Annotated in this window: 56 protein-coding genes and 1 riboswitch (1 of these 57 only partly in view); of the genes, 36 read left to right on the forward strand and 20 right to left on the reverse strand. The window is 65.7% G+C overall.

Going from position 1 to position 55,869, the window contains the following annotated elements:
- On the forward strand, positions 1–507 hold a 507-nt coding region (locus CEJ42_RS19220), incomplete at its 5' end, for a histone H1-like repetitive region-containing protein (protein ID WP_165774472.1).
- 363 nt (positions 508–870) lie between these two features.
- On the forward strand, positions 871–1,410 hold the full coding sequence (locus CEJ42_RS19225; protein WP_079219223.1) for a YggT family protein: 540 nt from the start codon (positions 871–873) through the stop codon (positions 1,408–1,410).
- Positions 1,411–1,497: 87 nt separating this feature from the next.
- Here CEJ42_RS19225 and CEJ42_RS19230 read toward each other — a convergent pair whose 3' ends face one another.
- The 9 genes from CEJ42_RS19230 to CEJ42_RS19270 form a co-directional block, all read right to left on the reverse strand.
- Entirely contained in the window at positions 1,498–2,031 is a 534-nt protein-coding gene (locus CEJ42_RS19230) for a peroxiredoxin (RefSeq protein WP_079219222.1), read from the reverse strand.
- 115 nt (positions 2,032–2,146) lie between these two features.
- Positions 2,147–3,082, reverse strand: coding sequence for a carbohydrate kinase family protein (locus CEJ42_RS19235; protein ID WP_079217058.1), 936 nt, complete (start codon positions 3,080–3,082; stop codon positions 2,147–2,149).
- Between the two features lie 117 nt (positions 3,083–3,199).
- Positions 3,200–4,492, reverse strand: a complete 1,293-nt coding sequence (locus CEJ42_RS19240) for a DUF3426 domain-containing protein (protein ID WP_088752192.1) — start codon at positions 4,490–4,492, stop codon at positions 3,200–3,202.
- Positions 4,493–4,496: 4 nt separating this feature from the next.
- Positions 4,497–5,420 (reverse strand): 50S ribosomal protein L11 methyltransferase, encoded by a 924-nt coding sequence (prmA, locus tag CEJ42_RS19245; RefSeq protein WP_088752193.1) that lies wholly within the window; start codon positions 5,418–5,420, stop codon positions 4,497–4,499.
- Between the two features lie 17 nt (positions 5,421–5,437).
- Positions 5,438–6,814 carry an acetyl-CoA carboxylase biotin carboxylase subunit gene (accC, locus tag CEJ42_RS19250; RefSeq protein ID WP_079217055.1) on the reverse strand — a complete coding sequence of 459 codons (1,377 nt, stop codon included), beginning with the start codon at positions 6,812–6,814 and terminating at the stop codon, positions 5,438–5,440.
- Between the two features lie 165 nt (positions 6,815–6,979).
- A complete protein-coding gene (gene accB, locus CEJ42_RS19255) occupies positions 6,980–7,450 on the reverse strand; it encodes an acetyl-CoA carboxylase biotin carboxyl carrier protein (protein ID WP_079217054.1) in 471 nt (156 codons plus the stop codon).
- A gap of 143 nt (positions 7,451–7,593) precedes the next feature.
- Positions 7,594–8,031 (reverse strand): type II 3-dehydroquinate dehydratase, encoded by a 438-nt coding sequence (gene aroQ, locus CEJ42_RS19260; protein WP_088752194.1) that lies wholly within the window; start codon positions 8,029–8,031, stop codon positions 7,594–7,596.
- Positions 8,032–8,129: 98 nt separating this feature from the next.
- Positions 8,130–8,651, reverse strand: coding sequence for a TlpA family protein disulfide reductase (locus tag CEJ42_RS19265; RefSeq protein ID WP_088752195.1), 522 nt, complete (start codon positions 8,649–8,651; stop codon positions 8,130–8,132).
- A 5-nt stretch (positions 8,652–8,656) separates the two neighbouring features.
- Positions 8,657–9,310 (reverse strand): hypothetical protein, encoded by a 654-nt coding sequence (locus CEJ42_RS19270; protein WP_079217051.1) that lies wholly within the window; start codon positions 9,308–9,310, stop codon positions 8,657–8,659.
- Between the two features lie 98 nt (positions 9,311–9,408).
- Between CEJ42_RS19270 and mpl the strand changes: the two genes are divergently transcribed.
- From mpl to CEJ42_RS19315, 9 genes are all read left to right on the forward strand, one after another.
- Positions 9,409–10,788 (forward strand): UDP-N-acetylmuramate:L-alanyl-gamma-D-glutamyl-meso-diaminopimelate ligase, encoded by a 1,380-nt coding sequence (gene mpl, locus CEJ42_RS19275; RefSeq protein ID WP_088752196.1) that lies wholly within the window; start codon positions 9,409–9,411, stop codon positions 10,786–10,788.
- Positions 10,785–11,381 carry a YqiA/YcfP family alpha/beta fold hydrolase gene (locus CEJ42_RS19280; RefSeq protein WP_079217049.1) on the forward strand — a complete coding sequence of 199 codons (597 nt, stop codon included), beginning with the start codon at positions 10,785–10,787 and terminating at the stop codon, positions 11,379–11,381. Before mpl ends, CEJ42_RS19280 begins: the two co-directional genes overlap by 4 nt.
- Positions 11,381–11,986, forward strand: coding sequence for a chorismate--pyruvate lyase family protein (locus CEJ42_RS19285; protein WP_088752197.1), 606 nt, complete (start codon positions 11,381–11,383; stop codon positions 11,984–11,986). The genes CEJ42_RS19280 and CEJ42_RS19285 overlap by 1 nt, the downstream gene beginning before the upstream one ends.
- 9 nt (positions 11,987–11,995) lie before the next feature.
- A complete protein-coding gene (locus tag CEJ42_RS19290; RefSeq protein ID WP_088752198.1) occupies positions 11,996–14,071 on the forward strand; it encodes a ribonuclease catalytic domain-containing protein in 2,076 nt (691 codons plus the stop codon).
- Positions 14,072–14,126: 55 nt separating this feature from the next.
- Entirely contained in the window at positions 14,127–15,011 is an 885-nt protein-coding gene (locus tag CEJ42_RS19295; RefSeq protein ID WP_088752199.1) for a TonB C-terminal domain-containing protein, read from the forward strand.
- Between the two features lie 64 nt (positions 15,012–15,075).
- Positions 15,076–15,900, forward strand: a complete 825-nt coding sequence (gene aroE, locus CEJ42_RS19300) for a shikimate dehydrogenase (protein WP_079217045.1) — start codon at positions 15,076–15,078, stop codon at positions 15,898–15,900.
- Positions 15,901–15,923: 23 nt separating this feature from the next.
- Entirely contained in the window at positions 15,924–16,631 is a 708-nt protein-coding gene (gene mtgA / locus CEJ42_RS19305) for a monofunctional biosynthetic peptidoglycan transglycosylase (RefSeq protein ID WP_079217044.1), read from the forward strand.
- 193 nt (positions 16,632–16,824) lie between these two features.
- On the forward strand, positions 16,825–17,790 hold the full coding sequence (gene corA / locus CEJ42_RS19310) for a magnesium/cobalt transporter CorA (RefSeq protein ID WP_079217043.1): 966 nt from the start codon (positions 16,825–16,827) through the stop codon (positions 17,788–17,790).
- A 150-nt stretch (positions 17,791–17,940) separates the two neighbouring features.
- Positions 17,941–18,408 carry an outer membrane lipoprotein gene (locus tag CEJ42_RS19315; protein WP_079219221.1) on the forward strand — a complete coding sequence of 156 codons (468 nt, stop codon included), beginning with the start codon at positions 17,941–17,943 and terminating at the stop codon, positions 18,406–18,408.
- Between the two features lie 117 nt (positions 18,409–18,525).
- Here CEJ42_RS19315 and CEJ42_RS19320 read toward each other — a convergent pair whose 3' ends face one another.
- Together CEJ42_RS19320 and CEJ42_RS19325 are read right to left on the reverse strand one after the other, a co-directional pair.
- The gene (locus CEJ42_RS19320; protein ID WP_088752343.1) at positions 18,526–19,653 is read right to left on the reverse strand and encodes an anhydro-N-acetylmuramic acid kinase; all 1,128 of its coding nucleotides are present in this window, start codon (positions 19,651–19,653) and stop codon (positions 18,526–18,528) included.
- Positions 19,654–19,726: 73 nt separating this feature from the next.
- A complete protein-coding gene (locus CEJ42_RS19325; protein ID WP_079217042.1) occupies positions 19,727–21,121 on the reverse strand; it encodes a M23 family metallopeptidase in 1,395 nt (464 codons plus the stop codon).
- 237 nt (positions 21,122–21,358) lie between these two features.
- On the opposite strand from CEJ42_RS19325, the gene tyrS reads away from it, so the two are divergent.
- From tyrS to ruvC, 10 genes are all read left to right on the forward strand, one after another.
- Entirely contained in the window at positions 21,359–22,618 is a 1,260-nt protein-coding gene (gene tyrS, locus CEJ42_RS19330) for a tyrosine--tRNA ligase (RefSeq protein WP_088752200.1), read from the forward strand.
- A gap of 12 nt (positions 22,619–22,630) precedes the next feature.
- Entirely contained in the window at positions 22,631–23,092 is a 462-nt protein-coding gene (dtd, locus tag CEJ42_RS19335) for a D-aminoacyl-tRNA deacylase (protein ID WP_088752201.1), read from the forward strand.
- A 97-nt stretch (positions 23,093–23,189) separates the two neighbouring features.
- The gene (locus CEJ42_RS19340) at positions 23,190–23,831 is read left to right on the forward strand and encodes a YbhB/YbcL family Raf kinase inhibitor-like protein (protein ID WP_079217039.1); all 642 of its coding nucleotides are present in this window, start codon (positions 23,190–23,192) and stop codon (positions 23,829–23,831) included.
- Positions 23,832–23,853: 22 nt separating this feature from the next.
- On the forward strand, positions 23,854–24,498 hold the full coding sequence (locus CEJ42_RS19345) for a histidine phosphatase family protein (protein ID WP_079217038.1): 645 nt from the start codon (positions 23,854–23,856) through the stop codon (positions 24,496–24,498).
- 369 nt (positions 24,499–24,867) lie between these two features.
- The gene (gene dusB, locus CEJ42_RS19350; protein WP_088752202.1) at positions 24,868–25,884 is read left to right on the forward strand and encodes a tRNA dihydrouridine synthase DusB; all 1,017 of its coding nucleotides are present in this window, start codon (positions 24,868–24,870) and stop codon (positions 25,882–25,884) included.
- Positions 25,885–26,114: 230 nt separating this feature from the next.
- Positions 26,115–26,348, forward strand: coding sequence for a Fis family transcriptional regulator (locus CEJ42_RS19355; RefSeq protein ID WP_008117471.1), 234 nt, complete (start codon positions 26,115–26,117; stop codon positions 26,346–26,348).
- A gap of 83 nt (positions 26,349–26,431) precedes the next feature.
- Positions 26,432–28,003, forward strand: coding sequence for a bifunctional phosphoribosylaminoimidazolecarboxamide formyltransferase/IMP cyclohydrolase (purH, locus tag CEJ42_RS19360; RefSeq protein ID WP_088752203.1), 1,572 nt, complete (start codon positions 26,432–26,434; stop codon positions 28,001–28,003).
- 196 nt (positions 28,004–28,199) lie between these two features.
- Entirely contained in the window at positions 28,200–28,484 is a 285-nt protein-coding gene (locus tag CEJ42_RS19365; protein ID WP_088752204.1) for a GIY-YIG nuclease family protein, read from the forward strand.
- Positions 28,485–28,608: 124 nt separating this feature from the next.
- Complete coding sequence (gene yfcF, locus CEJ42_RS19370) at positions 28,609–29,259, forward strand: glutathione transferase (protein ID WP_088752205.1); 651 nt, start codon at positions 28,609–28,611, stop codon at positions 29,257–29,259.
- Between the two features lie 29 nt (positions 29,260–29,288).
- Positions 29,289–29,831, forward strand: coding sequence for a crossover junction endodeoxyribonuclease RuvC (gene ruvC, locus CEJ42_RS19375; RefSeq protein WP_079217034.1), 543 nt, complete (start codon positions 29,289–29,291; stop codon positions 29,829–29,831).
- Between the two features lie 12 nt (positions 29,832–29,843).
- Here ruvC and CEJ42_RS19380 read toward each other — a convergent pair whose 3' ends face one another.
- Entirely contained in the window at positions 29,844–30,788 is a 945-nt protein-coding gene (locus CEJ42_RS19380) for a DUF808 domain-containing protein (RefSeq protein WP_088752206.1), read from the reverse strand.
- Between the two features lie 143 nt (positions 30,789–30,931).
- Between CEJ42_RS19380 and ruvA the strand changes: the two genes are divergently transcribed.
- The 4 genes from ruvA to CEJ42_RS19400 all read left to right on the forward strand — a co-directional run bounded on the left by ruvA (position 30,932) and on the right by CEJ42_RS19400 (position 34,169).
- On the forward strand, positions 30,932–31,510 hold the full coding sequence (gene ruvA, locus CEJ42_RS19385) for a Holliday junction branch migration protein RuvA (RefSeq protein ID WP_079217032.1): 579 nt from the start codon (positions 30,932–30,934) through the stop codon (positions 31,508–31,510).
- 31 nt (positions 31,511–31,541) lie between these two features.
- Complete coding sequence (gene ruvB, locus CEJ42_RS19390; protein ID WP_088752207.1) at positions 31,542–32,597, forward strand: Holliday junction branch migration DNA helicase RuvB; 1,056 nt, start codon at positions 31,542–31,544, stop codon at positions 32,595–32,597.
- A 206-nt stretch (positions 32,598–32,803) separates the two neighbouring features.
- Positions 32,804–33,646: a 2-keto-4-pentenoate hydratase gene (locus CEJ42_RS19395; RefSeq protein ID WP_175354646.1), complete on the forward strand. Its 843-nt coding sequence runs from the start codon at positions 32,804–32,806 to the stop codon at positions 33,644–33,646.
- A 67-nt stretch (positions 33,647–33,713) separates the two neighbouring features.
- Positions 33,714–34,169: a YaiI/YqxD family protein gene (locus tag CEJ42_RS19400; RefSeq protein ID WP_079217029.1), complete on the forward strand. Its 456-nt coding sequence runs from the start codon at positions 33,714–33,716 to the stop codon at positions 34,167–34,169.
- Positions 34,170–34,281: 112 nt separating this feature from the next.
- On the opposite strand, the gene CEJ42_RS19405 is transcribed toward CEJ42_RS19400, so the two are convergent.
- From CEJ42_RS19405 to CEJ42_RS19420, 4 genes are all read right to left on the reverse strand, one after another.
- Positions 34,282–34,737, reverse strand: coding sequence for a DUF2147 domain-containing protein (locus tag CEJ42_RS19405; protein WP_088752208.1), 456 nt, complete (start codon positions 34,735–34,737; stop codon positions 34,282–34,284).
- Between the two features lie 194 nt (positions 34,738–34,931).
- Positions 34,932–37,742 (reverse strand): valine--tRNA ligase, encoded by a 2,811-nt coding sequence (locus CEJ42_RS19410; protein WP_088752209.1) that lies wholly within the window; start codon positions 37,740–37,742, stop codon positions 34,932–34,934.
- Positions 37,743–37,910: 168 nt separating this feature from the next.
- Positions 37,911–38,582, reverse strand: a complete 672-nt coding sequence (locus CEJ42_RS19415) for a flagellar biosynthesis protein (RefSeq protein ID WP_088752210.1) — start codon at positions 38,580–38,582, stop codon at positions 37,911–37,913.
- A 114-nt stretch (positions 38,583–38,696) separates the two neighbouring features.
- Complete coding sequence (locus CEJ42_RS19420) at positions 38,697–39,599, reverse strand: LysR substrate-binding domain-containing protein (protein ID WP_088752211.1); 903 nt, start codon at positions 39,597–39,599, stop codon at positions 38,697–38,699.
- Between the two features lie 173 nt (positions 39,600–39,772).
- Between CEJ42_RS19420 and CEJ42_RS19425 the strand changes: the two genes are divergently transcribed.
- The 10 genes from CEJ42_RS19425 (at position 39,773) to thiE (ending at position 50,803) form a co-directional block, all read left to right on the forward strand.
- A complete protein-coding gene (locus tag CEJ42_RS19425) occupies positions 39,773–40,522 on the forward strand; it encodes an SDR family NAD(P)-dependent oxidoreductase (protein ID WP_079217024.1) in 750 nt (249 codons plus the stop codon).
- Between the two features lie 66 nt (positions 40,523–40,588).
- Positions 40,589–41,437: a transketolase gene (locus tag CEJ42_RS19430; RefSeq protein WP_079217023.1), complete on the forward strand. Its 849-nt coding sequence runs from the start codon at positions 40,589–40,591 to the stop codon at positions 41,435–41,437.
- Positions 41,434–42,468: a transketolase family protein gene (locus tag CEJ42_RS19435; protein WP_079217022.1), complete on the forward strand. Its 1,035-nt coding sequence runs from the start codon at positions 41,434–41,436 to the stop codon at positions 42,466–42,468. The genes CEJ42_RS19430 and CEJ42_RS19435 overlap by 4 nt, the downstream gene beginning before the upstream one ends.
- Positions 42,469–42,602: 134 nt before the next feature.
- Positions 42,603–43,646, forward strand: a complete 1,044-nt coding sequence (locus CEJ42_RS19440; RefSeq protein WP_088752212.1) for a TRAP transporter substrate-binding protein — start codon at positions 42,603–42,605, stop codon at positions 43,644–43,646.
- Entirely contained in the window at positions 43,646–45,541 is a 1,896-nt protein-coding gene (locus CEJ42_RS19445; protein ID WP_079217020.1) for a TRAP transporter large permease, read from the forward strand. The genes CEJ42_RS19440 and CEJ42_RS19445 overlap by 1 nt, the downstream gene beginning before the upstream one ends.
- A gap of 77 nt (positions 45,542–45,618) precedes the next feature.
- Positions 45,619–45,724, forward strand: a riboswitch (TPP riboswitch).
- Between the two features lie 87 nt (positions 45,725–45,811).
- Positions 45,812–47,725, forward strand: a complete 1,914-nt coding sequence (gene thiC, locus CEJ42_RS19450) for a phosphomethylpyrimidine synthase ThiC (RefSeq protein ID WP_079217019.1) — start codon at positions 45,812–45,814, stop codon at positions 47,723–47,725.
- Positions 47,726–47,728: 3 nt separating this feature from the next.
- The gene (gene thiS / locus CEJ42_RS19455; protein WP_079217018.1) at positions 47,729–47,929 is read left to right on the forward strand and encodes a sulfur carrier protein ThiS; all 201 of its coding nucleotides are present in this window, start codon (positions 47,729–47,731) and stop codon (positions 47,927–47,929) included.
- Positions 47,930–48,514: 585 nt separating this feature from the next.
- Positions 48,515–49,324, forward strand: coding sequence for a thiazole synthase (locus tag CEJ42_RS19460; RefSeq protein ID WP_079217017.1), 810 nt, complete (start codon positions 48,515–48,517; stop codon positions 49,322–49,324).
- A 2-nt stretch (positions 49,325–49,326) separates the two neighbouring features.
- On the forward strand, positions 49,327–50,154 hold the full coding sequence (thiD, locus tag CEJ42_RS19465) for a bifunctional hydroxymethylpyrimidine kinase/phosphomethylpyrimidine kinase (RefSeq protein WP_088752213.1): 828 nt from the start codon (positions 49,327–49,329) through the stop codon (positions 50,152–50,154).
- 16 nt (positions 50,155–50,170) lie between these two features.
- A complete protein-coding gene (thiE, locus tag CEJ42_RS19470) occupies positions 50,171–50,803 on the forward strand; it encodes a thiamine phosphate synthase (RefSeq protein ID WP_088752214.1) in 633 nt (210 codons plus the stop codon).
- Between the two features lie 164 nt (positions 50,804–50,967).
- Here the strand turns inward: thiE and CEJ42_RS25080 are convergent, their stop codons facing one another.
- From CEJ42_RS25080 to aroQ (CEJ42_RS19485), 4 genes are all read right to left on the reverse strand, one after another.
- Positions 50,968–51,141: a hypothetical protein gene (locus tag CEJ42_RS25080; RefSeq protein WP_165774471.1), complete on the reverse strand. Its 174-nt coding sequence runs from the start codon at positions 51,139–51,141 to the stop codon at positions 50,968–50,970.
- Entirely contained in the window at positions 51,111–51,605 is a 495-nt protein-coding gene (locus CEJ42_RS19475) for a Dps family protein (RefSeq protein WP_079217014.1), read from the reverse strand. The genes CEJ42_RS25080 and CEJ42_RS19475 overlap by 31 nt, the downstream gene beginning before the upstream one ends.
- A 220-nt stretch (positions 51,606–51,825) precedes the next feature.
- Positions 51,826–53,052 (reverse strand): MFS transporter, encoded by a 1,227-nt coding sequence (locus CEJ42_RS19480; protein ID WP_088752215.1) that lies wholly within the window; start codon positions 53,050–53,052, stop codon positions 51,826–51,828.
- 167 nt (positions 53,053–53,219) lie between these two features.
- Entirely contained in the window at positions 53,220–53,777 is a 558-nt protein-coding gene (gene aroQ, locus CEJ42_RS19485) for a gamma subclass chorismate mutase AroQ (protein WP_088752216.1), read from the reverse strand.
- Between the two features lie 103 nt (positions 53,778–53,880).
- Between aroQ (CEJ42_RS19485) and CEJ42_RS19490 the strand changes: the two genes are divergently transcribed.
- Positions 53,881–55,869 carry the 5' portion of a UvrD-helicase domain-containing protein gene (locus CEJ42_RS19490; RefSeq protein ID WP_088752217.1) on the forward strand. It continues 288 nt past the right edge of the window, so the window shows 1,989 of its 2,277 coding nt (coding positions 1–1,989); it begins with the start codon at positions 53,881–53,883; its stop codon lies beyond the right edge, outside the window.

Below are 55,869 nucleotides of genomic sequence, written 5' to 3' on the forward strand. Positions count from 1 at the left end.
AAGGCAGCAGCTCCGAAGAAGGCAGTCGCCGCCAAGAAGCCGGTCGCCGCCAAGAAGGCAGCAGCTCCGAAGAAGGCAGTCGCCGCCAAGAAGCCGGTCGCCGCCAAGAAGGCAGCAGCACCGAAGAAGGCAGTCGCTGCCAAGAAGCCGGTCGCCGCCAAGAAGGCAGCAGCTCCGAAGAAGGCAGTCGCCGCCAAGAAGCCGGTCGCCGCCAAGAAGGCAGCCGCTCCGAAGGCAGCTCCGAAGGCTGCAGCAGCCAAGAAGCCGGTCGCCAAGAAGGCAGCCGCTCCGAAGGCAGCCGCTCCGAAGGCAGCAGCTCCGAAGGCCGCAGCCGCCAAGAAGCCGGTCGCCAAGAAGGCAGCCGCTCCGAAGGCAGCAGCAGCCAAGAAGCCGGCAGCTCCGAAGAAGGCAGCCGCCAAGCCTGCAGCAGCTCCGGCCGCCGCAGTGAAGACTGTGCTGAACCCGGCAGCGGCATGGCCGTTCCCGACCGGCGCTGGTCGTCCGTAATACCGGCTTGCCGGTAGCCTGATTCGTCAGGCAAAAATCCCGCTGTATGGCTTCGTGCCATGCAGCGGTTTTTTTTGCCCGCCATCTTCGCGGGAAGACGTGTGGTCGTCGGCTGATTTACCGGGCTACGCACCGTCGCCTGCATCGCGCGCGTCGCCCGCGTTGTCCGGAGGCCTGCACAGGCGCAGGAATCGCCACATTTACATTGCGCCGCTCTGGCAAAGCCGGGCAATGGCACAATATAGAATACGAAAGTATCGTTCAGCGGACGAGGTGCTTGGCGATTGCGCCAATGCGCTCTAGTATGTGCGCTGCAAGTCCCGGCCGTTCCGGCCTCCAGCCAAGTTACTGATGGAGATCTCTGTGCTGCATAGTATTTTCATGTTGATCGTCGATGCTGTCGCCAGCATTCTGGCCGGCGTCATGCTGTTGCGCTTCTGGATGCAGGTGGTGCGCGTGCGCCCGCCCCAATCGGTCGGGCAATTCGTCTATCAGCTGTCGGACTGGCTGGTGAAGCCCCTGCGCCGCGTCATGCCCGGCGGCGCCTACGACTGGGCCAGCCTGCTGGGCGCCTTCCTGATCGTGCTGCTGTCCATCATCGCGGCCGTCGGCGTCGAGTCCGGCTTTGACTTCAAGACCATCCTGCTGCTGTCGCTGGTGCGCTTCTTCCAGTGGATCTTCTACGGCTTCATGGCCACGCTGATCATCGAGGCCATCTTCAGCTGGGTCAATCCCTATGCGCCGCTGGCGCCGTTCGTGCGGGCCCTGAACGAGCCGCTGCTGCGTCCGCTGCGCAAGATCATTCCGCTGGTGGGCGGGGTCGACCTGTCGCCGCTGGCTGCGCTCATCCTGCTGCAGATCGCGGTGCGCGTGGTGACCACGCTGCTGTTGTCGGTGGCCTGAGATCCGGGCGGCCTGCGCCGCCGGGACAAAGAAAAAGCCGGACCTGGTGTCCGGCTTTTTTCATGGGGGCGATATTCGCGGCGAAGGCTATTGCTTCTTCTTCGTCGTCCACTGCTCCAGCGCATGCATGGTGTTCTCGACGTGCTTTTCCGGATTCATGTCCGTGTACTCGTAGATGATGGTGCGGTCGGGCGCGATCACGTACGAGGTGCGGCTGGCGCGCTCCGGGTTCTTGTTCAGGACCGCGTCGAAGGACTTCATGATCTTCTGGTCGCCGTCGGCCGCCACGGCGAACTTGCTGCGGCATTCGCTGACCGAGAACTTGTTGAGCGTGTCGATGTTGTCGGCCGAGATCCCGATCACCGTGGCGCCCAGGGCCTTGTAGCGATCGGTCGCCTCGGCGAACAGGTGGGCTTCGATGGTGCAGCCGGTGGTGAAGGCGGCCGGGAAGAAGTACAGCACGACAGGCCCCTTCTTCAACGCGGCATTGAGCGTGAAGGTGGAGACCTGGCCGCCCAGCGACGACGGCGCCGAGAAGTCGGGCGCCTTGTCGCCGGGTTTGAGCACGGCGAAAGCCGGCTGCGCCAGCAGCGCGGCCGCCAGCAAGAGCGTAGCGCCCATGCTGCGGCTGCGGCGCGGGCCGCGCGTCGGGACGGCAGGTTCAGACGGGTTGATCGGCATGGCGTATCTCCTTGGTATGGTCCTGAAAGTCCTGCCGCGCAAGCGCCGCGGCGCCTCAGCCGAAGCGGTAGCCGAAGGCCTGCTTGAAGCGCTCTTCGATGTCGGCCTTGGACGGCGCGTGATTCTGCGGGCCTTGCGAGGCGATCTTGATCGAGCCCATCAGGCTGGCCAGGCGGCCGGTGGTTTCCCAGTCGTAGCCTTCGGTCAGGCCGTGCAGCATGCCGGCACGGAAGGCGTCGCCGCAACCGGTGGGGTCTTCGATCTTCTCGGCCGGCACGCAGGGGATGTCGATCTTCTTGCCGCCGGTGTAGATTTCCGCGCCCAGTTCGCCGCGGGTGACCACCAGGGCCGAGACGCGCTCGGCGATCTGCGCCAGCGACAGGCCGGTGCGCGCGGTCAGCATTTCGGCTTCATAGTCGTTGACCGCGACATAGGTCGCCAGGTCGATGAAGTGCTTCAGGTCGTCGCCGCCGAACATCGGCATGCCCTGGCCCGGGTCGAAGATCAGCGGGATCTTCAGCTCGGCGGCCTGCTCGGCGTGCTGCAGCATGCCGTCGCGACCATCCGGCGCCACGATGGCGAACTTCACGGCGCCGGCGTCGGCTACCTTGTTCTCATGCGACCAGGTCATCGCGCCCGGGTGGAAGGCGGTGATCTGGTTGCTGTCAGCGTCGGTGGTGATGAAGCACTGCGCGGTGAAGGACGAATCGATCTGGCGCACGCACTTGGTGGAAATGCCCAGCTCGGCGAAGCGTTCCATATAGGGAGCGCTGTCCATGCCCACGGTGGCCATGATCACCGGCTCGCCGCCCAGCAGCTTCAGGTTGTAGCCGATATTGCCGGCGCAGCCGCCGAACTCGCGGCGCATGGTCGGCACCAGGAAGGAGACGTTGACCTTGTGCAACTGGTCGGCCAGCAGGGCCTCGGCGAAGCGGCCCTCGTATTGCATGATGTTGTCGAAAGCGAGGGAACCGCAGATCAGTGAGCTCATGGGATCGGGAAAAAGGGTTGTGAATGCCGCATTGTAGAAGAAAGCGGCGCACAGTTCAGCACGATATTGAGCGTAATGCGCGCAGTGAACGCCGCGCCGGCTGAGGTGCGGGCGAAATCAGGGATAGAACAGATAGATGCGGTAGCCGGACACCAGCGCATCGTTGAGTTCGAAGGTCAGCTTGACCTGCTGCTCGCTCTCGCCGGCGATGCCGGTGTCGAGCAGCTGGGGCGTGGGGAGGTATTCGCGCGGACGGAAGACGCGGCGCACCACCGCCTTCTCGTCGTCGTTGTTGAGCGTGAGCTCGATGTGCGGCCAGGCCTGGGCGCCCGCGCCGCGGTTGCGCAGCACCAGCGACAGCGCGTAGATGTTCTGGTTGGGCGGCACTACCTGCAACTCGTTGGATTCCAGCGTCAGGCGCTCGATCTCGGCCGGCAGCCCGACGCTGCAGTGGAAGGCGGTGCACATGCCGTTGAGCATGGGGCGCAGCGGCGGCACGGCGGCGGCCAGCTGGTTGCGCCAGTAATAGGTCGATTGCAGCAGCAGGATGGGCACCATCACGCCGGCCAGGATCATCATCGCCATCTTCATGACGTGACTGATGCGCTCCTTGCGCTCGGCGCGCTTGACGAAGGCGGGTTCGTCGGCCGGATCTTCGTCCTCATCCTCGTCGTCGTCTTCCTCTTCTTCCCCTTTTTCCGTGTCGGCATCGTTGCCGTCGGTGTCTCGCTCCGGCCGCTCGGCCTTCGCGTCGGCAGATTCCAGGGCCTGTTCGTAGGACTTGAAGGGATCGTCGTCGTCCGGCGCGGGTTGCGGACGGCCTTCTTCATCCACGGGCATGGCGTCGTCGACCGACGAACGACGCAGCAGCACGGCCGTATCGATGTCCACATCCGGGATGGTCGAGGCGGGATGGTCTTTTTCAGGATCCGGCTGCTCGCCGGTCTTCAGTGGCGCGCCGAGGTCGGGGATGTAGCCCGGGCTGGCGGGCGAACGGAAGACGCGGGGTTCCGGCTCCGCCGGAATCGGATCTGCGAACGCAGCCGCAGTCACGGCCTGAGTCTGGGCGGCAGGAGCCGATGCAACAGGTACGACCGGCGCAACCGGCACAATCGGCACAATCGGCACAACCGGCGCGTTGACTTCAGGAATGGAAACAGCAGACGAAGCAGAAGGGGGAGATACTGCGGGAGCGGCAGGAGCGGCAGGAGGCAGGGCGCCGAAGCGCGCCTTGCTGCCCGGCGCCGGCTGGTAATGACCGTCGGTCACGCTGGCCTCGACCAGGAATTCCTCGCCGTTGAAGACCTGGCGGCAGCTGCCGCAGCGGACCAGGCCGCCGCGCAGTTTAAGCTGGTCTCCGGCGACCCGGAAAATGGTGAGGCAGTGCGGACATTGGGTCGCCAGCGCCATGCGCTTACTCCGGCAGGCGGCCTGCCAGCGCCACCCAGCCTTCGTGTTCGGCCCACACCGTCAGTGCAATATACGGCGCGTAGGCCGCGATCACTTCGTCGGCCTGGCGGTCCAGCACGCCCGACAGCACCAGCGAACCGCCCGCGCGCACGCGTCCGGCCAGCATCGGCGCCATCAGTTGCAGCGGTCCGGCCAGGATATTGGCCACCACCACATCGAAGCGTTCGCCTTCCGGATGCGCCTGCGCGAAGTCTTCCGGCAGGTAATACGTCACCTCGCATTGGTTGCGGGCCGAGTTGTAGCCGGCCGCTTCCAGCGCCTGCGGGTCGATGTCCACGCCGATGACCTGCGGCACGCCGACCTTGGCCGCCACCAGCGCCAGGATGCCGGAGCCGCAGCCGTAGTCCAGCAGCGTCTTCACCTGCGTGGCGTCGGCCGCGTTCGACTCCAGCCACTCCATGCACAGCCGGGTGGTCGGATGGCTGCCGGTGCCGAAGGCCAGGCCGGGGTCCAGCTCCAGCACCAGCGCATCGGGCTCGGCCGGCGCGTCGTGCCAGCTGGGCACCACCCAGATGCGGCGACCGATGTGGATGGGCTCGAACTGCGACTGCGTCAGGCGCACCCAGTCCTGCTCTTCCACTTCGCGCGTGGCGAAGGGCAGGGCATAGCCCAGGCCGATGGCTACCGTCGCGTCGGTCACGATGGTGGCCAGGTCGGCATCCTTGTCGGCCAGGGCCACCACGCGGCTGCGGTCCCAGGCGGCTTCCTTCGGCTCCATGCCGGGTTCGCCGAACAGCGGACGTTCGGCATCGGTGCCTTCGTCCGCGTCCTCCACCGACACCGACAGGGCGCCAGCCTCCATCAGGGCGTCGGACAATGCCTCCGCCTGGTCTCGCGCCACTTCGATGACGATTTCTATCCAGCCCATCAGTCGCCTGCCTTCTCTTACTTCTTGGATTTGTCGGAGTCCGACGAAGTCGGGCGTTCCGACAGCTTATGTTCCAGATAATGGATATTGGTTCCGCCTTCGTAGAAGCGGGCATCCACCATCAGCTCGCGGTGCAGCGGGATGTTGGTCGAAATGCCTTCGACCACCATTTCCGACAGCGCGATCTGCATGCGGCGGATAGCCTGTTCGCGGGTGGCGCCGTAGGCGATCACCTTGCCGACCATGGAGTCGTAGTTGGGCGGAACGAAATAACCCGAGTAGGCGTGCGAGTCGACGCGGATGCCGGGGCCGCCGGGCACGTGCCAGGCGGTGATGCGGCCCGGCGACGGGATGAACTTGAACGGATCCTCGGCGTTGATGCGGCACTCGATGGCGTGGCCCTTCAACTCGATGTCGCGCTGGCGGTAACGCAGCTTCTCGCCGGCGGCGATGCGGATCTGCTCCTGCACGATGTCCACGCCGGTGATCATTTCGGTCACCGGGTGTTCCACCTGCACGCGGGTGTTCATTTCGATGAAGTAGAACTCTTCGTTCTCGTACAGGAACTCGAAGGTGCCGGCGCCGCGGTAGTTCATCTTGCGGCAGGCTTCGGCGCAGCGCTCGCCGATCTTCTCGATGATCTTGCGCGGGATGCCCGGCGCCGGCGCTTCCTCGATCACCTTCTGGTGGCGGCGCTGCATGGAGCAGTCGCGCTCGCCCAGCCAGATGGCTTGCTTGTGCTCGTCGGCCAGGATCTGGATTTCCACGTGGCGCGGATTTTCCAGGTACTTCTCCATATAGACTTCCGGGTTGCCGAAAGCGGCGCCGGCTTCAGTCTTGGTCATGGTCACGGCGTTGATCAGCGCGGCTTCGGTGTGCACCACGCGCATGCCGCGTCCGCCACCGCCGCCGGCGGCCTTGATGATGACCGGATAGCCGATCTTGCGGGCGATCTGGACGATTTCCTTCGGGTTGTCGGGCAGCGCGCCTTCGGAGCCGGGCACGCAGGGCACGCCGGCGCGGATCATGGCCTGCTTGGCCGAGACCTTGTCGCCCATCATGCGGATGTTCTCGGCGCGCGGGCCGATGAAGACGAAGCCGGACTTCTCCACACGCTCGGCGAAGTCGGCGTTTTCCGACAGGAAGCCGTAGCCCGGGTGGATCGCCTGGGCGTCGGTCACTTCAGCCGCGCTGATGATGGCCGGCATGTTCAGATAGGACAGCGGCGACGGCGCGGGGCCGATGCAGACCGACTCGTCGGCCAGCTTGACGTATTTGGCTTCGCGGTCGGCCTCGGAGTGCACGACCACGGTCTTGATGCCCAATTCGCGGCAGGCGCGCTGGATACGCAGGGCAATTTCGCCACGATTGGCGATCAGGATTTTTTCAAACATAACAGGAATGAGGCGTCGCTAAGATCAAGCGTTATAGGTTCCGGATGCCGGGTTGCCGGGCGCCGCATGCAACTTGCAAGGGCGCCGGCGCGGCAACCCGCATCGACAGTACAGCATTTCCACTTCAGGCGCCGCCCGCGGGTGGCGCCTATGCGTCTTTCGCGATCAGCCCAGCACGAACAGCGGCTGGCCGAATTCGACCGGCTGGCCGTTTTCCACCAGGATCTGCTTGACCACGCCACCCTTGTCGGTGTCGATTTCGTTGAGCAGCTTCATCGCTTCGATGATGCACAGGGTATCGCCTTCCTTGACTTCCTTGCCCACTTCCACGAAGGCCGGAGCGCCCGGGGCCGAGGAGCGGTAGAAGGTGCCGACCATCGGCGACTTCACGACATAGCCTTCCGGCACGGCGGCCGGCGCCGGCGCTGCGGCGACCGGGGCGGCGGCAGCCACAGGCGCTGCGGCTGCCGGGGCGGCGGCGTAGGCGGCCTGCTGCGGCACCATCACGACCTGGTTCTGCGCATTCGGGGAGGACTTGACGATCCTGACCTTGCTTTCGCCTTCGGTAACTTCCAGCTCTTCGATGGCCGATTCAGCAACCAGGTCGATCAGCGTCTTGAGTTTTCGTAAATCCATTTGAATCCCTCGGAATGTAGATGAGTAGTTAAACACCAGTTAGGAAACGCCGGCAGTCGTGGCCGCCGGCAATATCGGGGTATTGCCTGTCTTGCTTGTTGCTTGCTTGGTTGAAGCGATCCGTTCGGGCGGGAACCCCGCCGTCAGGATTGACGCAGCCAGTAATCGACCGCCAGGCGATAGCCGTCGACGCCGAAGCCGCACATGACTGCCCGGGCGATGCCGGACAGGTAGGAAAAATGCCGGAATTCCTCGCGTTGATGAATATTGGAAATATGCACTTCGACAAAGGGAATGGCCACGCCGGCCAGCGCGTCGCGCAGCGCCACGCTGGTGTGGGTCAGCCCGCCGGGGTTGATGACGATGGCGTCCACGCCCTCTTCGCGGGCCTGGTGGATGCGGTCGATCAGCGCGCCTTCGTGGTTGCTCTGGAAAGACTGGAGCCTGGCGCCGGCGGCGCCGGCCTGTTCCCGGGCGGCCTTTTCGACATCGGCCAGCCTGGTCGATCCGTAGACTTCCGGCTCCCGGGTCCCGAGCAGATTCAGGTTCGGGCCATTGAGCAGGAGAAGGTGTTTTGCCATGGAGATTAAGCTCCGTTTGACGACGATGCGCGCATTTTGCCGTCAAATGGCGTCATTTGGCAAGAAAAACTTTCTTTCGCGTTTTTCTTTAAGCAGATTTACAGTCGGGAGAGGTCTTGGCGCAGCTCGTCGAACTTCAAGCGGCCGAGGTAGATCTTCTTGACTTTGCCGTCCTTGCCCACCAGAGCGGTGAAGGGGAGACCGCCCGCCTGATTGCCGAATTGCCTCAACAAATCGGTGGCGCCGGTGCCAGCAACGTACAGAGGATAGCGGATTTGGTATTTTTGCGCAAATTTGGCGATATTTTCCTGACTATCGACACCAATTCCCAGAATTTGCACGGGTGCGATTTCCTGCTGCAGCGCCGTCAGCTCGGGCATTTCCTCCACGCAGGGGCCGCACCAGGTGGCCCAGAAGTTGACCACCAGCGGCTTGCCTTTCCATTGCGCCAGCGACTGCTGCTGGCCGGTCGCGTCGGGCATCGACTGCGACAGCAGGCGGTTCAGCGCCTGGGTTTCGGGCGAATCGGCCGGCGTGCCGCGATGGCTGGCGTACATGCCCACCCCCACGCAAATGACGGCAACCACGACCAACAGGATAGTATTGCGCAGCTTTTTCATCGATCTTATTCCTCCGGGCTTGCGGACGACGGTTCCGCTTCTTCGATCAGGCGCGCCAGCGCGGCCGCATCGGCGCGCTCCGGGCGTTTGCCGGGCGCCGCGCGCACGCCGCCGCGCAGGTCGTCCTCTTCATATAAGGCAAGGTGGGCCAGTTCGGGCGCCGCGCCTTTTTGCGGCAGCAGGAAGCTCAGGGTTTCCACCGACTGCCCGTGGCGAAAGTGCGGCGCTTCGCCGACCTCGAAATTCACGTTCTTGTTGAGCAGGAATATTTCCACGTCCTTGGCGCTGGGCGTGAAGAGCTGGAGATGGATGTCCGAATGCTCGCCGGCTGTGCCGTTCCATACCGCGCCGGTGATGTAGGGATTGTAGGCTTGCAAATCCTGCATCAATTTCAGCGCCACCCGGCGCAGGTGCAGCAGCCGGGCCGGCTGGGTGTCGGCGAAGAAGAGTTCGTTATATACACGGACTTCGTCTTCGATCTGCTCGTTATCCGGCATGATTTCGCCGCGCACCTTCTGGTTGCCCAGGATCTGCTTGGCCGCCTTGCGCTTGGCGGTGCCGTAGTCGGCGCCGTCCTCGGCGATCATGCGCGCGGCCGCCGCGGCGATCTCGGCGCGCAGCTGTTCGGTAGGGGAGGTGAAATCTGGCATGGGCGACATGATACCTGCTCGCGTCCGGCGCCGCTTTTTGGACGCTCCGGCATCGGCTTAAGGGGCCGGCTCAGGTAAAATCGCACGATTACACCCGAAGACCAGTTATGCATATTCACATTCTCGGCATCTGCGGCACCTTCATGGGCGGCCTTGCCGTCCTGGCCAAGGAAGCCGGCCACAAGGTGACCGGCTGCGACGCCAACGTCTACCCGCCGATGAGCACCCAGCTGGAGGCCCAGGGCATCGAGTTGATGCAGGGCTTCGACCCGGCCCAGGTGGACCAGAAGCCCGACCTGTTCGTCATCGGCAACGTGGTGTCGCGCGGCAACCCCCTGATGGAAGAGATCCTCAACCGCGGCTTGCCCTATGTTTCCGGCCCCGAATGGATCGGCCGTCATATCCTGCAGGACAAATGGGTGCTGTCGGTCGCCGGCACGCACGGCAAGACCACCACCTCGGCCATGCTGGCCTGGGTGCTGGAGCATGCGGGCTACCAGCCGGGCTTCCTGATCGGCGGCGTGCCGATGAACTTCGGCATCTCCGCGCGCCTGGGTAGCGACGGCCACGGCGGCCCCTCGCCCTTCTTCGTGATCGAGGCCGACGAGTACGACACCGCCTTCTTCGACAAGCGCAGCAAGTTCGTGCACTACCGCACGCGCACCGCGATCCTGAACAACCTGGAATACGACCACGCCGACATCTTCCCCGACCTGGCCGCCATCGAGACCCAGTTCCACCACCTGGTGCGCACCGTCCCTGGCATCGGCCGGCTGGTGGTCAACGGTCGCGAGCCGGCGCTGCAGCGCGTGGTCGCGCGCGGCTGCTGGAGCGGGCGCGAGGACTTCGGCGTGGCCGACGGCGCCGGCTGGTCGCTGGTGAACCATGACGACGGCCGTTTCGACGTGTTCTTCGACGGCCAGCCGCAAGGCACCGTGCAATGGGAGCTGACCGGCGAGCACAACCGCATGAATGCACTGGCCGCCATCGCCGCCGCGCGCCATGTCGGCGTCGCGCCGGCCCACGCGATCGAGGCGCTGGGCGCCTTCCAGAGCGTCAAGCGCCGCATGGAGCTGCGCGGCACCGCCGGCGGCGTGGCCGTGTACGACGATTTCGCCCACCATCCGACGGCGATCGCCACCACCGTGGCCGGCCTGCGCAAGAAGGTCGGCGACGCGCGCATCCTCGCGGTGCTGGAGCCGCGCTCCAACACCATGAAACTGGGCACCATGAAGGACGCGCTGCCGGGCAGCCTGGCCGACGCCGACCTGGTGTTCGGCTACGGCGCCAATGCCGGCCGCGATGCGCTGGGCTGGAACCTGTCCGAGGCGCTGGCGCCGCTGGGCGCCAAGGCGCAGGCCTTTGACGACCTGGGCGCGCTGGTGCAGGCGATCAAGGCGGCGGCGCAAGCCGGCGACCATGTGCTGGTGATGAGCAACGGCGGCTTCGGCGGCGTGCACCAGAAGATCCTGGACGCGCTGGCATGATTCTCTACCTGCACGGCTTTCGTTCCTCGCCGCAGTCGTTCAAGGCGCGGCTGATGGGGCAGCGCATGGGCGAGCTCGGCCTGCAGGAGCAGTACGCCTGCCCGCAGCTGCCGGCCTCGCCGGCCGGCGCCATCGCGCTGGCCGAGTCGCTGATCGAGGAGCGCGGCGCCGACATCGCGCGCCTGACCGTGGTCGGCTCTTCGCTGGGCGGCTTCTACGCGACCTGGCTGGCCGAGAAATACGGCTGCCGCGCGGTGCTGCTCAATCCGGCGGTCAAGCCGCCGCGCGAGCTGGAGTCCTACGTCGGCGTGACCACGCAATACCATTCCGACGAGCCTTTCGAATTCAAGCGCGAATACGTCGACGAGCTGCGCGCGTTGATGGTCGAGCGCATCACGCGGCCGGAACGCTACTTCCTGATCGCCGCCACCGGCGACGAAGTGCTGGACTGGCGCGAGATGGTGGCGCATTACCCCGGCGCGCGCCAGATCGTCATCGAGGGCAGCGACCACGGCATCGCCGAGTTCGCCGACTATCTCGACGACGCGCTGGCCTTCTGCGGAGTCGATGCTTCGGGCAAGGCGGTGTCCTGATGCCGCATTTCCCGGGCCGCGCCAACTGGATGGCGCATCCGCAGGCGCTGGCGTCGCTGCTGACGGCCGACGGCGACCTGATGCGGCGCACGCGCGCGTGGCTGGCCGACCCCGGCTCCATGACGCTGAAACTGAAGGCGCGCACCCAGGACTTTTCGGTGCGCCTGCTGCGCCAACGCCCCGGCCCCATCCTGGCCGACGAGCATGACGCGCTGGGCGTGCCGGCGCGCAGCCGGGTGGTCGAGCGCGACGTGATCCTGCATTGCGACGGCCGGCCGGTGGTGTTCGGCCACACCGTGCTGTCGACCTCGTCGGTGAAGTCCGACTGGCCTTTTTTCAGCAAGCTGGGCACCACGCCCCTGGGCGCCAACCTGTTTTTCGATCCGCTGGTGGCGCGCAGCCCGATCTTTTATGCGCGCCTGCACGCCGGCCATCCGCTGATGCGCCGCATCGCGGCCGCGTTGCCGGGCGCGCTGCCGTCCACCCTGATGGCGCGCCGCTCGCTGTTCTCGCGCCGCGGCGGCGTGCTGATGGTCACTGATGTTTTCCTGCCGGCGCTGGAGGCGTTCATTCGTCCCGGCGCACGGTCCAAGCAAGATATATAGAAGCACACGATGAATTTACTGTTCGAAGAATCCGGCGACTTCAAGGCCGGCTCCATCATGACCCAGCAGGGCGAGTCCTATCAGGTCGAGATGGCCTCAGGCAAGCGCACCAAGGTCAAGTCCAAGGACGCGTTGCTGCAGTTCGCTTCGCCCTCGCCGCAGGAACTGCTGCAGCAGGCGCAGGCGATCGCCGACGAGGTCGACCTCGACTTCCTGTGGGAGGTCGCAGGTGAAGAGGAGTTCGGCTTCTCCGAACTGGCGGCCGAGTATTTCGGCCACGCGCCGTTGCCGCCGGAAGCGGCAGGCCTGCTGCTGCGCCTGCATACCGCGCCGGTCTATTTCTACAAGAAGGGCCGCGGCCGCTACAAGGCGGCGCCGCAGGCATCGCTGCAGGCCGCGCTGGCCGGGCTGGAAAAGAAGAAGCTGCAGCTGGCCGCGCAGGCCGCGTATGTCGAGGAGCTCAAGGCGAACAAGCTGCCCGAAGCCTTCAAGCCGATCGCGCTGCAGCTGTTGTTCAAGCCGGACAAGAACGGCATCGAATTCAAGGCGCTGGACGCCGCCGCCAAGGAGCTGCAGACCACGCCGCAGCGCCTGATGCTGGCCGCCGGCGGCGTCGCCTCGCCCAAGGAGCTGCACTACACCAAGTTCCTGTACGAATACTTCCCGCGCGGCACCGGTTTCCCGGCCATCGCCATTCCGCCGGCGACGACCGACCTGCCCACCGCCGAGGTGCAGGCCTTCTCGATCGACGACGTCACCACCACCGAGATCGACGATGCGCTGTCGGTCACGCGCACCGCCGACGGCAAGCTGCGCGTGGGCATCCACATCGCCGCGCCGGGCCTGGCCATCAAGCGTGACGACGCCATCGACGCCATCGCCCGCGCACGCATGTCCACCGTCTACATGCCGGGCGAGAAGATCACCATGCTGCCCGACGACCTGGTCGCGGCCTACACGCTGGACGCCGGCGCCGCGCGTCCGGCGCTGTCGCTGTACGCCACGCTGGATCCCTCGAGCTGGGAAGTGCTGGCCACCGAGACCCGCGCCGAGCTGGTGCCGATCGCCGCCAACCTGCGCCACAACGACCTCGACGAACTGGTCACCGAAGAAGCGCTGGCGGCCAACACCGGCGACTATCTGCACAAGGAAGAGATCGGCCTGCTGTGGCAATGGGTGCAGCTGCTGGAGCAGGGCCGCATGGCCAAGCGCGAGAGCTTCGGCCTGCGCCCGGAACAGAACAACCGCGTCGACTTCAACTTCTACGTCGAGGACGACGTGGTCAGCATCGTGCGCCGCAAGCGCGGCGCGCCGCTGGACAAGATCGTGGCCGAGCTGATGATCTTCGCCAACAGCACCTGGGGCAAGCTGATGGCCGACCACGGCGTGCCGGGCATCTATCGCGCCCAGGGCGGCGGCGCCGGCGGCTGGGCCGCCAAGATGCAGGTGCGCATGGTCACGCACGCCGCGCCCCACCAGGGCCTGGGCGTGGACCAGTACGCGTGGAGCACCTCGCCGCTGCGTCGCTACACCGACCTGGTCAACCAGTGGCAGATCCTGGCCTGCATCGAGCACGGCGTGACCGCGCCGCTGGTGGCGCCGTTCAAGCCGCGCGACGCCGACCTGTTCGCCATCGTCTCCGGTTTCGACGCCGCGTACTCCGGCTATGCCGACTTCCAGTCCACCATGGAGCGCTACTGGTGCCTGCGCTGGCTGGCGCAGAAGGACGCGCGCCAGGTCGACGCCGTGGTGTTGAAGGACGAGATCCTGCGCCTGGCCGAGATCCCGCTGGTGCTGCGCATGCCCGGCTTGCCGACGTTGGCGCGCGGCCTGCAGGTCAGGCTCGACCTGCTGCGCTGGGACGAAGTCGACCTCACCGTCGAGGCGCGCTTGCTGGAAGTGCCGGCGGCGGCCGCGCAGGCGCTGGATGTGGACCTGGGCGACGAGGACGAGGAGTTGCTGGAAGGCATGGCGGCCGACGCCGCCGACGAAGGCGAGCCGGCTGCCGCGGCGGATGCGCCGGCCGCGGCTGTTGCGGATGCGGCGGAAGACGGCGAAAACCGCGCCGCCGATGCGGCCCAATGAGCCGGTGCTGGCGTAGAATTGCTGCTTTGATCACCGTCGGCCATCCGTACCCGTTGTGAACCTGTTCGCCCAACATCGTCTGCTGAGCTACGCGCTGGGCATCTCGCTGCTGGTGCACGGCGTGCTGCTCGCCGTGCATTTTGCCGCGCCCGATGCCTTCCGCCTCAAGCCGTCCGACCCGGAGCTGGAAGTCATCCTGGTCAACGCCAAGCACGACAAGAAGCCGGTCAACGCCGAGGCGCTGGCGCAGGCCAATCTCGACGGCGGCGGCAACGTCGACAAGGGGCGCGCCAAGTCGCCGCTGCCGGACATGAAGCGCCAGGAAACCGGCGACAGCGTCAAGGCCGCGCAGCGCCGCGTCACCGAGCTGGAAGAGCAGCAGCGCAAGATGCTGGCCCAGATGCAGCAGTCGCAGCAGCACGTGGCCAGCGCCGAGCAGCAGAAGCCCAAGGAGGATCCGCAGCTCAACGCGCGCGACATGCTGGAGACCGCCCGTGCGATGGCGCGCATGGAAGCCGAGGTCGCCAAGAACATCGAGGAATACAACAAGCGTCCCAAGAAGACCCAGATCACGCCCAGCACGCGCGAGGTGGGCTACGCCCAGTATTACAAGACGCTGCAGGACAAGATCGAAAAGGTCGGCACGCTCAACTTCCCGAGCAAGGACGGCAAGAAACTGTACGGCGAGCTGCTGGTGATCATCGCGGTGTTCCAGGACGGCACCATCTACGAGCGCGACGGCGGGGTGGTGGTCAAGACCAGTTCCGGCAATGCGGCGCTGGACCAGGCGGCGGTGGCCATCGTGCGCCGCTCGGCGCCGTTCGGCCGCTTCCCGGAGAACATGCGCACCACCGGCAAGGATGATGTATGGGAGATCGTGACGCGCTTTCGTTTCACGCGCGACCAGGGGCTGCAGACGCAAATAGGCGCCAACGGCTGACCCGGGGCAGGACCAGGGCAGCGACCGACAACAAGACAGGCAAGAACGGAACAGGCGGACCAACATGGATGCATACGTCGTCATCGGCAATCCGATTGCCCACAGCAAATCTCCCGAGATCCACGCGCAGTTCGCCGCGCAGACCGGCCAGCAGCTGAGCTACGAGCGCCTGCTGGCGCCGCTGCACGGCTTCAAGGCCAGCGTGCAGGTGTTCCAGCGACGCGGCGGACGCGGCGCCAACGTCACCGTCCCCTTCAAGCTCGAAGCGCACGCGCTGGCCGACACGCTCTCCGAGCGCGCGCGCCTGGCCGGCGCGGTCAACACGCTCAAGTTCGAGGACGGCAGGATCCACGGCGACAACACCGACGGCGCCGGACTGGTCACCGACATCACCGTCAACGCCGGGCTGGCGCTGGGCGGCCGTCGCATCCTGCTGCTGGGCGCCGGCGGCGCCTCGCGCGGCGCGCTGCTGCCGCTGCTGGAACAACAACCCGCCGAGCTGGTGATCGTCAACCGCACCCAGGCCAAGGCCGCCGAACTGGCCGCGCAGTTCGCCGAATACGGGCCGGTGAAAAGCGCCGCCTACGCGGAACTGGACGGCGCCTTCGACCTGATCGTCAACGCCACGTCGGCCAGCCTGTCGGACGACCTGCCGCCGCTGCCGACATCGGTCTACGGCGCCGAGACGCTGGCCTACGACATGATGTACGGCCGCCAGCCCACGGTGTTCATGCAAAGCGCGCAGCAGCACGGCGCCATCGCCCGCGACGGCCTGGGCATGCTGGTCGAGCAGGCGGCCGAGGCCTTCCTCATCTGGCGCGGCGTGCGGCCGGACACCTCAGACGTGTTCGCCGCGCTGCGCCGCCAGATGGCCGAGTTGGCCGAATAAGCGGAGCGCCCTGGAACCGGCACATGAAATCCGTTCGCAAGCTGCTGCTCTGGATCATCCTCGTCCCCATCGCCTGCGTGCTGTTGCTGCAGGCGTATTTCTTCCTCCAGATCTGGTGGTGGGTGGACCACAATCCCGGCTCCACCAGCTTCATGCGCCAGCAGCTGTCCATCCTGCGCGAGAAGGATCCCAACGCACAGCTGCAGTTCAGGTGGGTGCCGTACGCGCGCATCAACAACAACCTCAAGCGCGCCATCATCGCTTCCGAGGACTCCAACTTCTCCGAGCATGACGGCATCGACTGGGACGCCCTGCAACGCGCCTACGAGAAGAACGAGAAGAAGGGCAAGGTGGTCGCCGGCGGCTCCACCATCACCCAGCAGCTGGCCAAGAACCTGTTCCTCTCGGGCGAGCGCAGCTACCTGCGCAAGGGCCAGGAATTCATCATCACCTACATGCTCGAAGCGCTGATGGACAAGCAGCGCATCTTCGAGATCTACCTCAACGTGGTCGAGTGGGGCAACGGCGTGTTCGGCGCCGAGGCGGCGGCCCAGCACTACTACCGCACCAGCGCCGCCAACCTCGGGGCCGAGCAGGCCGCCCGGCTGGCGGTGATGCTGCCGCGTCCGCGCTTCTACGACCGCAACCGCGGATCGGGCTACCTGGCCGCGCGCAGCGGACTGATCCTGCGGCGCATGAACGCGGCCACGCTGCCGCCCACGCACAAGTAAATCCGCGTCTTCGCGCTGGCCATACGGCCGGCCCATGACAGGCGCATGACATCGCCATGCGGGCATGCGCCGAGCTTGCCTGCGGCTGGGGTTGAACGTACACTTGCGCTCGTTCCGCGCATGTCCGGCAATCCAGCCAGCCGCAAGCGCCAGCGCACTTCAGATTCCCCAGCGTTCCAGCCAGCGAGAGCCCATGATCAATGTATTCGTGTTGCAAAACGGACGACTCAGCCAGGTCAACATCGACAGCCGCGCCGATCTGGAACAGGCAACGCCGGTCTGGGTCGACCTGACGGAACCGAACGACGAGGAACGCGCCTGGGTCAAGAGCATCTACGGCGTGACGCTGCCCGACGAAGACGAATTCAGCGACATCGAGGCCTCGGCCCGTTACTTCGAAGCCGAGAACGGCGACCTGCACCTGCGCACCGACTTCTTGTTCGAGGGCGACGACGACGCCTCCTCGACCATGACCGTGGCCTTCATCCTGGCCCGCAACATCCTGTTCTCGGTGCATGCCGAAGACCTGCCGGTGTTTCGCCTGGTGCGCATGCGCGCGCGCTCGCGCCCCGGCTCCATCGGCGACTACCGCGACGTGCTGCTGGACCTCTACGAGACTGACGCCGAATACTCCGCCGATGCGCTCGAAGGCATCTACCAGAAGCTCGAAGCGGTCAGCACCAGCGTGCTGAAAAAGAGCCTGTCCGACCAGGCCGCCGCAGAGGTGCTCAACACCATCGCGCACGAGGAAGACCTGAACGGCCGCATCCGCCGCAACATGATGGACACGCGCCGCGCGGTCAGCTTCCTGATGCGCGGGCGCCTGCTCAGCTCCGAGCAGTTCGAGGACGCGCGCCAGATCTTGCGCGACATCGAATCGCTGGACGGTCACACCGCCTTCTTGTTCGACAAGATCAACTTCCTGATGGACGCCACGGTCGGCTTCATCAACATCAACCAGAACAAGATCATCAAGATCTTCTCGGTGGCCTCGGTGGCGTTCCTGCCGCCCACGCTGATCGCCAGCATCTACGGCATGAACTTCAAGTGGATGCCGGAGCTGGAATGGCCGATCGGCTACCCGATCGCCATCCTGATGATGGTGGGCTCGGCGATCGCGCCGTTCTGGTATTTCCGTCGCCGCGGCTGGCTCAATTGAACCGGCGCTGAACCGGCGTTGAGCCGGCGGCTTCATGTCTGCTGACGGCGACGTCTCTGCTTTTCTGACAACAATTCCGGCAGTTCTCCGATGCCGCGCGCGCAGCGCGCGGCGCACACTGGTCCCATCAAAATGGAGAAGGAGACAGCCATGTCCGCCAAACACCACTACACCTCCCTGGCCGTCGTCAGCCTCAGCTTCGCCGGCATCCTGTTCGGTTGCGCCAGCCCGCAGCAGCCCTACGGCGCGGCGCCGCAGTCGCAAAGCTATGAGCGCGTGGCCTCCTACAACGGCACCGGCGTGGTCGAATCCATCGAAGTCACCCACAAGGAAAGCAGCGGCGTGGCAGGCACCGTGATCGGCGGCGTGGCGGGCGCCCTGGTGGGCAGCACCATCGGCGGCGGCACCGGCCAGGCAGTGGCTACCGTCGCCGGCGCGGCCGGCGGCGCCTACGCCGGCAACAAGATCCAGCGCAACAACTCGGCCGGCAAGCAGATCTACAACATCCGCGTGCGCATGAGCGACGGCTCGCTGCAGACCTTTGCGCAGGAAGACAATACCGACTTCCGCGTGGGCGACCGCGTGCGCCTGGACGACGGCAAGATCTCGCGTTATTGAGGCCTTTGAGGTCATTGCGCTCGACTCCGGCCTGCCGACGGCAAGCCGGTGAGCCCATGAAAAATCCCCGCCTTGGCGGGGATTTTTGTTTGCGCAACGCATGCGCGCAGTTCAACGTCAGGCCGGATAGAGCGCCCCAAGCACACGCAAGCCGCGCGCCCCGGTCACGGCCGGCAGGTTGCCCGGCCGGCGCAGGTCGAAGCGGCGCGCCAGCCAGGCGAAGGCCAGCGCCTCCACATGGTTGGGCGCCACGCCCAGCGCCGCCGTCGACTGCACTTTCGCGCGGCCTTCCAGCGCCTGGCGCAGCAGCCGCATCAGGAAGCCGTTCTCGGCGCCGCCGCCGCAGACGAAGACCTGGCGCGCATCCGGCGCGTGGCCGCGGATCGCATCGGCGATGGTGCCGGCGCTCAGCATGGCCAGCGTGGCCTGCACGTCGGCCGGCGCCACCGGCTCGCCGGTGCGCAGCAGTGCGGCCTGCAGCCAGTCGAGGTGGAACAGGTCGCGCCCCGAGCTCTTGGGCGGCGCCTGGGTGAAGAAGCTCTCCGCGCGCAGCTGCGCCAGCAGGCCCGCATGCACCGTCCCGCTCGCGCCCCAGTCGCCGTTGGCGTCGTAGCTGCGGCCCTGGTGCAGCAGGATCCAGCCGTCCATCAGCGCGTTGCCGGGGCCGGTGTCGAAGCCGGACGTGCCGGACTGCGCCCCGGCCGGCAGGATGCTGACATTGGCGATGCCGCCGATGTTGACCACCACGCGCGACTCGTTCTCGTCGCCGAAGATGGCGCGGTGGAAGGCCGGCACCAGCGGCGCGCCCTGGCCGCCGGCGGCGACGTCGCGGCTGCGGAAGTCCGCCGCCACGTCGATGGCGCACAGCTCGGCCAGCAGCGCCGGATTGTTGGTCTGGCGCGTGAAGCCCAGTTCGGGACGGTGGCGGATGGTCTGGCCGTGCACGCCGACCATGCGGATGTCGGCCGCGGATTTGCCGCTTTGCCGCAGCAGCTGCGTCACGCAGTCGGCGTAATGCACCGCCAGCGCATTGGCGGCCAGGGCTTCGCGTTCGATCTCGTTGGGGCCGGAGGCCTGCAGCACCATCAGGTCGGCGCGCAGGTGCTCGGGGAAGGGCACGTAGGCCGCGGCCAGCGTGGCCGAGACGGCATCGTCGCCGGCCGCGAAGTCGGCCAGCACGCCGTCGACGCCGTCCAGGCTGGTGCCGGACATGAGGCCGATGTAAAGGGTGGAAGTATCAGGCATGGCGCGCAAAAAAGAAAAGGGCGGTCGCTGATTCTACAGCGGGGCCGCCCCGGGTTCCGATATGTGCCGGCGATTACTTGGATGCCAGCTTCACGTCCGGCGCGCCTGGCACGCGCAGCATCGCCATGCGGTGCTGCATGTCGGTCGCCACGGCGCGGAAGTTCTTCAGCTGCGGGCCGGTCAGCGCCTGGTTGTTGGGCACGTCCACCGACAGCGGGTTGCGCGGCTGGTTGTTGACGCGGAATTCGTAGTGCAGGTGCGGGCCGGTGGCCCAGCCGGTCATGCCGACGAAGCCGATCACGTCGTTCTGGCCGACCTTCATGCCCTTCTTGATGCCCGAGGCGAAGCGGCTCATGTGACCGTAGGCGGTGGAGTAGCCGCTCCAGTGCTTGATCACGACGATGTTGCCGTAGCCGTTCTGCTGGCCGACGAAGTCGACCACGCCGTCGGCGGCCGCATGGATGGGAGTGCCGGTGGGCGCGGCGAAGTCCACGCCGGTGTGCTGCTTCCACTTGCCGAGGATGGGGTGCAGGCGCATCGAGAAGCCCGAGGAGATCCGAGTGAAGGCCAGCGGCGACTTCAGGAAGGCTTTCTTGAGCGACTTGCCGTCGAAGGCGTAGTAACCGCCGCCGCCGGTCTTGCTGCCCGGGTCGCTGAACCACACGGCCTGGTAGCGGTTGCCGGCGTTGTCGAACTCGCCGGCCAGCACGCGGCCGGTGCGCAGCAGTTCGCCGTTCTGCCAGAAGGTCTCGTAGACCACGTTGAAGCGGTCGCCGCGGCGCAGGTCGGCGGCGAAGTTGATGTTGGTGGCGAACATGTCGACCAGCTGCAGCGCCACGCCGTCCGGAATCTGGGCGGCGTCGGTGGCGGCGAACAGCGAGGAGAAGATCACGCCGGCGCGCATCTCGACGCGGCGTTCCAGCGTGGCCGGCACGGCCTCGGACTTGAAGTGGTCGCCGTCGCGCGAGATCACCAGCTTGCGCAGGTTGTCGCTGCCGTCGTCCAGCGTGGCCGACAGGGTGACCAGCTCGCCGTTGTCGTCAGTCTGCGCCACTACGCGCTTGCCGGCGCGCAACTGCATCACCGAGCGCGCCAGGGTGTCGGACTTGATGAAGCTGGCAGCCTCGTCGTCGTCCACGCCCAGGCGGTTCAGCAGGGTGGCCAGGGTGTCGCCGCTGCGCACCTTCTCTTCGTTGACGTAGTACTGCGAATTCTCTTCCAGTGCGCTGATCTGCTGTTGCAGGTCAGGCAAGGCCAGTTCCTTGGAAATCGGATTGACCGGCGCGTCCTTCATGTCCGGCTCGGCCGGGGCGAAACCGGCGGCGCCGATCGTGAAGGCGGCCAGGAACAATGCGCTCGCGCCGACGATACGCGTCTTAGGCGAGGAGGCGGAGATTTTGTGGTGGCAGGACTGGAGGGCGGAGAAGCATCGGGACGTGGCGCGCTTGAATTTATCTTGTGGGAACATGCAATACGTTAAAATCTGACGTTTCCGTCGCGGATGACGCGGACTGCTGCAGCACGGCGTTCCTGTCCCCCCGCCGTGTTGCGCCCGCGAAACACCCTCGTTCGGAGGTGAATGCACTCTCTGCTGATGAGCTTCTCGAGGCCGCGTCCAGGCGCTCAGCAGAAAAACGAAAGTCGGAATTATAGCAACACGCATTCGCGGCACTGTCCTACAAAAGCCTATTTTTTAGTTATATCGATGAACGCAGAACAGTCTTCCTCTCCCGCCAGCGCGGCCCCCAGCTCATCCTTGCCGCTTTCGGACAACGTCCTGGAAGCGATGGCCGTCGCCAAGCGCGGCGTGGACGAGCTGCTCATCGAAAGCGAGTTCGCCCAGAAGCTGGCGCGCTCCGAGCAAAGCGGCCAGCCGCTGCGCATCAAGCTGGGGCTGGACCCGACCGCGCCCGACCTGCACCTGGGCCATACCGTGGTCTTGAACAAGATGCGTCAGCTGCAGAACCTGGGGCACCAGGTGATCTTCCTGATCGGCGACTTCACCTCGATGATCGGCGACCCGTCCGGCCGCAACGCGACCCGTCCGCCGCTGACCCGCGAGCAGATCGAGATCAACGCCAAGACTTACTTCGCCCAGGCCAGCCTGGTGCTGGATCCGGCCAAGACCGAGATCCGCTACAACTCCGAATGGTGCGACCCGCTGGGCAGCCGCGGCATGATCCAGCTGGCCTCGCGCTATACCGTCGCGCGCATGATGGAGCGCGACGACTTCACCAAGCGCTTCAAGGAAGGCACGCCGATCTCGGTGCATGAATTCCTCTACCCGCTGATGCAGGGCTACGACTCGGTGGCGCTGAAGTCCGACCTGGAGCTGGGCGGCACCGACCAGAAGTTCAACCTGCTGGTGGGTCGCGAGCTGCAGAAGGACTGGGGCCAGGAGCCGCAGTGCATCCTGACCATGCCGCTGCTGGAAGGCCTGGACGGCGTCGAGAAGATGTCCAAGTCCAAGAACAACTACATCGGCATCACCGAACCGGCCAACACCATGTTCGCCAAGGTGATGAGCATTTCCGACACCATGATGTGGCGCTACTACGACCTGCTGTCGTTCCGCACGATCGCCGAGATCGCCGGCTTCAAGGCCGAGGTCGAGTCGGGCAAGAACCCGCGCGACATCAAGGTCGCGCTGGCGCAGGAAATCGTCGCCCGCTTCCACTCGCAGCAGGCCGCCGTCGACGCGCTGGCCGACTTCGTCAACCGCTCCAAGGGCGGCATTCCGGACGACATCCCGGACGTGGCGCTGTCGGGCGCGCCGCTGGGCATCGGCCAGCTGTTGAAGCAGGCCAACCTGTGCGCCTCCACCTCGGAAGCGCTGCGCATGGTCGAGCAGGGCGGCGTGCGCATCGACGGCGCCGTCGTCAGCGACAAGGGCCTGAAGGTCGAGGCCGGCCAGTGCGTGGTGCAGGTGGGCAAGCGCAAGTTCGCGCGCGTCACACTGTCGTAAGACCGGCCGCGCATGATCGCTCTGCTGCAACGAGTCAGCCAGGCCGCTGTCGTAGTGGATGGGGACACCGTCGGCGCCATCGGCGCCGGCCTGATGGTGCTGGTCTGCGCCGAGCGCAACGACACCGCGGCCGAAGCCGACGCGCTGCTGACCAAGCTGCTGGCCTACCGCGTGTTCGCCGACGAGGCCGGCAAGATGAACCGCAGCGTTGCCGATGTGCAAGGCGGGCTGTTGCTGGTGCCGCAGTTCACGCTGGCGGCCGACACCAATTCAGGCACGCGGCCGTCGTTTACACCGGCCGCCGCGCCCGAGCTGGGACGGCAACTGTTCGACCATTTCACCGCGCAGGCGCGACTCCGGCACGGCGAGGACAAGGTCGGCACCGGCCGCTTCGGCGCCGACATGAAGGTGTCGCTGACCAACGACGGACCGGTCACCTTCTGGCTGCAGGTCAAGCCGAAGGCGCAAGGCTGAAAGTGACTGTCGGGCTTCGCCGTTGAAGGCTGCGCGGCCGTCCCCATCTGTTTGTGCAAGGCATACTGGATTGGGTCCATTCTTCTGAGGAGATGACATGAAATTCTGGAGCGATTCTTTCAAGGACGGCGACACCATCCCGGGCGAATTCGCATTCGCCGTGGCGGATCCCAAGACCCATGTCGCGCTGTCTTCCAACCGCAATCCGCACTTCGCCTGGAGCGAGCTGCCCGCCGGCACGAAAACGCTGGCGCTGGTGGTGCACGATCCCGATGTGCCTTCGCGCGGCGACGACGTCAACCAGGAAGGCAAGACCGTGCCGCTGGAGCTGCCGCGGGTGGACTTCTACCACTGGACGCTGGTCGACATCCCGGCGTCGGTCTCCCAGATCAAGGCCGGCCAGTTCAGCAACGGCGTGACCGCGCGCGGCAAGCCGGGCCCGGCGGTGCTGGGCGACACCATGCCCGGCGCGCGCCAGGGTATCAACGACTACACCGGCTGGTTCGCCGGCGACGGCGACATGCGCGGCGACTATTTCGGCTACGACGGCCCTTGCCCGCCGTGGAACGATGCGCTGGTGCACCGCTACATCTTCACGCTGTACGCGCTCGACGTCGACCAGCTGCCGGTGGCCGGCAACCTGGAAGGCTCGGTGGTAGTGACCGCGCTGCGCGACCACGTGCTGGCGCAGGCGTCGATCACCGGCCTGTATTCGCTCAACCCCAAGGCGACGCGCTGAGCGTTCGCACCAGATTGCCCGCATGACTGAAATACTGCTGATCCGCCACGGCGAGACCGACTGGAACGTCGACAAGCGCCTGCAAGGACATATCGACATTCCGTTGAACGAAGCCGGCCGCCTGCAGGTGCAGGCGCTGGGCGCGGTGCTGGCCGAGGAGGGCATCGACGCCATCTTCGCCAGCGACCTGCAGCGCGCACGCGCCACCGCCCAGGCGGTGGCCGACGCCGCCGGGCTGGACGTGGGCATCGACGCCGGCCTGCGCGAGCGCTGCTACGGCGCCTTCGAAGGTTTGCGCCATCCCGACATCGAAGAAAAATACCCCGAGGCCTATCGCGTCTGGAAGGCGCGCGAGCCGGATGCCCGCTATCCCGCCGGCGAGCGCGAGGCCGAAACCATGCGCGAGTTCTACCAGCGCTCGGTGCAGGCGGTGCGGCGCGTGCTGGACAGCGGCAAGTACCGCAAGGTCGCCATCGTCACCCACGGCGGCGTGCTGGAGTGCGTGCATCACTGGGCCAGTGGTACCGAGTTCGCGCAGCCGCGCACCTTCGACATCTTCAACGCCAGCGTCAACCGCCTGCACTGGGACGGCGAGCGCGCGCAGATCCGCTCCTGGGGCGAGATCGCCCACCTCAACCGTGACGCGCTGGACGAAGTGGACCGCTGAGCGCCCTGGTTGAGCGCGATCATGGCCTGATCCCTTGTTTTTCATCGCAGGGCCGCCGCATTCCCCGGATGCGGCGGCCTTGTCGCTTGCAGCGCGCGCCATCGATGGCGCGGCAGGCGGCTGCTTAATTTTTGAGCGATGTTGGTAGGAATTGGCGGGGCGAAAAGGACTGTTGCGCGCAGAGTAGGAAAAATTCACAAAATCTTTTCCTCGCGCCCGCTTGAAGTTTTTGCAACAAGTTGAATCTGCTCAATAAATAATCAGTCCGGAACGCGGCACAAAGATGTAACGATGGCCGAATGTAGTTGGGCGTGGCCCGCAATCGCGCTAAAATAGCGCCCTTTCCCGCTTTTCCCCCTTTCTTGCTCCGTGAACATTGGACCGTATTCCTTGCGAAACAACGTGTTCGTCGCTCCCATGGCGGGAGTGACCGACCGTCCGTTCCGCCAGCTGTGCAAGCAGCTGGGCGCAGGCTACGCCGTGTCCGAAATGGCCGCATCCGACCCCCGGCTGTGGCAGAGCGAAAAGACCTCGCGCCGCATCAACCATGACGGCGAGATGGAGCCCAAGGCGGTGCAGATCGCCGGCGCGGATCCGGAGATGCTGGCGCAAAGCGCGAGGTACAACGTCGAGCGCGGTGCCCAGATCATCGACATCAACATGGGCTGCCCGGTCAAGAAGGTCTGCAACAGTTGGTGCGGTTCGGCCCTGCTGCAGCACGAAGACCTGGTGGCGCGCATCCTGGATGCGGTGGTGGGCGCGGTGGACGTGCCGGTGACGCTGAAATTTCGCACCGGCTGGGACCGCGCCAACAAGAACGCGCTGAAGATCGCGGCGCTGGCCGAACAGGCCGGCATCGCCATGCTGACGCTGCACGGCCGCACGCGCGCCGACGGCTACAGCGGCGAGGCCGAATACGAGACCATCGCCGCGGTCAAGGCCGCGGTGAAGATCCCGGTGGTCGCCAACGGCGACGTCACCACGCCGGAGAAGGCGCGTGAGGTCCTGCGCGTGACCGGCGCCGACGCCGTCATGGTCGGCCGCGCCGCCCAGGGACGGCCGTGGATCTTCCGCGAGATCGACCATTTCCTGCGCACCGGCGAGCACCTGCCGGCGCCGCTGGTGAGCGAGGTCGAGCAGTTGATGGATGAGCACCTGCAGGCGCATTACGCGTTCTACGGCGACTACCTCGGCGTGCGCACGGCGCGCAAGCATATCGGTTGGTATGTGCGCGATTTGCCGGGCGGCGAGCAATTCCGCCGCGGCATGAACCGCATCGAGGACTGCGCCGAGCAATTGAAGGCGGTACGCAATTTCTTCGCGGGACAGGCCGCCTATGGCGAGCGCTTGCAGTACGGGCTCGCCGACATCGCACTGGCGGCCTGAGTTTTCTTCGATCTGCAAAGCATGGGACGCCGGGCAGGGCGGGCAAGTCATTTGGGAAAAGCATGCAGCCGGGATCGTCTTGTCCCGGCGGCAAATAAAACGAATCGGGCGCGCACGGCGCGCAATTGATCAACAGCACGGCGACGCTGCAAACAAACCAGTCCACGGGGGCGCGACATCAGGTCGCGTGCGGCCGCGGCGGCGCCGATAAAAACAGAAGCAGCAAAGCAATGAGCAAAGAAAGCATTGAGGATGTCGTCAAGAAGAGCCTGGAAAAATACTTCCGGGACCTGGGCGAACAATTGCCCACCAACGTCTACGACATGGTCTTGTCGACGGTCGAGAAGCCGGTCTTCGAGACCGTGATGGCGCGCGCCGAGGGCAACCAGTCCCAGGCCGCCGAGATCCTCGGCATCAATCGCAACACGCTGCGCAAGAAGCTGCAGCAGCACGGGTTGCTCTGAGCGGCGTCGGCGGGCCGCGGTCCGCCAGTCGCCCACCAACGGTTTTTTCAGGTTTCCATCTTCCTTACCAAGTCTTGCCTACCATGATCAAACAAGCACTCATTTCCGTATCCGACAAGGCCGGCGTGCTCGACTTCGCTCGCGCGCTGTCGGCCATGGGCGTCAACATCCTGTCCACCGGCGGCACCGCCAAGCTGCTGGCCGACAACGGCGTCCCCGTCACCGAGGTGGCCGACTACACCGGCTTCCCGGAAATGCTGGATGGCCGCGTCAAGACGCTGCATCCCAAGGTGCACGGCGGCATCCTGGCGCGCCGCGACTTCCCCGAGCACGTGGCCGCGCTGGAAAAGCATGCCATCCCGACCATCGACATGGTGGTGGTGAACCTGTACCCGTTCCAGCAGACCGTGGCCAAGCAAGAGTGCTCGCTGGAAGACGCGATCGAGAACATCGACATCGGCGGCCCGGCCATGCTGCGTTCCTCGGCCAAGAACCACAAGGACGTGATCGTGATCTGCGATCCGACCGACTACGAAGGCGTGCTGGCCGACCTGAAGGGCAGCGGCGACCTGCCGTACGAGAAGCGTTTTGCGCTGGCCAAGAAGGTCTTCGCCCACACCGCGCAATACGACGGCGCCATCACCAACTACTTCACCTCGCTGGGCGAAGACAAGCAGCATGCCACCCGCAGCGCCTACCCGGCCACGCTGAACGTGTACTTCGAGAAGGTGCAGGACATGCGCTACGGCGAAAACCCGCACCAGACCGCCGCCTTCTACCGCGACATCAAGAAGGTCGACGGCGCGCTGGCCAACTACACCCAGCTGCAGGGCAAGGAACTGTCCTTCAACAACATCGCCGATGCGGACGCCGCATGGGAATGCGTGAAGAGCTTCGACCCGGCGCTTGAGGCCGCCTGCGTGATCATCAAGCACGCCAACCCCTGCGGCGTGGCCATCGGCGCCAACCCGCTGGAAGCCTACAGCAAGGCCCTGCAGACCGACCCGACCTCGGCCTTCGGCGGCATCATCGCCTTCAACCGCGAAGTCGACGGCGCGGCCGCCGAAGCGGTGGCCAAGCAGTTCCTGGAAGTGCTGATCGCGCCGTCCTTCAGCGACGAGGCGAAGAAGATCTTCGCCGCCAAGCAGAACGTGCGCCTGCTGGAAATCCCGCTCGGCAGCGGTCTGAACGGCTACGACTTCAAGCGCGTCGGCGGCGGCCTGCTGGTGCAGTCGCCCGACGCCAAGAACGTGCTGCTGGCCGACGTCAAGGTGGTCAGCAAGAAGCAGCCGACGCCGCAACAGCTGCAGGACCTGATGTTCGCCTGGCGCGTGGCCAAGTTCGTGAAGTCCAACGCCATCGTGTTCTGCGGCAACGGCATGACGCTGGGCGTCGGCGCCGGCCAGATGAGCCGCATCGACTCTGCCCGCATCGCCTCGATCAAGGCGCAGAACGCCGGCCTGACCCTGGCCGGTTCGGCCGTGGCCTCTGACGCCTTCTTCCCGTTCCGCGACGGCCTGGACGTGGTGGTCGACGCCGGCGCGACCTGCGTGATCCACCCGGGCGGCTCCATGCGCGACCAGGAAGTGATCGACGCCGCCAACGAGCGCGACGTGGTCATGCTGCTGACCGGCACTCGCCACTTCCGTCACTGATCGCGGCACCGCAGTCGCGAATCGCAATATGAAGAGCGCCCGGCATGTCCGGGCGTTTTTCTGTCCGCTTTCGTTTCCGATGTCCCCGTCGTCCCAGCGAAAGCTGGGACCCAGTGACGTTGGCGAAGGCGGAGTCATCCGCTAAATCGGCAAATCCCGATGTCCCAGGCGACACGCCCTGTGTACGCTTGCTGGCATGGCCTACTATGTCTATATTCTCGCCAGCAGGAGAAACGGCGCCTTGTACATCGGCATGACCAACCATCTGCTGCGTCGCGTGCATGAACACAAACAGGGTTTGGTGGCCGGATTCACGCAAAAATACAAGATCAGCAATCTCGTGTATGTTGATGTCTTTGATTCAGCCTACGCCGCCATTACCAGAGAAAAGCAACTAAAAGCCTGGAACCGGGCGTGGAAGATCGCGCTGATACAACAATCCAATCCTTACTGGAATGATTTGTACGGACAGTTCGTTTGATCGCCAAACGTCACTGGGTCCCAGCTTTCGCTGGGACGACGGTGATGAAAATTGCCGTTCCTGAATGTTGCAGCGGTAGTGCCGGGACAGGCCAAAGGCGATACGGACAATCAGGGAGAACACATTGAACACACCGCAATTGCAGCTCTACGTCGACGCCCAGTTCATCAGTCCCTACGCCATGTCGGCCTTCGTCACGCTCACGGAAAAGGGCTTGCCGTTCGAGCTTCTGACCATCGACCTTGCCACGCGCCAGAACCAGGGCGCGGGCTATGCCAGCGTGTCGCTGACGCGCCGCGTGCCGGCCTTGACCGATGGCGATTTCCATCTGGCCGAATCGACCGCGATTTCCGAATACCTGGAGGAGCGCTTCCCGGCGCCGACGCACCAGGCCGTGTATCCGGCCGACGCGCGCCGGCGCGCCAAGGCGCGCGAGGTGCAGGCCTGGCTGCGCAGCGACCTGCTGGCGCTGCGCAAGGAGCGGCCGACCGAGGTGGTGTTCTTTGGCGAAGGTTATGCGCCGCTGTCGGACGCGGCCCGGGCGGCCGCCGACAAGCTGACCGCGGCCGCGCAGATCCTGCTGGAAGGCAAGGACACGCTCTTCGGCCAATGGTGCATCGCCGACACCGATCTCGCGCTGATGCTCAACCGCATGGCCATGCACGGCGACGACCTGCCCGAGCCGCTGCGCGTTTATGCCAGGGCGCAATGGCAACGTCCCTCGGTGCAGCAATGGGTGCGCCAGGCGCAGGCGATGAAGGCGGCCACGCCTTAAGGGCGGCCTGATCGGTTAGACTGGCGGGCATGAAAATCATCGGCATCGACCCCGGCCTGCGCACCACCGGCTTCGGGGTCATCCACAAGCAGGGCAACAAGCTTTCCTACATCGCTTCCGGCACCATCAAGACGCCGGACGGCGACCTGCCTTCACGCCTGAAGGTGATCCTGGCCAGCGTCTCCGAGGTCGTGCGCACTTACACGCCCGACTGCGCGGCGATCGAGAAGGTGTTCGTCAACGTCAACCCGCAATCCACGCTGTTGCTGGGCCAGGCGCGCGGCGCGGCGATCTGCGCGCTGGTTCACAACGACCTGGCGGTGGCCGAATATACGGCCCTGCAGGTCAAGCAGGCGGTGGCCGGCCACGGCAAGGCGCAAAAGGCGCAGGTGCAGGAAATGGTGGCGCGTCTGCTGCAGCTGCCGGGTTTGCCCGGCACCGACGCCGCCGACGCGCTGGGCGTGGCGATTTGCCATGCGCATGGCGGCGACGTGCTGGCCAACCTCGGCGCGCTGGCGCCGGCGCTGGCGAAAAAGGGCATCCGCATGCGCGGCGGCCGGCTGGTCGGCTGAACGCCGCGCCGCTCAGTGCGGCTTCTTCCTCAATCCTGCTATCGCGCGCTGAACCAGCGTCACCCCGGCCAGCACCACCGCGCCCGCCGCCACCCCGAACAAGGCATTGAGCACCGCCGGCGCCAGCGCCGCCAGCACGCCGCCCACGGCGGGCAGCGCCGCCACGCCGGCGGCAGCGGCCTCGATGCCATGGTGGACAAGCGGCAGGCCGTGGGTCAGGATGCCGCCGCCCACCATGAACATGGCGACGGTGCCGATCACCGACAGGCTGCGCATCATCTTCGGCGCCGCCGCCAGGATGGCCCGGCCGACCGCGGCCCGCGCGCGTCCCAGACCGCTCGCGCCGGCCGTGCGCAGCAGGTAGAGTCCGCCGTCGTCGAGCTTGACGATGGCCGCGACGATGCCGTACACCCCGATGGTCATGATCAGCGCGATGCCGGCCAGCACCGTGACCTGCTGCTGCAGCGGCGCGCCGGCGACCGTGCCCAGCGTGATGGCGATGATTTCGGCCGAGAGGATGAAGTCGGTGCGCACCGCGCCCTTGATCTTGTCCTGCTCATACGCCACCGGATCGACCTCTCCCGCCGCCGTGGCGGCGCTCTCGTGGTGTTCCTCCTGGTGCGGCAGGTACTTGTGCGCCAGTTTCTCGAAGCCTTCGAAGCACAGGAAGGCGCCGCCCAGCATCAGCAGCGGCGTCACCGCCCACGGGATGAAGGCGCTGATGGCCAGCGCCGCCGGCACCAGGATGGCCTTGTTCTTCAGCGAACCCTTGGCCACCGCCCACACCACCGGCAACTCGCGCTCGGCCTTCACGCCCGCGACCTGCTGGGCATTGAGCGCCAGGTCGTCGCCCAGCACCCCGGCGGTCTTCTTGGCCGCCATCTTGGTCATCACGGAGACGTCGTCGAGCACCGTGGCGATGTCGTCGATCAATGCGAAGAAGGTGCTGCCGGCCATGCTTGTCCTTTGTTCATGTTATGGGTGCAACCGATGCGCCCGCCCGGTGGCGGGGCCGCCCGGATGATACTGTTTATCCGAACAGTACTGTATCATTCGGTGATTATCACAGACGCTGCACCCTACGCACACCACGCCACGCCATGATCGGTCGCCTCTCCGGAATCCTGTTCGAAAAAAATCCCCCGAACCTGCTGGTCGACTGCAACGGCGTCGGCTACGAAGTGGCGGTGCCGATGAGCACCTTCTACAACCTGCCCGGGCTGGGCGAGAAGGTGGTGCTGCTGACCCACCTGGCCATCCGCGAGGATGCGCACATCCTGTTCGGGTTTGGGACCGCCGAAGAGCGCAACACGTTCAAGGAGCTGATCAAGATTTCCGGCGTCGGCGCGCGCACCGCGCTGGCCATCCTGTCGGGCATGTCGGTGGCCGACCTGGCGCAGGCGGTGACGCTGCAGGAGGCAGGCCGCCTGACGCGCGTGCCCGGCATCGGCAAGAAGACCGCCGAGCGCCTGCTGCTGGAATTGAAGGGCAAGCTCGGCGCCGACCTTGGCGCGGCCGGCGGCGCGGTGCATACCGATGCCTCCGCCGACGTGCTCAACGCGCTGCTGGCGCTGGGCTATTCCGACAAGGAAGCCACGCTGGCCATGAAGCAGGTGCCCAAGGATGCCAGCGTCTCCGACGGCATCAAGCACGCGCTCAAAGCCCTGTCCAAGGCTTGATCGGGCCCGGACGGGAACATAGGATTACGGCATGAGCATTCAGACCGACGACTTCTCCGAACAGCGCATCATCTCCGCCACGCCGGCCTCGGCCAACGAGGAGGCGATCGAGCGCGCCCTGCGGCCCAAGCAGCTCGACGAATACGTCGGCCAGGAAAAGGTGCGCGGCCAGCTGGAGATCTTCATCGCCGCCGCCCGTAACCGCGGCGAGCCGCTCGACCATACGCTGCTGTTCGGGCCGCCCGGCCTGGGCAAGACCACCATGGCGCACATCATCGCGCGCGAGATGGGCGTGAACCTGCGCCAGACCTCCGGCCCGGTGCTGGAGCGCGCCGGCGACCTGGCCGCGCTGTTGACCAACCTGGAAGCCAACGACGTCCTGTTCATCGACGAGATCCACCGCATGTCGCCGGTGGTGGAGGAGATCCTCTACCCGGCGCTGGAGGATTACCAGATCGACATCATGATCGGCGAGGGCCCGGCCGCGCGCTCGGTGCGCCTGGACCTGCAGCCCTTCACGCTGGTAGGCGCCACCACCCGCGCCGGCATGCTGACCAATCCGCTGCGCGACCGCTTCGGCATCGTCGCGCGCCTGGAGTTCTACACCCCGCCCGAGCTGGCGCGCATCGTCACCCGCAGCGCCGGGCTGCTCAACGCGCCCATCGTCGAGGAGGGCGCGCTGGAAATCGCCAAGCGCAGCCGCGGCACTCCGCGTATCGCCAACCGCCTGCTGCGCCGCGTGCGCGACTATGCCGAGGTCAAGGGCCGCGGCGAGATCACGCGCGAGATGGCCGACGCGGCGCTGGTGATGCTGGACGTGGACCCGGTCGGCTTCGACCTGATGGACCGCAAGCTGCTGGAGGCCGTGCTGTTCAAGTTCGGCGGCGGCCCGGTCGGGCTGGATAACCTGGCGGCCGCCATCGGCGAAGAGCGCGACACCATCGAAGACGTGCTGGAGCCCTACCTGATCCAGCAGGGCTACCTGCAGCGCACCCCGCGCGGACGCATCGCCACCTCGGCCGCGTACCAGCATTTCGGCGTCACCGCGCCGCGCACCAGTCCCAACGGCGACCTCTGGGGCGCTTGAGCCCGGCTGTTTGCGGTGCGGAAATACCTGCGATTCCCACTGGTTGCGAGCGATTGTTGCGCTTCAGGAAAGGGCTCTTTACGCGAAACATTTCAATCGTGTGAATTTTTTGCCTGAAGCCGTATAAAGGCGAGTTTTTACTTGTGCAAAAACTAATCGTCATCGACAATGCATAGCTATTCACTATCTTTCGATGTGAGCCTGTCATGCTAATGTCGAGTCAAGCCAGCCGTTACGCGCATCAACTGCTCGATGCGCGGGCCCACTCCAAGCTGATCCCCCTGATCTCCCAGTCCGAGCCGCTGTCCGTCGACGACGCCTACGACATCGCCTACAGCATCCGCAACATCCGCGTGGCCCAAGGCGAGCAACCCATCGGCCGCAAGATCGGTTTCTCCGTGCACAAGGAATGGTCGCGCTACGGCGTCACCGACGACGCGCGCGTGCCGATCTGGGCGCCCGTCTACGACACCACGGTGCGCTTCGCCGAAGACAACCACGGCACGCAGTCGCTGGCCGGGGCGGTGCAACCGCGCATCGAACCCGAGATCGTCTTCAAGCTCGGCAAGACGCCCGCGCCCGACGCCTCGCTGGACGAGCTGGCCGACTGCCTGGAATGGATGGCGCACGGTTTCGAGATCGTTGCCTGCCCGTTCGCCAACTGGGAATTCACGGTGGCCGATTCGATCGCCGCCTTCGGCCTGCACGGCACGCTGATCATCGGCGAGCCGCACGTGCTGTCCTCGGCCACCAAGCACCACCTGCCGCAGATCCTGGCCGGCGCCAGCGTCTCGCTGTCGTGCAATACCGAGACCTCCAGCGTGCTGCGCGCCGCCGGCTTCTGCAACGACGAGATGGACAGCCCCTTGCACGCGCTGTGGCACCTGCACCAGCTGCTGCAGAAGCAGTCGCAGTTCCGCCAGCTGCAGGCCGGCGAGATCATCACCACCGGCACCTGGACCGACGCGTTGCCGATCAAGCCGGGACAAACCTGGATCACCGCCTTTTCCGGCGTGACGCTGCCGGGCCTGACCGTTTCCTTCGTATAAGCTGTTGCTGCCCATGCCGCCGTTTGGCGGCATGGGCTCTTCCTTCTCCTCCTCTTTTCCCTTGCCGATGCAGATCTGGGTAGATGCCGACGCCTGTCCCGGCGTGATCAAGGACATGCTGTTTCGCGTGGCCGACCGCACCGGCATCATGGTGACGCTGGTGGCCAACCGCGCGCTGCGCACGCCGCCGTCGCGGCACATCCGCTCGGTCGTGGTGCCGGCCGGCTTCGACGTGGCCGACAACGAGATCGTGCGCCTCACCCAGCCCGGCGACCTGGTCATCACCGCCGACATCCCCCTGGCAGCGGCCGTGGTGGAGAAGGACGCCACGGCGCTCAACCCGCGCGGCGAGCTCTATACCCGGGCCAACATCGGCCAGCACCTGAGCATGCGCAACTTCATGGAAGAGCTGCGCAGCAGCGGCATGGAAACCGGCGGCCCGGCGGCCTTCAGCGCGGGCGACGGGCGCGCGTTCGCGCGTGAACTGGATCGTTTCGTGCAACGCGCCGGACCGGCGCGCTGAGCGTAGATGCGCGGCACGGCGCGCGGCGGCGGCATCGCAAATGAAAAACGGCAACGAGATATTCGTTGCCGTTTTTTTTTGAAGAGAGCCTGGCAGCGGCCGGCGCGCCGGCTTAATCCTCGCGCACCCAGGTCTGCGTGCGGCCCAGCATCGGCATGCCGATATAGCCGCGCACGTTGAGCTTCCTGCCGTCTTCGACGACGGTCAACTTGCTCTTGTAGAGCTTGCCGTTGGCCGGGTCCAGGATCTGGCCGCCGCTGTATTCGTCGCCGTCCTTCTTCAGGCCGGAGAGGATGGTCATGCCGACGATGGGCTGGTCTTTCAGCTCGCCTTCGCACTTCTGGCATACCGGGTTCTGGTCTTCTTCGGGCGCGCGGAACAGCTTCTCGATCTTGCCGGAGAGCTCGCCGTTGTTCTCGGTGATACGGATCAGCGCCTTCGGTTTGCCGGTGGCGTCGTCGATGTTCTTCCACAGGCCGACCGGCGAGCCGTCGGCGAGCGCGCAGGCCGAGGCGGTGAGCAGGGCGGCGAGCATGCCCAGGCGGGCAAGGGTGGGACGTGCGTTCATGGTTGTCTCCTGTCAATATCGTTGGGGGATAAAAGCACGGTTGTTCTAATTTTTATCGTCCAGTGTAGGGCATGGCGGGGAGGGCGGCAAGTGGATCCGGCGTCGTACGCCGGAACTCGCAAAAGCGGGAAGCCAATAAAAAACGCCGCCGCCCGCAAGGGCGACGGCGTCTGCAGGAAAGCCAGGCCGAACGCTTACTTCAGCTTGGCCAGCTGTTCCTTCACCTTCTCCAGCGTGGCGCCGAAGTTGGCCACGCGTTCCTTCTCCTGCGCCACCACCGCTTCAGGCGCGCGCGCCACGAAGCTTTCGTTGGACAGCTTGCCGTTGGCCTTGGCGATCTCGCCGGTCAGGCGCGCGACTTCCTTGGTGAGGCGCTCGCGCTCGGCGGCGACGTCGATCTCCACCTTCAGCATCAGCTTGACCTCGCCGACGATGGCCACCGGTGCCGGCGACTCCGGCAGCTGGGCCACCACCTGGGCTTCCGACAGGCGCACCAGGCCCTGCAGGTAAGGCAGGAAGGACTCGATGGCGGCCGTGTCGGCGGCTTCCACGATCAGCGGCACGCGCAGCGACGGCGCCAGTTGCATCTCGCCACGCAGGTTGCGGCAGGCGTCGGTGTAGGCCTTGAACTGGGCGACCCAGGCTTCGGCTTCGGCGTCGATCTTCTCCAGGTCCGGGCGCGGATACGGCTGGCGCATGATGGAGTCGCCTGCAGGGTCCAGCTTCTTGTCGGTCATCGGCGCGACCGTCTGCCACAACTGCTCGGTGATGAAGGGCAGCACCGGATGCGCCAGGCGCAGGATCACTTCCAGCACGCGCAGCAACGTGCGGCGGGTGGCGCGCTGTTGCGCTTCGTTGCCGCTCTGGATCTGGGCCTTGGCCATTTCCAGGTACCAGTCGCAGTACTCGTCCCAGACGAACTTGTAGATCGCGGTGGCGATGTTGTCGAAGCGGTAGTCGGCGAAGCCCTTCTCCACTTCGGCCTCGGTGCGCTGCAGCAGCGACACGATCCAGCGGTCGGCCTGCGAGAACTGCAGGTAGCTCTTGTCGCACACGCCTTTTTCATGGCCGTCGAAACCGCAGTCCTGGCCTTCGGTGTTCATCAGCACGAAGCGGGTGGCGTTCCACAGCTTGTTGCAGAAGTTGCGATAGCCTTCGCAGCGGTTCAGGTCGAAGTTGATATTGCGGCCCAGCGTCGCCAGCGAGGCGAAGGTGAAGCGCAGCGCATCGGTGCCGAAGGCCGGGATGCCGTCGGCGAATTCCTTGCGGGTGGCCTTCTCGATGCTGGTCGCCTGCTTGGGATTCATCAGGCCGACGGTGCGCTTGGCCACCAGCTCGTCCACGCCGATGCCGTCGATCAGGTCGATCGGGTCCAGCGTGTTGCCCTTGGACTTGGACATCTTCTGGCCGCTGCCGTCGCGCACCAGGCCGTGCACGTAGACGGTGTCGAACGGCACCTTGCCGGTGAAGTGCGTGGTCATCATGACCATGCGCGCCACCCAGAAGAAGATGATGTCGAAGCCCGTCACCAGCACCGACGAAGGCAGGAACAGCTTGTAGTCCGGCGTCTCTTCCGGCCAGCCCAGCGTGGAGAACGGCACCAGCGCCGAGGAGAACCAGGTATCCAGCACGTCTTCGTCGCGCTTGACCGATTTGCCGCCGGCCTGCGCGCGCGCTTCCTCTTCGGTGCGCGCGACGTAGATGCCGCCGTCTTCGTCGTACCAGGCCGGGATCTGGTGGCCCCACCACAGCTGGCGGGAGATACACCAGTCCTGGATGTTGTTGAGCCACTGGTTGTAGGTGTTGCTCCAGTTTTCCGGCACGAACTTGATTTCGCCCGAGGCGACCTTGTCCAGCGCGGTTTCGGCGATCGACTTGCCGGGGAAGAAGGTGCCTTCCGGCGCCGGCTTGCTCATCGCCACGAACCACTGGTCGGTCAGCATCGGCTCGATCACCACGCCGGTACGGTCGCCGCGCGGCACCATCAGCTTGTGCGGCTTGACCAGCTCCAGCAGGCCCAGCGCCTCGAGGTCGGCGACGATCTGCTTGCGCGCCTCGAAGCGGTCCAGGCCGCGGTATTTCTCGGGGCTGTTCTCGTTGATCTTTGCGTCCAGCGTGAACACGCTGATCTTCTCCAGGTTGTGGCGTGCGCCGACCTGGTAGTCGTTGAAGTCGTGCGCCGGCGTGATCTTCACGCAGCCGGTGCCGAATTCCTTGTCGACGTATTCATCCTTGATGATGGGGATCTCGCGGCCCACCAGCGGCAGCTTGAGCATCTTGCCCACCAGCGCGGCGTAGCGCTCGTCGGTCGGATCCACCGCCACGGCGACGTCGCCCAGCATGGTTTCCGGACGGGTGGTGGCGACCGTGATGGTGCCGCTGCCGTCAGCCAGCGGGTACTTGATGTGCCACATGGAGCCGTCTTCTTCTTCCGACACCACTTCCAGGTCCGACACGGCGGTGCCCAGCACCGGGTCCCAGTTCACCAGGCGCTTGCCGCGGTAGATCAGGCCCTGCTCGTACAGGCGCACGAACACTTCGGTGACGGCCTTGGACATCTTCGGGTCCATCGTGAAGTATTCACGATCCCAGTCGGTCGAGGCGCCCATGCGGCGCATCTGGCCGGTGATGGTGGAGCCGGATTTTTCCTTCCACTCCCACACCTTCTCGATGAACTTCTCGCGGCCGAGGTCATGGCGCGATACCTTCTGCGCGTCCAGCTGGCGCTCCACCACGATCTGGGTGGCGATGCCGGCGTGGTCGGTGCCGGGGATCCAGGCGGTGTTGTAGCCGCGCATGCGGTAGTAGCGCGTCAGGCCGTCCATGATGGTCTGGTTGAACGCGTGACCCATGTGCAGCGTGCCCGTCACGTTCGGCGGCGGCAGCTGGATCGAGAACGACGGCTTTTCAGCATCGGTGGTGGCGGCGAAATAACCGCGCTTTTCCCATTCCTCGCGCCAGAATTTCTCAATCTCGGCGGGCTCGAACGATTTGGCTAATTCCATGATTTGACGTGTGTTTTTGCGAAACCGTCCATTATAAGGGAGGGCATGCCAAACCGGCGAAACGGGCTACACCGGCGGCGCAACTTGGCAACAGGACTTGTGTTATCCACAGGGCAATAAAAAACGGGAGCCGCGCAGGGCTCCCGTTCCAGGACCGGCGAACCGGGATCAGTTCAGGTCGTCGAAACGTCCCGCGGCTTCGGTGCGGTACTTCACCAGCGCCTTGTCGATATCCTCGATCCAGGTGCCTTCGGTGACGGCCATGTGGTTCTCCGAGGTTTCGACGCTGATCACGATGGGCAGGCGCCTGTTTTCCACCACCAGGTCGGTCGAGATCTGGGTGCCGACGGTGACGGCCCAGAAGCCCGGCGTGAACCAGGCCCAGAACTTCTTCACATGAGCGTCCATGACGATGGGCGAGCTGCCCGCATCGGCGGCATTCTCGGCCACCTTGAAGCCGGCCTGCTGCAGGCTCGCGGTCAGGTTCTTGCGCATCACCTGGCGCACCGTCATGCCGTTTTCCAGCAGCACGTCGCCCAGCGCCTTGCCGAAGCCATTGCGCTTGCGCCCGATCGCGCGGGCCTTGATGTCATCGGCGCTCTTGGCCGAACCTTCGAAACCCAGCGAAGGCGTGCTCGGCGAGGACGGCGCCTCCTCGAATACGCGCTCGTCGGTCACGCTGCGCAGCAGGACGGTCTTGTTCTTGGAGGCCGTCGCCGCGGCGGTGGCCGGGACGGCGGGTTCGCTCAGCTTGACTTCGCTGCGGCTGGTGGCGCAGCCGACCAGGGCGACGCAAATGGCGGCGAGGATGCCGGACTTCAGTGCTTGCAAGTTGCTCATGATTCCCCTTGTTATTTGACTTTGATATGTGCCGCAAAAGCGGCAGCGAGCACTATACGCAACTTGATGAAAATTTACATCGGCGTTTGATTTGCGCGCCGGTCTTCCGCATATTTACGATGACTTGCGATCCCGCTCCGCATCCACCTGCTGCGCCATCCAGTCCGTGAACCGCTTCACCTTCGGCCACTTCCCGTGCGTGGCGGGATACACCAGGTGGTGCGCATGCACCCGTATGCTCTTGCGGTCGGCGAACAGCGGCACCAGGCGGCCTTCGTCGAGCAGGCCCCGGGCCAGCCAGGCGCTGTCGAGCGCGATGCCCAGGCCCTGCACCGCGGCCTCGATGGCGAGGTAGGCGCGGTCGAAGCTCAGCGCGTAATGGCTGGGGCTGACGTCGATACCGTGCGCGGCGAACCATTGCGGCCACTGCACCAGGTTCACCTCCGAAAAGATCAGGCTCTCCTGCAGCAGCTGCTGCGGGTTGCGCAGCTGCAGGCGTTGGGCCATGGCCGGGCTGACCATGGGCATGATCTCTTCGGTGAAGATGGTTTCCACATGCAGGTCGGCCCAGCGCACGGCGCCGTAACGCACATCGAGGTCGATCTCCCCGCGCGAAAAATCGGAATGCATGTGCGAGGCCGAGAGCCGGATGCGGATGTCCGGATGCTCGCGCATGAAATGCGGCAGGCGCGGCATCAGCCACAGGCTGGCGAAGCTGGGCGAGGCATGCACACGCAGCACTTCGATGCCGTCGTCGGCGCGCGCGCTTTGCGCCGCGCTGGCGATCAGCGCCAGCGCGCCCGACAGCGTCTGCTGGTAGCGCTCGCCGGCGGCGGTCAGCACCACGCCGCGCGAGGTGCGTTCAAACAGTTTCAGGCCGACGAAATTCTCCAGGTTGCTGATCTGGTGGCTGACCGCCGACGGCGTCAGGTTGAGCTCTTCGGCGGCCTTGCTGATGTTGGCGTGGCGGGCCACGACCTCGAAGGCGATGACCGCCTTCAGCGGGGGCAGGTGCATGGGTGTCTCCCTGTGCGGCTTCGTTGTTCTGTTATGAAAATAATTCAAAGCGCTTTGAGGAATTCTAGCTTGCTGGTGCCATGGGCGGGTGAAATACTGCCCTCGCTGCCCCAGCCATCGAAGAAATCTAACGCAAGGGGCCGGCATGACAACCATAACGCCAGGAGACAAGCGTGTTACTCAAAGACAAGATCGCCGTCATCACCGGCGCGGCTTCCGCGCGCGGCATCGGCAAGGCTGTGGCGCGGCTGTTCGCGCAGCAGGGCGGCCGCGTGGCCATTCTCGACCTCGATGAAGGCGCGGCCGCCGCGGCCGCCGCCGATATCGGCCCCGGCCACATCGGCCTGGCCTGCGACGTCACCGCCCGCGGCGACTGCGAGCGCGCGGCGCAGGAAGTCATCCGGCGCCTGGGCCACGTCGACATCCTCGTCAACAACGCCGGCATCACGCAGCCGCTGAAGATCATGGACATCGCCCCGGAGAACTACGAGGCCGTCACCGACGTCTCGCTGCGCGGCACGCTCTACATGAGCCAGGCGCTGATTCCGCACATGCGCTCGCGCCGCAGCGGTTCCATCGTCTGCCTGTCGTCGGTGTCGGCGCAGCGCGGCGGCGGCATCTTCGGCGGGCCGCACTACTCGGCGGCCAAGGCCGGCGTGCTGGGCCTGGCGCGCGCCATGGCGCGCGAGCTGGGGCCGGACAACATCCGCGTCAATTCGCTCACGCCCGGCCTGATCCTGACCGACATCACCGGCGGCAAGCTGACCGAGCAGATGAAAACCGAGATCCTCAAGGGGATCCCGCTGAACCGCCTGGGCGAGGCGCAGGACGTGGCCAACAGCTGCCTGTTCCTGGCCAGCGAGCTGTCGTCCTATCTCACCGGCGTCACCCTGGATGTGAACGGCGGCATGCTGATCCACTGAGCGGGCGTCGCGCCTACTTTCCATTCCAACCTGCAGTTTCCTGTCACCTTTGAGGAGAGCCATCTCATGCAAAGCAGTGAATCACGCACGCCGCACGTTCCCTTGTCCGAGCGCGCCTACCGTATCCGCAAGAACGCGCTGCGCATGGGCGAGATCCAGGGCCAGGGCTATATCGCCCAGGCGCTGGGCATCGCCGACGTGCTGGCCGTGGCCTATTTCCACGCCTTGCGCTACAAGCCGGAAGACCCGCACTGGGAGCCACGCGACCGCTTCCTGCTGTCCATCGGCCACTACGCCATCGCGCTGTATTCGGTGCTGATCGAAGCCGGCGTGCTGCCGGCGGACGAACTCGATACCTACGGCTGCGACGACAGCCGGCTGCCGATGTCGGGCATGGCCGCCTATACGCCGGGCATGGAAATCACCGGCGGCTCGCTGGGCCAGGGCTTGTCGGTGGCGGTGGGCATGGCGCTGGGCCTGAAGCGCAAGTCCTCCAAATCCTTCATCTACAACCTGCTGTCGGACGGCGAGCTCGACGAAGGCTCGACCTGGGAGGCGGCGATGTCGGCCGCGCACTGGAAGCTGGACAACCTCATCGCCATCGTCGACGTCAACAACCAGCAGGCCGACGGCCCCTCAAAGAGCGTGCTCAACTTCGAGCCGCTGAAGGAGAAGTGGGAAGCCTTCGGCTGGTATGTGCAGCGCGTGGACGGCAACAACATGAAGGAGGTGGTCACCGCCTTCGACCGCGCGCGCGTGCTGGCCGAGGCCAAGCCGCGCATGATCATCTGCGATACCAAGATGTGCAAGGGCGTGCCTTTCCTCGAAGGGCGCGAGAAGAATCACTTCATCCGTGTCGATCCCGACGAGTGGACGCTGGCGCTCGACACCCTCTACGTTGGGAGCGACGCATGAACCAGCCGCTGAAAAAAGAACAGCTGCAGCCCCAGGGCAAGGCCGGCGCGGGCAAGCGCCTGACGACCTCGGCCATGATCGCCTCGATCGCCGGCGAAGGCCAGGCCACGCGGCCGGCGCCGTTCGGCCACGCGCTGGCCGAGCTGGCCAGGACGCGCCAGGACATCGTCGGCATGACCGCCGACCTGGCCAAGTACACCGACCTGCACATCTTCGCCAAGGAGCATCCGGAACGCTTCTATGAGATGGGCATGGCCGAGCAGCTGCTGATGGGCGCGGCCGCCGGCATGGCGCGCGAAGGCATGGTGCCGTTCGCCACCACCTACGCCGTGTTCGCCTCGCGCCGCGCCTACGACTTCATCTGCATGGCCATCGCCGAGGAAAGCCTGAACGTGAAGATCGTCTGCGCGCTGCCCGGCCTGACCACCGGCTACGGCCCCAGCCACCAGGCCACCGACGACCTGGCGATCATGCGGGCCATGCCCAACCTGACCGTGGTCGACCCCTGCGACGCGCTGGACATCGAGCAGGCGGTGCCGGCCATCGCCGAGCACCAGGGGCCGGTCTACATGCGCCTGCTGCGCGGCGCGGTGCCGGCGGTGCTGGACGAATACAACTACAAGTTCGAACTGGGGCGCGCCAAGATGATCCGCGACGGCCGCGACGTGCTGATCATCTCCAGCGGCCTGATGACCATGCGCGCGCTGGAGGCGGCCAAGCTGCTGCACAAGGACAGCGTGGACGTCGGCGTGCTGCACGTGCCGACCATCAAGCCGCTGGACGTGGAGACCATCCGCCGCGAGGCCGCGAAGTCCGGTCGCATGGTGGTGGTGGCGGAGAACCATTCGGTGGTCGGCGGCCTGGGCGAGGCGGTGGCCGGCGAGCTCATGCGCGCCAACATCCGCCCGCCGGCGTTTCGCCAGATCGCCTTGCCGGACGCCTTCCTCGACGCCGGCGCGCTGCCCACGCTGCATGACCGCTACCGCATCTCGGCGGCGGTCATGGCGCAGGACATCAAGTCCTGGCTGTAGCGGTTCCACCATGCATTCCGCGGCGGCCGGCGCAATGCCCGCCGCCGGCGGCGCCTCATCCTTTCGCTTCAGATCCAGGCAGGACAGCTATGCAGTAGAGACAAAAAATAATTCCTAAAACCAAGGAGACAGACATGAAGGACACCAAGGCATTGACCCCGAGCGGGCAGACCCGCCGCAAGCTGCTCACCTGTGGCGCCGTCGGCGCCGCCCTGCCGATGTCGGCCTGGGTGGCCAGGTATGCGCACGCCGCCGAGTTCAACCTCAAGTACGCCACCGGCCAGGACCCGACCCATCCGGTCAACACCCGCGCGCAGGAAGCCATCACGCGCATCCGCGAAGCCACCAACGGCCGCGTCGACATCAAGCTGTTTCCGGCCAACCAGCTCGGCTCCGACACCGACCTGCTGGCCCAGGTGCGCAACGGCGGCGTGGAGTTCCTGACGCTGTCGTCTTCCATCCTGGCCACCGCCGTGCCGGCCTCGGGCATCTTCAACACCGGCTTCGCCTTCGCCAACTACGACGAGGTGTGGAAGGCGGTCGACGGCGACCTCGGCAAATACGTCTACGGCCAGATCGACAAGGTCGGCATCATGAGCATGTCGCGCGCCTGGAACAACGGCTTCCGCCAGATCACATCCTCCACCAAGCCGGTGCGCACGCCGGCCGACCTGCAAGGCATGAAGCTGCGCGTGCCGCCGGCGCCCATCCTCACGTCGCTGTTCCAGGCGCTGGGCGCGGGGCCTACGCCGATCAACTTCAACGAGGTGTATTCTTCGCTGCAGACCAAGCTGGTGGAAGGGCAGGAGAACCCGCTGCCCATCATCGCCACCGCGCGCCTGTACGAGGTGCAGAAGTACTGCAGCATGACCAGCCACGTGTGGGACGCCTACCTGGTGCTGGGCAACAAGCGCGCCGTGCAGAAGCTGCCCAAGGAGGTGCAGGAAGTCATCATGCGCGAGATCGACCGCGCCGCGCAGGATCAGCGCAACGACATCGCGCTGCTCAACGATTCGCTGCGCAAGGATCTCTCCGGCAAGAACCTGCAGTTCTTCGACGTCGACAAGACGGCCTTCCGCGACGCGCTGCGCAAGTCCAGCTTCTACAAGGACTGGAAGGCCAAGTTCGGCGACCAGGCCTGGAAGATCCTGCAGCAGTCGGCCGGGGAGCTGGCGTAATGGGCGCCGTGCATCCGGCGGCGCCGCATGCGCACGGCCTTGCCGGCAGCGCCGGCGACGCCTCCGGCGAGAAGCGCTGGCTGGCCTCGCTGGAGCGCGCGCTGGGTTATGTGATCGAGGTGCCCGCCGTGATCGCGGTGGTGGCCGAGGTGGTGATCCTGCTGGCCGCCGTGATCTGGCGCTTCTGCCTGCACCAGCCGCTGGTGTGGGCCGACGAGCTGGCCTCGACCGTGTTCCTGTGGCTGGCCATGTTCGGCGCTGCGGCGGCGCTGCGGCGCGGTGAGCACATGCGCATGACGGCGCTGGTGGCGCGCTGTTCGCCGGAGTGGCGCGCGCGCATGGAAACCCTGGCGGTGGCCACGCCTTGCCTGTTCATCGCCATGCTGCTGTGGCCGGCCTTCGAATACGCCGAGGGCGAATGGCTGATCGAGACGCCCGCGCTGGGCATCCCGGGCACCATCCGCGAGGCGGCCCTGGCGGTGGGCTGCGTGCTGATGATCGCGGTCTCGGTGCTGCGCCTGTTGCGCCATCGCACGCGCAACCTCGCCTACGTCGCCGGCGCGCTGGCGCTGGTGGCGGCCGCGCTGTACCTGGCCGCGCCCACGCTGCAGGGCATGGGCAACTGGAACCTGGGCTTCTTCTTCGTGCTGCTGCTGGCCGCGGGCGTGCTGTGCGGCGTGCCGATCGCCTTCTGCTTCGGCATGGCCACCCTGTGCTACCTGATGTGCACCACCTCCACGCCGCTGGAAGTGGTGCCGGGCCGCATCAACGAAGGCATGAGCTCGCTGATCCTGCTGGCGGTGCCGCTGTTCATCCTGCTCGGGCAACTGATCGAGATGACGCAGATGGCCAAGGCCATGGTGGCCTTCCTCGCCTCGCTGCTGGGCCATGTGCGCGGCGGCCTGTCGTATGTGCTGCTGGGCGCGATGATGCTGGTCTCGGGCATCTCCGGCGCCAAGACGGCGGACATGGCGGCGGTGGCGCCGGTGCTGTTTCCGGAGATGAAAAAGCGCGGCATGGAAGAGGGCGAGCTGGTGTCGCTGCTGGCCGCCTCCGGCGCCATGGCCGAGACCATCCCGCCGTCGCTGGTGCTGATCACCATCGGTTCGGTCACCGGCGTGTCGATCGCCGCGCTGTTTACCGGCGGGCTGCTGCCGGGCGTGGTGCTGGCCGTGGCGCTGGCGGTGCTGGCGCGCCAGCGCATCTCGGAGAGCAACCTGAAGGACGTCAAGCGCGCCTCCTTCGACGTGGTGCTGCGCACCTTCGTGGTGGCGCTGCCGGCGCTGGCCATTCCGGTGCTGATCCGCTCGGCCGTGGTCGAGGGCGTGGCCACCGCCACTGAAGTCTCCACCATCGGCATCGCCTACACCATCGTGGTGGGCATCCTGGTCTACCGCAAGTTCGACCTGCGGCGGGTCTATCCGATGCTGGTGGAGACGGCCGCGCTGGCAGGCGCCATCCTGTTCATCATCGGCACCGCGACCTGCATGGCCTGGGCGCTGACGCAGTCGGGCTTCTCGCATTCGCTGGCGCAGATGATGGCGCAGATGCCCGGCGGCAAGTGGGGCTTCCTGCTGATCTCGATTGTCACCTTCATCGTGCTGGGCAGCGTGCTGGAAGGCATTCCGGCGATGGTGCTGTTCGGGCCGCTGCTGTTCCCGATCGCGCGCCAGCTGGGCGTGCACGAGGTGCACTACGCGATGGTGGTGATCTTGGCCATGGGCATCGGCCTGTTCGCGCCGCCGTTCGGGCTGGGCTACTACAGCGCCTGCACCATCGGCCGCGTCAGTCCGGACGCCGGCATGCGCAAGATCTGGCCCTATCTCGGCGCGCTGTTCGCGGCGCTGCTGGTGGTGGCGGCCATTCCGTGGATCTCTATCGGTTTCCTCGGATAGTCGGTATTGGTGCAGTGCAAGTGTTGCGGGCGCGGAGGATAGGTGTAGAATCCGCCCCACGACATTTGCAGCACATGTCGCAACGCTAGGGGTCCTGGCAGCCAGTGCATCGGCAGCCGGGTGAGAAATACCCTTGAACCTGATCTGGATAATGCCAGCGAAGGGAAGCAATCGGCAGCACGACGCATCACGGCCCCCGCGGCACGGCGTCTTCTTCCGCAACCTCCTTTGCTGGCTCCGAGCCAAGAATCATCAAGCAAAGGAGCCAAAATGAATGCCAACCCGAAGTTCCTGTCCGCGACCGCCACCGTCGACGAGGCAGCGATCCAGCCCCTCCCGAACTCCCGCAAGATCTACGTGACCGGCTCGCGCCCGGACATCCGCGTGCCCATGCGCGAGATCAGCCAGGCCGACACCCCGGCCATGTTCGGCTCCGAAAAGAACCCGCCGATCTACGTCTACGACACCTCCGGCCCCTACACCGACCCGGACGTCAAGATCGACATCCGCGCCGGCCTGGCCACGCCGCGCCTGCCGTGGATCCTGGAGCGCGACGACACCGAAGAGCTGGACGGCCCCACCTCCGAATACGGCCAGCAGCGCCTGAACGACCCGGCGCTGGCCGAGCTGCGCTTCAACCTGCACCGCAAGCCGCGCCGCGCCAAGGCCGGCGGCAACGTCTCGCAAATGCACTACGCCCGTCGCGGCATCATCACGCCCGAGATGGAGTTCATCGCGATTCGCGAAAACATGCGCCGCAAGGAATACCTGGAGCAGCTGAAGGCTTCCGGCCCGATGGGCGCCAAGCTGTCCGACCTGATGGGGCGCCAGCATCCGGGCCAGTCGTTCGGCGCTTCGATTCCGGCCGAGATCACGCCCGAGTTCGTGCGCGAGGAAGTCGCGCGCGGCCGCGCCATCATCCCCGCCAACATCAACCATCCGGAAGTCGAGCCGATGATCATCGGCCGCAACTTCCTGGTGAAGATCAACGCCAACATCGGCAACTCGGCCGTGACCTCGTCCATCGGCGAGGAAGTCGAGAAGATGACCTGGGCCATCCGCTGGGGCGGCGACAACGTGATGGACCTGTCCACCGGCAAGAACATCCACGAGACGCGCGAGTGGATCATCCGCAATTCGCCGGTGCCCATCGGCACCGTGCCGATCTACCAGGCGCTGGAAAAGGTCAACGGCAAGGCTGAAGACCTGACCTGGGAAATCTTCCGCGACACCCTGATCGAGCAGGCCGAACAGGGCGTGGACTACTTCACCATCCACGCCGGCGTGCGCCTGCAGTACGTGCCGCTGACCGCCAAGCGCATGACCGGCATCGTCTCGCGCGGCGGCTCCATCATGGCCAAGTGGTGCCTGGCGCACCATCGCGAGTCCTTCCTGTATGAGCACTTCGAAGAGATCTGCGACATCATGAAGGCCTACGACGTCAGCTTCAGCCTGGGCGACGGCCTGCGCCCCGGTTCGATCTACGACGCCAACGACGAAGCCCAGTTGGGCGAGTTGAAGACCCTGGGCGAGCTGACCCAGATCGCCTGGAAGCACGACGTGCAGGTGATGATCGAAGGCCCCGGCCACGTGCCCATGCACCTGATCAAGGAAAACATGGACCTGCAGCTGGAGCAGTGCCACGAGGCGCCGTTCTACACGCTGGGCCCCTTGACCACCGACATCGCGCCCGGCTACGACCACATCACCTCCGGCATCGGCGCCGCGCAGATCGGCTGGTACGGCACGGCGATGCTGTGCTATGTCACGCCCAAGGAACACCTGGGCCTGCCCAACAAGGTGGACGTGAAAGACGGCATCATCACCTACAAGATCGCCGCCCACGCGGCCGACCTGGCCAAGGGACATCCGGGCGCGCAGATCCGCGACAACGCCTTGTCCAAGGCGCGCTTCGAGTTCCGCTGGGAAGACCAGTTCAACCTCGGCCTGGACCCGGACAAGGCGCGCGAATTCCACGACGAGACCCTGCCCAAGGATTCGGCCAAGGTGGCGCACTTCTGCTCCATGTGCGGCCCGCATTTCTGCTCGATGAAGATCACGCAGGAAGTGCGCGACTACGCGGCCAAGGAAGGCATCTCCGAAATCGCCGCGCTGAAGAAGGGCATGGAGGTGAAGTCGGTGGAGTTCGTGAAGATGGGCGCCGAGATCTATTCCAAGACCTGAGCCATGCAAATCGAACTGAACGGAAAGCTGCACCCGCTGCCGGACGGCGCCACGCTGGAGCAATTGATCGCCGCGCTGGAGCTGACCGGCAAAGCGGTCGCGGTGGCGGTCAACCGGCAGGTGGTGCCTGCGCAGTCTTGGGCTGGGCGGGCGCTTGTTGATGCTGACAGGGTGGATGTGGTGCGGGCGATTGGCGGCGGTTGATTGCGTGCTGGTTTTCCGGGGGGGGCGGCCATGAACCTCGTTCGGACTGAGTAGCCGCTTTGCTGCGTATCGAAGTCGGTGCGTATGCGGTTGTTCTTCTGCGTAGTCTGGTCTTGCTGCCTGCAGATGTACTGGCTCTGGTGCTATCTCTCTTCGGTCGGAAGGGAGCGCCGGGGGCGGCCCGGCAGCCGCTCACTTTTCTTGCTCCGCCAAGAAAAGTAAGCAAAAGAAGGCGGCCGCTACCGCCCAGCCCCTTCGGGGTACCCGCTGAACCGCGCAGAAAAATGGGAAAGGAGGCAAGTCGCTACGCTCCGGCCTCCTTTCTGATTCATTTTTCCGCGCGGTTCAGCGGCTGGGCAGAAGCGGACTGCGTTGACGGCTCGCCTGCGGCTTTGCCTTGTTTCCGGCTCGCCTTCGGCCTCGCGGTGCTTGCTGCTCGCCTGCGGCATCGATATACAGGCTCGCCATCTCATTTAATCCGTCGTCCCCGCGAAGGCGGGGACCCAGCGACGTTCGTTGCACGGCGCTTCGCAACAAAGCACTTCGCTCTTCGCTCCACAGAAGAGACACGAAAGGATTCTTGAAATGAACATGAACGACATTGCTTCCATCAAGGAAGACGCCGGCCTGACCATCGCCGGCAAAACCTACCGCTCGCGCCTGCTGGTGGGCAGCGGCAAGTACAAGGACCTGAACGAAACCCGCGAGGCGACCGTTGCCAGCGGCGCGGACATCATCACCGTGGCGATCCGCCGCGTGAACATCGGCCAGGATCCGAACGCGCCCAGCCTGCTGGACGCGGTGCCGCCGTCGGAATTCACCATCCTGCCCAATACCGCCGGCTGCTACAACGCCGCCGACGCGGTCTACACGCTGCAATTGGCGCGCGAGCTGCTGGGCGGGCACAAGCTGGTGAAGCTGGAAGTGCTGGGCGACGAGAAGACGCTGTTCCCCAACATGCCCGAGACGCTCAAGGCGGCCGAGACCCTGGTCAAGGACGGTTTCGACGTGATGGTCTACTGCAGCGACGATCCCATCCAGGCGCGCATGCTGGAAGACCTCGGCGTGGCGGCGGTGATGCCGCTGGCCTCGCTGATCGGCTCCGGCATGGGCATCCTCAATCCCTGGAACCTGTCGCTGATCATCGAGCAGGCGAAAGTGCCGGTGCTGGTCGACGCCGGCGTGGGCACGGCGTCCGATGCCGCCATCGCCATGGAGCTGGGCTGCGACGGCGTGCTGATGAACAGCGCCATCGCCGGCGCGCGCGATCCCGTGCGCATGGCGCGCGCGATGAAGCTGGCGGTGGAGGCGGGGCGCGAGGCTTTTCTTTCCGGGCGCATTCCACGCAAGTTCAGCGCCTCGCCGTCTTCGCCGATGGCCGGCCGCGTGGCCTGACGATGGGCGGCGCTTATCGCTCCACGCCGCCGTGCGTGCTGGTGTTCTCCGGTTCCGACCCCAGCGGCGGCGCCGGCATGCAGGCCGATATTCCGGCCATCGGCGCGCTGGGCTGCCATCCGCTGTCGGTGCCGACCGCGCTCACGGTGCAGGACAACGTTAGCGTGTTCGCGGTGCATGCGCTGGATCCGGAACTGGTGCGCCACCAGGCGCAGGTGTTGATCGATCGTTTCGACATCGCGGCGGTCAAGCTCGGCATCGCCGGCAGTCGTGAAAACGCCGAGGCGATCGCGGCGCTGATCCGGCAGCTGCGGGCGAAGAACCCGGCGCTGCCGGTGGTGCTCGATCCGGTGCTGGCCAACGGCAAGGGCGACAACCTGGCCCGTGACGATGCCGCCCGCGTCATCGAGCCCCTGTACGCATTGGCCACGGTGATCACGCCCAACCTCAACGAGGCGCATCGCCTGTGCGGCGACGTGGCGCCGGCCGAACAGGCGGCAGAACTGATGCGGCGCGGTTGCGCCCATGTGCTGCTCAAGGGCGGCCACGGCCCGCAGCAGGAGGACGTGGTCAACCGCTGGTACGCGGCGGGCGCGTCGCCGCTCGCGCCAAGCGGCAACTGGCGCTGGTCGCGCCTGCCTGACGAGTTCCACGGCAGCGGCTGCACGCTGGCCGCATCGCTGTCGGCATGCCTGGCGCGCGGCCTGGACATGCATGCGGCCATCAGCCTGGCGCAGCGCTACACGCAGCATGCCCTGGCCACTTCTTATGCGATTGCGCAGGGGCAGCGTATCCCCAACCGCATCGCCGTTTTCGACGCCGCCATCTGAGCGGCAGGAGCACGACATGAAACCTGACTATTCCAAGCACCTGCGCGGCCTCTACATCGTCACGCCCGACTGGGACGACACCGCGCAACTGCTGGCAGCCACCGAGCTGGCGCTGCAGAACGGCACGGCGCTGGTGCAGTACCGCCACAAGACCGCTTCGCCCGGGCAGCGCCGCGCGCAGGCCGAGGCGCTGCTGGTGCTGTGCCGCCAATACAAGGTGCCGCTGGTCATCAACGACCACGTCGACCTGTGCCTGGCTATCGACGCCGACGGCATCCACGTCGGCGGCACCGACGCCTCGATCGCGGAGGTACGCAAGGCGGTAGGACCGAACCGCATCGTCGGCGCCTCCTGCTACGGCACGCTGGAGCTGGCGCATGCGGCGTACCGCGACGGCGCCAGCTATGTCGCCTTCGGCGGCTTCTATCCGTCGCGCGTGAAGAAGTACGACTTCCGCACCGCGCCGGAGATCATCGCCCAATCCAAGCGCGAGATCCCGCTGCCGGTGGTGGTGATCGGCGGCATCACGCTGGAAAACGCGGTGCCGCTGGTGGAGCAGGGCGCGGACATGGTGGCGGTGATCAGCAGCGTCTATCTGGTGCCGCAGGGCGAGCGCAAGACGCGCGAGCTGGCCGACCTGTATCGCTGAACGCCGAGGCTGGTCGTCAGTGCCGGCGGTGTTGCGAACGCAAGGCGGCGTTGTCAATGTTGATTGAGGCATGACGGACGCCGCTGGGTCCTGACTTTCGTCAGGACGACGGAGGTGGGGCCGACTCGAACAGCCAAGGATTGAAGCTGCATCCTCAGTGTCGTTCAGCAGGTAGCCGATACGCGATGCAGAACGCCGAGCGGCGCCTGTGTTTCAGAACGGAAAACGGAGCGATGATATTGCCCGCCGGACGTAAAAAAGCCATCCCGAAGGATGGCTTTTTTCATGGCACGGCGAATCGCGAAGATCAGCCTTCCAGCAGGCTGCGCAGCATCCATGCGTTCTTTTCGTGCAGCTGCATGCGCTGGGTCAGCAGGTCGGCGGTCGGCTCGTCGGCCGCGGCATCGACTGCCGGGAAGATCGAGCGCGCGGTACGGGTGACGGCTTCCTGGCCGGCCACCAGCTGGGCGATCATTTCCTGCGCGGTCGGCACGCCTTCGGCTTCAGGGATCGACGACAGCTTGGCGAAATCCTTGTACGAGCCCGGGGCCGGATAGCCCAGCGCGCGGATACGTTCCGCGATCAGGTCGACGGCGGTCGCCAGTTCGGTGTACTGGCCTTCGAACATCAGGTGCAGCGTGTTGAACATCGGACCGGTCACGTTCCAGTGGAAGTTGTGGGTCTTCAGGTAGAGCGTGTAGCTGTCGGCCAGCAGCTTGGACAGGCCGTCGGCGATCTTCTTGCGGTCCTTGTCGCTGATGCCGATGTTGATCGAGGGGGCTGCCACATTCTTCTTTGCCATTTTTCGCTCCTTCAGCTGTTTGGTTTTTCGTAAGCGGGTGGAAACAACATGGCGATTCTATTGCAAATCGCCCGCGCTGCACGCCGTCGATGAGACTGTATTGATAAAGAGATGGGGCAAGTGTTCCCGATTTCAACCGATACGGCCAGCAAAAAACGGCAATGGGGCCGATAGCGTCGCCGCTATCGGCCCCATTTGCAGGAACTGCGCCCTTATGCCCTTATTGCGGGCTGCGCTGCTGCGCGCTGCGGTACAGCGACAGCGACAGGGCCACCGCGCCGATGGCCGCGATCGCCGCGAACAGGAACACCTGCGGATAGCCCAGCTGGCCGGCAATCGCTCCGGCCACCGGGCCCGTCACGCCCAGCGCCAGGTCGAGGAACACCGAATAGGCCGCCAGCGCCGCGCCGCGGTTGGACGCCGGCACCAGGTTGACCGCCTCCACTCCCAGCGACGGGAACACCAGCGCGAAACCGAAACCGGCCAGCGCCGCGCCCAGCAGCGCCACTTCCGGCGCGCCGGCGACCCACAGCAGCAGCAGGCCGACGGCTTCGGTGATGAAGGACACGATGGCCACGCGGTAGCCGCCGAAGCGGTTGATGGCATTGGCGAACAGCAGGCGCGAACCGACGAAGGCGCTGGAGAAGGCGGTCAGCGCGAAGGCCGCGCCGCCCCAGTGCTGGTCGGCGTAGTACAGGGTGATGAAGGTGGCGATCGAGCCGAAGCCGATGGTGCCGAAGGCCAGGCCCATGCCGTAGGCGAACACGCGGCGCAGCACCAGCTTGAAGGGCAGCTTCTCGCCCGGGATCACCGGCGTCACCGGGCCGCCGCGCGCCAGCACGTAGCCGGTGATGGTCAGCAGCATGCCGGCCAGGCCGATCACGGCAAAGCCCAGCGAACGGTCCAGCACCACGCCCAGCGGCGCGCCGATGGCCAGCGCGGCATAGGTGGCGATGCCGTTCCAGGAAATCATCTTGGCGGTGTTCTCCGACCCCACGCGGCCCACGCCCCACATGATGGCGCCGGTGCCGACCAGGCTCTCGCCCAGGCCCAGCAGCGCGCGGCTGCAGAACAGCAGCACCAGGCTCAGGAAGGGCAGCGATTGCGCCAGCGCGGCCAGCAGCAGCAGGCCGCCGCTGGCGGCGCACAACAGCATGCCGCGCATCACGGTCTGCTTGGGGCCGACGGTGTCGATCATGCGGCCGGCATTGGCGCGGCTGACGAAGGTGGCGAAATACTGGACGCTGATGCCAAGACCTGCGACCACGGCGCTATAGCCGAGGTCGAGGTGGATGTAACCCGGCAGCACCGCCATCGGGATGCCGATGGCCAGGTACACCAGGAACGTGAAGAAAGCGGTGGCAAGGATTTGTTGCGTGACCTTGGCGGGCGTCAGCGGACGCGCCTGCACAGGGCTGGAACTGGGACTACAAGAATCGTCGGACATGGCGGGGGGAGTTCGGAATGAGGACGCTGCGCGCGCGGATGTGCGCGTGAACAGCCAGGACGAATTTTACTCCCGCCGGGAATTTGCTGCAGGACAGCAAAGATTTTTACGGTTTTTAGTCGCTTTTGCGCGACGATGGCATTTTGATAATGCCTGCGCGCCCGCGCCTACTTCGTGCAGCGCAGCGCGCCGATCGCCTTGTCGCGCACCGCCGGCGCGTAGTCGGCGCCCAGGATGGCCGGCGCCAGCTCATCGAGCGCACCCTTCACCGCAGGATCGCACCAGCGCCCGTCGAGCCTGGCCAGCGCCGCCAGCAGCTCGGGCGTCAGGCGGTCCAGCACCGGCCGCACCTCGCGCGCCAGGTCGGGCGGATCGGCGAAGGGCGGGCGATGCACCACCGTCCATTGTCGATGCAGGTCGCGCTGCACGAGCTTGCCGGCGTCGAACTGGTCCTGGAAGAAGCGGCGCGCCCATGGCGCATCCAGTCCGATTTGCTGCGCGCGCGCGGCGACATCGTCGAGGATCGCCTGCTCACGCGCCGGGTCGTCGATGGGGGCGTGCGAGTTCCATTTGCTGCGGGCGACCGGGGCGGCGACATCGAGGCGGGTTTTCTGCAGCGACAGCAGCTGGGCGAGGTCGTCGCGCGCGGGCGCGTTCCGGGTGGTGGCGCAGGCGGCCAGCAGCAGGGCGGCGGCCAGGGGCAGGATGAGTCGCAGGCGTGACATGATCGTTGCGAAAGAGGATTGATTGAGGTGCGCCGGCGAGTATAGCGCGCCAGCGTGCGCCATCGGCCGGCGGCGGCGGGCCCGGGCGATTTATAATCGCGGGATGCAAAACCTCCTCCACAACCTCAACGAAGAGCAGCTGGCCGCCGTCACGCTGCCCGCCCAGTCCGCGCTGATCCTGGCCGGCGCCGGCTCCGGCAAGACCCGCGTGCTGACCACCCGCATCGCCTGGCTGATCCAGACTTCGCAAGTGTCGCCGTCGGGCATCCTGGCGGTGACCTTCACCAACAAGGCCGCCAAGGAAATGACCGCGCGCCTGTCGGCCATGCTGCCCATCAATACCCGCGGCATGTGGATCGGCACCTTCCACGGCATCTGTAACCGCCTGCTGCGCGCGCACCACAAGGACGCGGCGCTGCCGCAGACCTTCCAGATCCTGGATTCGCAGGACCAGCTCTCGGCCATCAAGCGCCTGTTGAAGCAGATGAACGTGGACGACGAGAAGTATCCGCCGCGCAACCTGATGTACTTCATCAACAGCGCCAAGGACCAGGGCCTGCGCGCGCAGGATGTGGAGGCGCACGACGACTACAACCGCAAGTTCGTCGAGCTCTATGAGCTCTACGACCAGCAGTGCCAGCGCGAGGGCGTGGTCGATTTCGCCGAGCTGCTGCTGCGCACCTACGAGCTGCTCACGCGCAACCAGCCGCTGCGCGAGCACTACCAGGCGCGCTTCCGCCACATCCTGGTGGATGAGTTCCAGGATACCAACGACTTGCAGTACAAGTGGCTGAAGCTCATGGCCGGTCCGCACAACGCGGTGTTCGCGGTGGGCGACGACGACCAGAGCATCTACGCCTTCCGCGGCGCCAACGTCGGCAACATGTCGGCCTTCGAGCGCGAGTTCCGGGTGGAAAACCTGATCAAGCTGGAGCAGAACTACCGCTCGCACGGCCACATCCTGGATGCCGCCAACGAGCTGATCTCCAACAACAGCCGTCGCCTGGGCAAGAACCTGCGCACCGACGCCGGCCACGGCGAGCAGGTGCGCGTGTATGAAGCCACCAGCGATCTGGAGGAAGCGCGCTGGATCATCGAGCAGGTCAAGGACCTGATCGCCGAAGGCTGGGGACGCAGCGAGATCGCCATCCTGTATCGCTCCAACGCGCAGTCGCGGGTGCTGGAGCACGCGCTGTTCTCGTCGTCGATTCCGTATCGCGTCTACGGCGGCCAGCGCTTCTTCGAGCGCGCCGAGATCAAGCACGCCATCGCCTACCTGCAGCTGATGGACAACCTGCACAACGACTCCGCCTTCCTGCGCGTGGTGAACTTCCCCACGCGCGGCATCGGCGCGAAAGCCATGGAGTCGCTGCAGGACGCGGCGCGCCAGTACAACTGCTCGCTGTACGCCGCCGTACCCTACGTGGCGGGCAAGGCCGGCTCCTCGCTGAACGCCTTCGTCAAGCTGATCGAGGGCGCGCGCTTTGAGACCCAGCACCTGCCGCTGCCGGAAACGGTGAAGATCACCCTGGAGCTGTCCGGCCTGCTGGAGCATTACCGCAACGAAAAGGAAGGCGCCGACCGCATCGAGAACCTGGAGCAGCTGGTCAGCGCGGCCACGCTGTTCGTGTCCGAAGAAGGCTATGGACTGGATGCGCCGGCCTTCCTCGGCCCGCAGGCGCAGGCTTCGGCCGGCACTGCGATCACGGTAGCCGACGGCGTGGAAATCATCGACGCCGACGCCTCGCTGGTGACCATCATGTCGCCGCTGTCGGCCTTCCTCTCGCACGCCTCACTGGAGGCCGGCGACAACCAGGCGCAGGCCGGCCAGGATGCGCTGCAGCTGATGACGGTGCACTCGGCCAAGGGCCTGGAGTTCGACGCGGTGTTCATCACCGGCCTGGAGGAAGGCCTGTTCCCGCACGAGAACAGCGCCAAGGAAGAGGGCGGCGTGGAGGAAGAACGCCGGCTGATGTACGTCGCCATCACGCGCGCCAGGAAGCGCCTGTTCATGACCTTCTCGCAGACCCGCATGCTGCACGGCCAGACCCGCTACAACATGCGCTCGCGCTTCTTCGACGAGCTGCCGGAT

This window comes from Herbaspirillum robiniae (assembly GCF_002213415.1).
Classification (GTDB): Bacteria; Pseudomonadota; Gammaproteobacteria; order Burkholderiales; family Burkholderiaceae_D; genus Herbaspirillum; species Herbaspirillum robiniae.

Coding starts and splice junctions, on each gene's coding strand:
- CEJ42_RS19230 (WP_079219222.1), bottom strand. CDS start 2,031: ATGGGCGCTACGCTCTTGCTGGCGGCCGCGCTGCTGGCGCAGCCGGCT.
- CEJ42_RS19235 (WP_079217058.1), bottom strand. CDS start 3,082: ATGAGCTCACTGATCTGCGGTTCCCTCGCTTTCGACAACATCATGCAA.
- CEJ42_RS19240 (WP_088752192.1), bottom strand. CDS start 4,492: ATGGCGCTGGCGACCCAATGTCCGCACTGCCTCACCATTTTCCGGGTC.
- prmA (WP_088752193.1), bottom strand. CDS start 5,420: ATGGGCTGGATAGAAATCGTCATCGAAGTGGCGCGAGACCAGGCGGAG.
- accC (WP_079217055.1), bottom strand. CDS start 6,814: ATGTTTGAAAAAATCCTGATCGCCAATCGTGGCGAAATTGCCCTGCGT.
- accB (WP_079217054.1), bottom strand. CDS start 7,450: ATGGATTTACGAAAACTCAAGACGCTGATCGACCTGGTTGCTGAATCG.
- aroQ (WP_088752194.1), bottom strand. CDS start 8,031: ATGGCAAAACACCTTCTCCTGCTCAATGGCCCGAACCTGAATCTGCTC.
- CEJ42_RS19265 (WP_088752195.1), bottom strand. CDS start 8,651: ATGAAAAAGCTGCGCAATACTATCCTGTTGGTCGTGGTTGCCGTCATT.
- CEJ42_RS19270 (WP_079217051.1), bottom strand. CDS start 9,310: ATGTCGCCCATGCCAGATTTCACCTCCCCTACCGAACAGCTGCGCGCC.
- mpl (WP_088752196.1), top strand. CDS start 9,409: ATGCATATTCACATTCTCGGCATCTGCGGCACCTTCATGGGCGGCCTT.
- CEJ42_RS19280 (WP_079217049.1), top strand. CDS start 10,785: ATGATTCTCTACCTGCACGGCTTTCGTTCCTCGCCGCAGTCGTTCAAG.
- CEJ42_RS19285 (WP_088752197.1), top strand. CDS start 11,381: ATGCCGCATTTCCCGGGCCGCGCCAACTGGATGGCGCATCCGCAGGCG.
- CEJ42_RS19290 (WP_088752198.1), top strand. CDS start 11,996: ATGAATTTACTGTTCGAAGAATCCGGCGACTTCAAGGCCGGCTCCATC.
- aroE (WP_079217045.1), top strand. CDS start 15,076: ATGGATGCATACGTCGTCATCGGCAATCCGATTGCCCACAGCAAATCT.
- mtgA (WP_079217044.1), top strand. CDS start 15,924: ATGAAATCCGTTCGCAAGCTGCTGCTCTGGATCATCCTCGTCCCCATC.
- corA (WP_079217043.1), top strand. CDS start 16,825: ATGATCAATGTATTCGTGTTGCAAAACGGACGACTCAGCCAGGTCAAC.
- CEJ42_RS19315 (WP_079219221.1), top strand. CDS start 17,941: ATGTCCGCCAAACACCACTACACCTCCCTGGCCGTCGTCAGCCTCAGC.
- CEJ42_RS19320 (WP_088752343.1), bottom strand. CDS start 19,653: ATGCCTGATACTTCCACCCTTTACATCGGCCTCATGTCCGGCACCAGC.
- CEJ42_RS19325 (WP_079217042.1), bottom strand. CDS start 21,121: ATGTTCCCACAAGATAAATTCAAGCGCGCCACGTCCCGATGCTTCTCC.
- tyrS (WP_088752200.1), top strand. CDS start 21,359: ATGAACGCAGAACAGTCTTCCTCTCCCGCCAGCGCGGCCCCCAGCTCA.
- dtd (WP_088752201.1), top strand. CDS start 22,631: ATGATCGCTCTGCTGCAACGAGTCAGCCAGGCCGCTGTCGTAGTGGAT.
- CEJ42_RS19340 (WP_079217039.1), top strand. CDS start 23,190: ATGAAATTCTGGAGCGATTCTTTCAAGGACGGCGACACCATCCCGGGC.
- CEJ42_RS19345 (WP_079217038.1), top strand. CDS start 23,854: ATGACTGAAATACTGCTGATCCGCCACGGCGAGACCGACTGGAACGTC.
- CEJ42_RS19355 (WP_008117471.1), top strand. CDS start 26,115: ATGAGCAAAGAAAGCATTGAGGATGTCGTCAAGAAGAGCCTGGAAAAA.
- purH (WP_088752203.1), top strand. CDS start 26,432: ATGATCAAACAAGCACTCATTTCCGTATCCGACAAGGCCGGCGTGCTC.
- CEJ42_RS19365 (WP_088752204.1), top strand. CDS start 28,200: ATGGCCTACTATGTCTATATTCTCGCCAGCAGGAGAAACGGCGCCTTG.
- ruvC (WP_079217034.1), top strand. CDS start 29,289: ATGAAAATCATCGGCATCGACCCCGGCCTGCGCACCACCGGCTTCGGG.
- CEJ42_RS19380 (WP_088752206.1), bottom strand. CDS start 30,788: ATGGCCGGCAGCACCTTCTTCGCATTGATCGACGACATCGCCACGGTG.
- ruvA (WP_079217032.1), top strand. CDS start 30,932: ATGATCGGTCGCCTCTCCGGAATCCTGTTCGAAAAAAATCCCCCGAAC.
- ruvB (WP_088752207.1), top strand. CDS start 31,542: ATGAGCATTCAGACCGACGACTTCTCCGAACAGCGCATCATCTCCGCC.
- CEJ42_RS19395 (WP_175354646.1), top strand. CDS start 32,804: ATGCTAATGTCGAGTCAAGCCAGCCGTTACGCGCATCAACTGCTCGAT.
- CEJ42_RS19400 (WP_079217029.1), top strand. CDS start 33,714: ATGCAGATCTGGGTAGATGCCGACGCCTGTCCCGGCGTGATCAAGGAC.
- CEJ42_RS19405 (WP_088752208.1), bottom strand. CDS start 34,737: ATGAACGCACGTCCCACCCTTGCCCGCCTGGGCATGCTCGCCGCCCTG.
- CEJ42_RS19410 (WP_088752209.1), bottom strand. CDS start 37,742: ATGGAATTAGCCAAATCGTTCGAGCCCGCCGAGATTGAGAAATTCTGG.
- CEJ42_RS19415 (WP_088752210.1), bottom strand. CDS start 38,582: ATGAGCAACTTGCAAGCACTGAAGTCCGGCATCCTCGCCGCCATTTGC.
- CEJ42_RS19420 (WP_088752211.1), bottom strand. CDS start 39,599: ATGCACCTGCCCCCGCTGAAGGCGGTCATCGCCTTCGAGGTCGTGGCC.
- CEJ42_RS19430 (WP_079217023.1), top strand. CDS start 40,589: ATGCAAAGCAGTGAATCACGCACGCCGCACGTTCCCTTGTCCGAGCGC.
- CEJ42_RS19435 (WP_079217022.1), top strand. CDS start 41,434: ATGAACCAGCCGCTGAAAAAAGAACAGCTGCAGCCCCAGGGCAAGGCC.
- CEJ42_RS19440 (WP_088752212.1), top strand. CDS start 42,603: ATGAAGGACACCAAGGCATTGACCCCGAGCGGGCAGACCCGCCGCAAG.
- CEJ42_RS19445 (WP_079217020.1), top strand. CDS start 43,646: ATGGGCGCCGTGCATCCGGCGGCGCCGCATGCGCACGGCCTTGCCGGC.
- thiC (WP_079217019.1), top strand. CDS start 45,812: ATGAATGCCAACCCGAAGTTCCTGTCCGCGACCGCCACCGTCGACGAG.
- thiS (WP_079217018.1), top strand. CDS start 47,729: ATGCAAATCGAACTGAACGGAAAGCTGCACCCGCTGCCGGACGGCGCC.
- CEJ42_RS19460 (WP_079217017.1), top strand. CDS start 48,515: ATGAACATGAACGACATTGCTTCCATCAAGGAAGACGCCGGCCTGACC.
- thiD (WP_088752213.1), top strand. CDS start 49,327: ATGGGCGGCGCTTATCGCTCCACGCCGCCGTGCGTGCTGGTGTTCTCC.
- thiE (WP_088752214.1), top strand. CDS start 50,171: ATGAAACCTGACTATTCCAAGCACCTGCGCGGCCTCTACATCGTCACG.
- CEJ42_RS25080 (WP_165774471.1), bottom strand. CDS start 51,141: ATGGATGCTGCGCAGCCTGCTGGAAGGCTGATCTTCGCGATTCGCCGT.
- CEJ42_RS19475 (WP_079217014.1), bottom strand. CDS start 51,605: ATGGCAAAGAAGAATGTGGCAGCCCCCTCGATCAACATCGGCATCAGC.
- CEJ42_RS19480 (WP_088752215.1), bottom strand. CDS start 53,052: ATGTCCGACGATTCTTGTAGTCCCAGTTCCAGCCCTGTGCAGGCGCGT.
- aroQ (WP_088752216.1), bottom strand. CDS start 53,777: ATGTCACGCCTGCGACTCATCCTGCCCCTGGCCGCCGCCCTGCTGCTG.